Source organism: Domibacillus indicus, assembly GCF_023715895.1.
GTDB classification, from domain to species: Bacteria; Bacillota; Bacilli; order Bacillales; family Domibacillaceae; genus Domibacillus; species Domibacillus indicus_A.
Window position 1 is genome coordinate 343,761 of record NZ_JAMBOO010000003.1, and the last position, 56,140, is coordinate 399,900.

Genomic DNA, 56,140 nt, shown 5'->3' on the forward strand with positions numbered 1-56,140 from the left:
TCACTTTGGGGCCTGTAATAAACATCTGGCTCGTTTGGTCGACCATAAAAACAAAATCAGTAATGGCCGGCGAATACACCGCGCCGCCTGCACATGGGCCTAAAATAACTGAGATTTGCGGAATCACTCCTGAATAAATCGCATTCCGATAAAAAATTTGGCCGTATCCATCAAGCGAAAGGACTCCTTCTTGAATACGTGCTCCTCCTGAGTCGTTTAAACCGACAAAAGGAGCACCATTTTTAGCCGCTAAGTCCATTACGTGAACAATTTTCTGTGCGTGCATTTCACCGAGAGCGCCTCCGAAAACGGTAAAATCCTGTGAGAACAAATAAATCGGACGGCCGTTTACTTTCCCGTATCCCGTGACAACTCCGTCTCCGGGTCCCTCGGTGCGGTCAAGTCCAAAGTCTGTGCTCCGATGTTTGACAAATGGGTTTAATTCGACGAATGTACCTTCATCTACAAGCAGGTCGATCCGCTCACGCGCTGTTTGTTTTCCTTTTTCATGCTGCTTGTCAATTCGCTCGTCGCCGCCGCCCAATTCCACTTCCCGCCGTTTATCCTGCAAATAATGAATAGCATCAAACATATCCTTCATGCTTTGCCCTCCCCTTTTTCACACAGTTCCATCAGCACGCTGCCTGTTGACTTCGGATGCATAAAAGCAATTTTAGCTCCTCCCGCACCGGCGGCCGGCTCTTCTTGAATCATCTCAATTCCTCGGCTTTTCATCTCTGCTATTCTCGTCTCGATATCTTTCACGTTAAACGCGATATGGTGGATGCCAGGTCCTCGTTTTTGGATAAACCGGGCGATTGGGCTGTCAGGCGCAGCTGGCTCTAATAATTCCAATTTTACATTACCAGCATCAATAAAAGCGACGCGCACCTTTTGTGACGCGACTGTTTCTGTTTTGATATGAGTCATGCCAAGCTGCCCGGTATACAGTGAAAGTGCTGCTTCCAATGATGAAACGGCTATGCCAATATGATCGACTTTATTCATGTTCCCATCCCCTTTGATGAAAATAGATAAGCGGTTAAATGGCGTTTCTTCTGCTGTGAGCCTGTTGAAAATCCGTTTCATTGCCGGTACAATAATACTTAACAACCCTTAAAGGAGAGTTTCATGCGTAATAAAACATTTCAAAAGATTGTTGTGTATTTAATGTTATTTGCAATGTTGATTTCAACACTTATGTTTGGCTTAACGATGTTTATGTAACAGAAGGGCGGCGCCTATGGGCTGCTCTTTTTTTCATGCCCCGGAACCGTGCTTTAATACGGAGATATCGTTCCATTTCCCTTACAAACTGCAAAAGGGCAGCACGTGCTTCGAACTCTTCGCGTGTTTTCGGTAAAGGCATTTCTTCAAATTCCCGTTTTAAATCATTTAAATGGCTTAAGTGCAGCTTGGCAGTATTGCCTGGGTGAATATTCCCTTTTACTTCTTCCATAAAAGAAGCAATCATTTCCGCCTGCTCCGGACGGTGAGAAATAGAAATCACGACTGAAATAAGCCGTTCGATAATTTCAAACTGCTTTTCACGCATCGTGAAGTACTGATAAAACAAGCTGTTATGACGGGTAAAATGGTTTTGTACGTCTTTGTAGGAAAGCGATTTTGCCCGTTTAAGCAGCTCGGCCGTTTCCGTCAGTTCTTTTCCGTCCCAAGTGTGTTCATTCGTTCGTAAGTAAGAGATAATTTCTTTGAAAATACGCTCGAACAGTTCTTCTGTCTGCTGCTGCATTTTTACAAGCTCGTTTTCTACGCTCGGCATGTAGGAATTAAGCACAAGTGCTATGCCTACTCCTATGATGACAAGAGCCATTTCATTTAAGAGAAGCGCTGTAGAAACTTCTTTTGCAGCATACATATGCAAAATAAGAACGGTGCTTGAAACAATGCCTTCCTGTACTTTAAGCGCCACGGTTGTCGGAATAAAGACGATTAAGATCAGGCCGATCACAACCGCGTGATAAGCAAGCAATTCAAAAAAAACGGCGGAATAAAAAAGAGCGAGCATCCCGGCTACAAGACGGGTCCAGGAAGCTTTTAAAGACTGCTGCTTCGTGTTTTGAATACACAAAATGGCAATAATGCCGGCAGAAGCTGAGTTGTGAAGGCCGATCCATTCAGCAATTAAAATAGACACCGCTATACCAAGAGCCGTTTTGGACGTTCGGTACCCGATTTTGATCATTACATTCACCTCGAATTAAAGAAAGCCCTGCCGCACACGGCAGGGCTTCAGGTCATCCTTACACTTCTTCGCAGTGCTGATCGAAGAGTGATTGCAGATGTTCAACGACAGACATCGGGTGATGCCCTTCAATTTCATGGCGTTCCACCATCGCTTGAATCTGTCCATCTTTTAATAAAGCAAAAGATGGAGAAGACGGCGGATAACCCGTGAAAAAGCTGCGCGCCTGAGCTGTCGCTTCTTTATCCTGCCCTGCGAACACAGTCACTAAACGGTCAGGGCGCTTGTCATAATGAATCGCATGCGCTGCTGCTGGACGGGCAATTCCTCCGGCACAGCCGCATACAGAATTCACCATTACAAGTGTTGTTCCTTTTTCGTTTAGAGCTGCATCGACTTCCTCGGGTGTTGTAAGCTCTGAATAGCCGGCCGCTTTGATTTCATCGCGCGCCTGGCGAACAACATCATTCATGAAAAAATTAAAATTCATTCCCATGTTTTTCTCTCCTTTGTGATTAGTAGCTTAATCATAAGGGAAAAAAACGTTTATTTCAATAAAGCGGCTCCTCTCTTTTACGTGGCTTTAAAAATAATGTTTACTTTTTTAAAACGCGGGTAGAATAATAAGGCAACTGGATCCATACCCCTAAACTCCCTGTATTGACCGGCTGAGTACAACTCGGCCGGTCCTTTTTTTATTTATAAGCCTGAAACACCTGCTTACAAAGTGCCCGGGCGGCCTGGGCCGGAGTGACACTGCCCGCCATGGACTGCTGTTCCCAGCCGTCGAGATGCTCCTTCACGTATGGATGATGGTAAAAATAGCGATCCAGCTCATCTGCAATCAACGTATGCATCCATGCTTTTACCTGAGTACGGCGCCGCTTATCAAACGTGCCCGCTTTTTGTGTAACGGATTGAAAAGACTGAATCGCCTGCCAGAGCATATCCATGCCTTCGTTTTCCAAAGCAGAGCACGTATAAGCGTTGGATTTCCATCCTTCCGTATACGGCTTTATCGCATGAAGAAACTGTTCATATTCCATTCTTGTTCGTTCAGCCAGCGACTTATTCGGACCATCTGCTTTGTTAATCACAATGGCATCTGCCAGTTCCATAATCCCTTTTTTGATTCCCTGCAAGTCATCCCCGGCCCCCGTTAACACAAGCATCATAAAAAAATCAACCATATTGCGGACAATGCCTTCACTTTGGCCTACACCAACTGTTTCTACGAGGATGACATCAAAGCCGGCGGCTTCACATAAAAGAATGGTTTCGCGTGTTTTCCCGTGTACACCGCCAAGCGTTCCTCCAGATGGCGAAGGACGGATAAAAGCATTTGAATGCTTCGCGAGCTCTTCCATTCTTGTTTTATCCCCCAAAATAGAGCCTCCTGAAATGGAGGAGCTCGGATCAATGGCCAAAACAGCAACCCGACGGCCCTGTTCACACAGCATAAGGCCAAATGATTCAATAAACGTGCTTTTCCCTGCCCCCGGCACCCCTGTTATGCCAATCCGAATCGAGTTCCCTGTATGCGGCAGCAGCAGCTGAAGCAGCTGCTCGCTATATTCAAAATGAGCCGGAGTGCTGCTTTCTATACAAGTAATCGCCTTTGCCAAATCCGTTACCGAACCGCTTCTTACCGCAGCAGCAAGTGATGCTGGCTCAGGCAGCGGGCGGTCCTTTTTGCGAAACCTTTTGAGCGGCGGTGCTGTCATGCCATCATGGGACGCGGTGCTCTTTCCCTCTCCTTTTTTTTGTTTACCGCTCATTCCACCACTTCCTCATACCCAAGCCGTTCATAAATCTTCTCTAAGATTACTTGAGCAGAAACAGGAATAATGGTTCCCGGCCCAAAAATAGCAGCAGCGCCATGGCTTTTTAAGAAAGCATAATCTTTTGGCGGAATCACACCGCCAACAAACACCACAATGTCTTCCCGCCCGCGGTTTCTCAATTCCTCTACCAGGGCAGGCAGCAGTGTTTTATGAGCGGCAGCAAGAGAACTAAAGCCAATGGCATGAACATCATTTTCAACTGCTTGTTTGGCTGTTTCTTCCGGTGTTTGAAAAAGCGGTCCGATATCCACATCAAAGCCTAAGTCTGCATAAGCAGAAGCAATCACCTTCGCCCCCCGGTCATGGCCGTCCTGCCCCATCTTAGCAACTAAGATCCGCGGACGCCGTCCTTCCTGTTCTTTGAATTCTGCCGTCATCCTCTGAACCGCTTTTATTTGTTCCGCATCGGAGTAATGTTCACTGTACACGCCGCTCACTGTCCGGATCACCGCCTTATGCCTTCCGCTGGCTGCTTCTACAGCAGCAGAAATTTCACCGAGTGTCGCCCGCAGCCTTGCCGCTTGAACAGCTAATTCAAGCAGGTTGCCCTTACCCGATCTAACAGCCGTCGTAATCGCTTCAAGTGATTGTTTAACTTGGTGATGGTCACGATTTTGCCGCACGTTTCTCAGCCGGTCCGTCTGTTCTAAACGGACAGCCGTATTGTCAATGTCCAAAATATCGATGGCTTCCTCCTGTAAAAGCCGGTCCCGGTTTACGCCAATAATCACTTCTTCGCCGGAATCGATTCTTGCCTGGCGGCGGGCAGCCGCTTCCTCGATTTTAGACTTCGGAAACCCTGTTTCTATCGCTTTTGTCATCCCGCCAAGCGTTTCAATTTCTCGAATATGGGTCCATGCACGTGTCATCAGCTCATCGGTGAGTGTTTCTACATAATACGAACCGCCCCATGGATCAATTACATTGGTAATACCTGTTTCCTCCTGTAAAAACAGCTGTGTGTTACGGGCAATCCGCGCCGAAAAATCGGTTGGAAGAGCGATAGCTTCATCAAGGGCATTCGTATGAAGGGATTGTGTGTGCCCCATCGCTGCGGCATGCGCTTCAATCAACGTTCTTGTTACATTATTAAATGGGTCCTGTTCGGTTAAGCTCCAGCCGGATGTTTGCGAGTGGGCCCGCAGCATGCGTGATTTGGGATTTTTGGGACCAAATGGCTTCATCAGCTCTGCCCACATCCGCCGGGCGGCACGCATTTTGGCCACTTCCATAAAGTAATTCATGCCGACTGCCCAGAAAAAAGATAGCCGGGGAGCAAATGAATCAATATCAATGCCCGCAGCAAGTCCTGTACGGACATACTCCAGTCCGTCAGCGAGCGTATAAGCAAGCTCCAGGTCAGCCGGTGCACCGGCTTCCTGCATATGATAGCCGGAGATGGAAATTGAATTGAATTTCGGCATATGAGCCGATGTATAGCCCAAAATGTCAGTGATAATCCGCATCGAGGTTTCCGGCGGATAAATGTACGTGTTGCGCACCATATATTCCTTTAAAATATCATTTTGAATCGTGCCGGCCAGTTTTTCTTTCGCTACTCCCTGTTCTTCTGCCGAAATAATATAAAAAGCCATAATGGGCAGGACAGCGCCGTTCATGGTCATAGAAACCGACATTTGATCAAGCGGTATGCCTTTGAACAATATATTGGTATCTTCTACAGAGTCAATAGCGACGCCAGCTTTGCCCACGTCCCCGACCACACGCGGATGATCGGAGTCATACCCCCGATGGGTCGGCAGATCAAACGCAACAGAAAGCCCCTTCTGACCCATTGCTAAATTGCGCCGGTAAAACGCATTGCTTTCCTCGGCTGTTGAAAAGCCGGCATATTGGCGAATGGTCCATGGACGCGTGATGTACATGGTTGGATAAGGGCCGCGGGTAAACGGGACAATACCTGGATAATCATTTGTATGGGCAAGTCCCTCAGTTTCTTTTTCTGTGTAGAGGGCACGCAGGCGAATGGATTCGTTTGTTTGGAAGGATAGCGCCTCATACAACTGCTTGATGCTGGCTGATGCTTGTTCCTGCTCCCGTTTCGATGACGGTTTGGACGGCCGGTTAAACGGATTTTGCTTTTTTAAATTCATGCAGGACGGCCTCCCTTAAACACGGCAAGGATTTGCGTGAGTTTTTTTACCATGTCGTCTCCAGCCGCAATCCGTCCGTCAGCCCCCTCCACCGCCTGGCTTCCGGCACTATCAATCACCGCACCGTTTGCTGCTTTTTTCAGCGAAGATGCCAGAGAGGAGCCGAATTGTTCATAGGTCTCATCGGAGCCGCAAATGCAGTAGTAGCTTGTTGAGTGGTTTTGGATAAACTGAACAGCTTCCTCTATTGTGCGGCATCTCTCAGAACAAATTGTTTTAATTCCTCCCGCAGACAGAACACCTGCCACATAATCGGCCCGCTTTTGATAAGTTTTCCGTTCACCGAAACAAATCACTCCCGCTGTAAGAGACTGTCCAGTTTGTCGCAGCTTTACAGCTTCCAATCGAAGTGCTTCAAATGGCTCTGCCGTTCTTTTTGGCACAACAGGCTGGATAGGTTCTCCCCGTGCTGCTTTTTGTACAGCCGGCTTCTTCGGCTGCTGGACCTGCCCTCCTGGATCAGCGTAGTGGTTAACCCCGATCATTTTAAACCGGAGCTTCGCTGTACCTTGTTCTTTTTTTATGCGGACCGCTTCTATATTTTTTTGAATCGATCCAGCCGTTAAGGCCTGCTTGATCCCGCCGGCTTCTTCGATTTCCGCAAATAAATCCCAGGCTCTTCGGCCAATTTCTTCGGTAAGTGACTCGATATAATAAGAGCCGCCTGCGGGGTCCATTACTTTGTCGAGCAGTGCCTCATGCTTTAAAATGGACGGTATGTTGCGGGCCATCCGCTCAGCAAGCTCGGAGGAAGCTCCTTCTTTTATTTGATCAAATGGGGATACTTTTACATAATCAACATTTCCAACGACAGCAGCAAATACGGCGCTGCTTGTACGTAACAGGTTTACATGAGGGTCTAGGACAGACAGCATTGATTCACTTGTTTCCATACTCAGCACCGGCTTTTGGTGGCCTTCAAGCTGATATATATCCACAAAGGTAGACCAAAGTGTGCGGAAAGCCCGGATTTTCGCTATTTCTGTAAAAAAGCTAGTGCCGGCGGCAAAATGAAACAGCCACTTTGAGACCGTCTCCCATTCTTTTCTTTCCGCTTTTAAAAAGCAGGCCGCCTCTGAAAGCGCCAAGGCGAGTTCCTGAACTGCATTCGCTCCGGCTGTATGGTAGGGAACCGTATTAACGGTAATCCTTTCTCCTTTTCGTACAGCCTGAAGAGCGGAATCTTCTGGAAAAATGCCGGCTGCAGCACCGGAAGAAATAGGGTCGATCCCCAGCTCAGCATTTATTTCTGGAAAAGACCACGTCGCTCGAAATCCTCTTGTAAACGGCTTTTCACCTGGCAAAGGTGAAAGTACGCTGCGATCTTCCTTCACATACAACGGTTTCAACTGAAATCCTTCTGCAGTTTCTGTACACAATGCCGATAAAGAAGCGCCTTTTAATGCAGCTTCTGCAGCTGCTTTCCAATCTGCCTCTGATACCGGTGGAAATAATTGATCAGCCAAGTTCCCACTCCTCTTCATTTTGTAATCGGTTACAAATAAAAAGTAAGCAATTGGATATTCTCTTTATTGTAATATAAGCATCGCTTTAGAAGCAATGCACTTTAGCCAAAACGTGAAAAAATATCAGCCGCATGCTATTCTATTACTAGCTCTACGGAGCCAATTTTAGAATTCAGGAGAGAGAGTATGAGAAAATTAATGGGTTTGCTTGGGGTTGCCGTTTTGAGTTTTGGTACTGCCGTTTCTGCAGATAGTACGCCCGGCGATACAATGGTCACGCTTGGCGAAAATTTGACACCTGCCCAAAAAGAAAAGGTGCTTGAAGAAATGAACGTACCAGCGGATGTTCAAACGATTACGGTATCCAATGCGGAGGAACACAAATATTTGGGTGAATATATTCCAAAAGCCCAAATTGGGACAAAAGCCATCTCATCAAGCAAAATTACAACGACGGAATCTGGTTCCGGATTAAATGTAGAAACCCAAAACATTTCATGGGTATCGAAGGAAATGTACACCAATGCCTTATCTACTGCGAGTGTAAAAGATGCTGATATTTTCATTACAGCCCCGTTTGAGGTGTCCGGTACAGCTGCTCTAACCGGCATTATTAAAGCCTATGAAACGACGACTGGTGAAAAAATTCCCGAAGAACAAAAACAAGTAGCCAATGAAGAAATGGTGACAACGGCTAAGCTTGGTGAGGACATCGGACAGGAAGATGCCACTCAGCTGATTGAGCGAATTAAAGAAGAAGTGGCCGCTCAGAATCCACAAACGCTTCAGGAAATTAAAGTGATTGTAAATAATATTTCCAACGAGCTTAATATTACGCTGACCGACGCACAGACAGACCAGCTTGCTGGTTTATTCAATAAGATGAAAGATTTAAATATCAACTGGGATCAAGTAAACTCCCAAATTGATAAAGCAAAAGAACAGTGGGACAGCTTTAAAAATTCAGAAGAAGGACAAGGCTTTCTACAGTCCGTTATTGATTTCCTTCAATCGATCGTCGACAGCATTGCCGGCTTGTTTAAATAAAAAACAGCTTCTCCTGTTTGGGAGAAGCCTGTAAGAGTGTAGACAAAGTAAGAAAGCAGGCTGATTGAAAACGTCTGTCTTTCCAGGAACGCCGCCGGCTGGGAAGCGGAGTGACCTTTTCGGGGTCATGAGCATTCACAGCTGGCAAGTGACGCCGAAAGCGGGCGTTTTCAACAGCCTGACAGCTTCTCCTATTTGGGAGAAGCTGTTTTTAATAAATCGGCATTGTATCTTCTGAAGCCGTCTCTAACAATTCTTTCACACGCTGCATAAACCGCCCGCATACAAGCCCGTCAAGCACGCGATGGTCGAGTGACAAGCACAGGTTCACCATATCCCGCACTGCGATCATACCGTCAATAATTACAGGACGCTTCACAATCGATTCTACCTGTAAAATAGCCGCCTGCGGATAATTGATAATGCCCATTGACTGAACAGATCCGAACGAGCCTGTATTGTTTACCGTAAAAGTACCCGCGCTGACGTCTTCAGTTGTCAGTGTACCGCCGCGCGCTTTTTTGGCCAAGTCATTTACATCTCGGGCAATGCCTTTGACGGTTTTCTCATCTGCATGCTTCACAACCGGTACAAACAGCTTGTCGTCTGCTGCGACGGCAATCGAGATATTAATATCCTTTTTGCGAATAATGTGGTCGCCCGCCCACATGGCGTTCATTTCCGGAAACTCTTTTAACGCACGCGCGACTGCTTTCACAAAAAAAGCAAAATACGTTACGTTGTACCCTTCCGCTTCTTTGAATGACGTTTTAATGGAATCCCGGTAACGCACAAGGCTGGTAACGTCCACTTCTACCATCATCCACGCATGAGGCACTTCCTGCTTTGTTTTCACCATATTGGCTGCAACCGTCTGCTTAATGCCATCGATTGGCACAATGGTATCGCCTGTTTGCGTTTCAAATGATTTCTTTGTTTCAGCGGCCGGAGCGCTGGCAGCAGTGCTGGCCGCTGCCGTTGGTGGCACAACGCTTTTTACTCCGCTGTCGATGACTGCCTGCACATCTTTACGGGTGATGCGGCCGCCTCTCCCGCTTCCTTTGATTTCTTTTAAATTGATGCCATGAAGCTGCGAAAGCTTTAATACTGCCGGTGAATATCGGCTGCTTTGATCAGCGGCTGATTGAGCAGATTTTTCACCCTTTACAGATGTTTGAGCTTCAGGCTGCTTTTCCGGCTCTTTTGTGGCTGTTTCTGTTTCAATGGTGCAGATCACTTCGCCAACAGCCATTTTTTCATCTTCTTTTGCTACAATTTCACTAATGACTCCGGCGAAAGAAGACGGAATATCAGCTGTTACTTTATCGGTCAGCACTTCAGCGATCGGGTCATATTTATTCACATAATCTCCCGGTGCAACAAGCCATTTGGTAATGGTCCCTTCTGTTACACTTTCGCCGAGTTTAGGCATTTTCATTTCTTGAATTGCCATGATGCGCCTCCTCTTTCTTATTAAAATTCAGCGAGATCACGCATTGCTTTCTCTACTTTTTGGGGATTTACTAAAAAATGTTTTTCTAAAGGCGCTGCATATGGCGTAGCCGGCACTTCAGGACCGGCCAGACGCGCAATTGGAGCATCCAGATCAAACAAGCAGTGTTCGGCAATAATCGCCGCTGCCTCACTGATTACACTGCCTTCTTTATTGTCTTCTGTAATCAAAAGTACTTTCCCTGTTTTGGAGGCGGATTGAATGATTGTTTCCTGGTCAAGAGGATAAACTGTACGAAGATCGACTACTTCTGCACTGATGCCTTCCCCTGCCAGCTTTTCGGCCGCCTGCAGAGCATAGTGAACGCAAAGACCATACGTAATCACGGTAATGTCTTCGCCTTCACGCTTTACGTCCGCTTTGCCGATTGGAAGTACATAGTCATCGTCCGGTACTTCCCCTTTAATGGAACGGTACGCTTTTTTATGTTCAAAAAACAATACCGGATCTTCATCGCGGATAGCGGCTTTTAGGAGTCCTTTTGCGTCATACGGTGTAGATGGAATCACAATTTTCAGCCCCGGCTGGTTGGCAAAAACGGCTTCTACTGACTGGGAATGATATAATCCCCCTTGAATGCCGGCTCCATACGGCGCTCGAATAACAATCGGGCAGTGCCAGTCGTTATTGGAGCGATACCGGATCCGCGCAGCTTCTGAAATAATTTGGTTCACTGCCGGCATAATAAAATCGGCAAACTGCATTTCAGCGATGGGCCGTTTTCCAACCATGGCCGCACCGATGGCTACACCGGCAATCGCCGATTCAGCAAGAGGCGTATCAAGCACCCGGTCTTCTCCAAACTGTTCATAAAGCCCGGCTGTTGCTTTGAAAACACCGCCTTTTTTCCCAACATCCTCACCGAGGATAAATACGTTCGGATCGCGTTCCATTTCTTCGCGCATCGCCATGGTCACTGCTTCGATATACGAAATAACAGCCATTATTTTTCCGCCTCTCTTTCTTCTTCGGCGTAAACAAATTGAAGAACCGATTCTGGATTTGCAAAAGGTGCTTCTTCCGCATACTCCGTTGCATCGTTAATGACGGCAGCAATTTCTTTTTCAAGCCGCTCTTCACGCTCATCACTTAATAGACCCGCTTCTTTTACATATAGCCGGAAGGAGTGAAGCGGATCTTCTTTTTTCGCGCCCTCTACTTCTTCTGCTGTCCGGTACGAACGGTCATCATCATCAGATGTGTGCGGCGTCAGCCGGTATGTGAGTGCTTCAATTAACGTCGGTCCCTCGCCGCGGCGCGCACGGTCGGCGGCTTCTTTTACGCACTTGTACACTTCGATCGGATCATTTCCATCAATCGTATAGCCCGGCATCCCGTACCCTGCTGCCCGGTCTGATACGCGGGCTGCAATTTGCTTGTTTAACGGTACAGAAATAGCATACTGGTTGTTTTCGCACATAAAAATAACCGGCAGCTTGTGCACGCCCGCAAAGTTTGCTCCTTCATGGAAATCACCTTGATTGGAAGACCCCTCTCCAAACGTCACAAATGAAACGATCGGTTTTCGATCCATTTTCGCTGCAAGCGCGATGCCGACAGCATGCGGCACCTGGGTCGTTACCGGGGATGATCCTGTCACAATCCGGTTTTTCCGTTGTCCGAAGTGCCCTGGCAGCTGGCGTCCTCCTGAGTTTGGATCTTCTGCTTTCGCAAAAGCAGAAAGCATCAGGTCGCGAACCGTCATGCCAAAAGCAAGTACGACCCCATAATCACGGTAATAAGGTAATATGTAGTCCTCATTTCTATTTAATGCATAAGCAGCACCGACCTGCGCCGCCTCCTGGCCCTGGCCCGATACGACGAATGGAATTTTTCCTGACCGGTTTAAAAGCCACATTCTTTCATCGAGGCGGCGTGTAAGGAGCATTGTTTCATACATGCCGATTACGTCCTGATCGGTTAATCCTGCTTGTTTATGTTTAGATTCCATTTTTCCCGCTCCCTTCAAAAGTGAATCGCTTTTCCATCCAGCATTAGAGCTGCTTCTCCTATCGCTTCCGATAAAGCAGGATGCGGATGAATGGCTGCGCCAAGCTCCCAGCCGGATGCATCGAGCAGCTGGGCCAATGCAGCTTCTGAAATCAGCTCGGTTGCATGCGGTCCAATTACATGAACTCCTAGTATATCATCCGTTTTAGCATCTGCCACTATTTTTACGAATCCTTCTGTTTCACCATACACAAGAGCTTTCCCATTCGCTTGAAATGGAAATACGCCTGTTTTAATTTTTGTTCTTTCAAGAGCAGCCTGCTCTTCCGTCATGCCGATACTGGCCGCTTCCGGATGTGAGTAAATACAACGCGGAACAGCCGAATAATCAACGGGGTCTGCCGCTTTTCCTGCCATATGTTCAACGGCTGTGATTCCTTCGTAAGAAGCTACATGTGCCAGCTGCAGCCCTCCCGTTACATCACCCACCGCATAAATGTGCGATTCATTTGTCTGCATCCACTCATTCACTTGGATCACGCCGTTTTCAACCTTAATGTCCGTGTTTTCAAGTCCAATCTGTTCCGTGTTTGCTGTACGACCAGCGGCAACAAGTATTTTCTCTGCCGAAAAGGTTTCGCCTGCTTCTGTTTGAATCGAAACAGTACCTGAATGTTTTTGCAGCGTATCTGGTTTCACTTTTGCATTTACGATAATTTGAACGCCTCTTTTCGAAAGCTGGCGTGCCATTTCGGCCGAAACCGCTTTGTCCTCAAACGGCAAAATCCGGTCTCCGTATTCAAGAATGGTAACCTTGCTGCCAAAGTCAACAAGCATAGATGCCCATTCCACTCCAATCACACCGCCGCCTACAATCATAACTGACGCCGGAATCTCTTTCATTTCAAGTGCTTCGTCCGAAGACAAAACAATTTCGCCATCCGGCTGAAGGCCCGGAAGATGCTTTGGACGCGATCCTGTTGCGATAATAACGTTCCGTGGCACGAGCATTGTATTTTCTGTCCCATCATTCATTTCAACCGAGACCGTTCCGGCCATCGGTGAAAATAAAGATGGACCCAGCAGGCGTCCCGTCCCTTCATAAAGGTCAATTTTTCCTCGTTTTAAAAGAGACTTTACGCCGTTATATAATGTATGTACAATTTCTTCTTTTCTTTCCTGTACCCGTTTAAAATGTACGACTGGACTGCCGGCTTCTATACCAAACGATGCAGCTTCTTTTACCGTCCGTTGAACGTCTGCACTTCTCAGCAGTGCTTTTGTTGGAATACAGCCTTTATGCAGACAGGTGCCGCCTACTTTCCCTTTTTCAACCAGGGCTGTTTTTAACCCAAGCTGAGCTGCACGAATGGCTGCCGTGTATCCACCGGTTCCTCCGCCTAAAATGACAAGATCATATGTTATTGTCATGTACTTCGCTCCTTATTTATAATTCCTTTATCATTTTATACGGTTTTTAAAACTATGTCATGTAATAAACCAAATTTTATTTGTTTTTTCACTCTTTATCCTGTTCTTGACAAATAAAGCGTTTGCGCTATGATGTGGAAAAGAAGAATCTTGAAAGAAGGGGTTCACATGATCCGGATTATTGCCCTGCTTATTCTAGTCATTCCTGGCTTTTTGGCCGGCGTCGGAATTAAATGGATGCGGGATATGCTTTTTGGCATTTTGCAGCCCCCTTTTCCTGCTCTGTGGATGCAATTTATGGCCGGTTTCCTTCTTTTTATTGGCGGACTTGGCTTTGTTGCCGGATTTATTTTTAGACGGGACCGCAAACACAACAGGGTGCAGGCAAAATTTCAAGAAAAAAAATAAAAGCAGTGCCTTCCCGAGGACTGCTTTTTGCCTGTTCATATTCTTTCTTCGCATCATCGCTGAGCCGTTCTATAAACGAAGAAAACTGCATTCATAAAGAATACAGTTTGAGACTGTCGACAAAGTGGTCAGTCTTTTTTTATAAAAGTTTTCACCGCTGAAAACGGGCAGGAGATTTTTCGAGAAACATTGCTTCTTAAAAAGAGCCGATAGGGGAAGCCGACCGGCTGCTGCAAAGACGGGCTCAGCGCCTGCCCCATAGAAAGCGAAGCCGCGCATCCGCCGCTTTATCGACTCTCATCCCAACCACTCGAACGTCTTACATGAAAAAGAAACGAAAGGGACCTTTTGACAAAAGATTTTATTTGTCTACAATCTGAAACTGCACCCATAAAGAGTGCAGTTTCAATGGGAGACATTTACTTCTGTTGTTGAAAACAACCCTCCTGCTTCGCTAATTCGAACGCTTCTTCTGCTGTTTGAACACGGAGCCTGTTCCAGCGGGCGGCTATTTTATAAACGTCCCTATAATTTATGTGTTTGCTCATTTTACATTTTGCACAGTATAACAGAACGTTTTTTACTTCTTCAGGCAAGCGGTACAACTGCAGCTTTCCAATCGCCCTCAGGTCCGTTCCTAATACTTTTCCGTCAGACAGCTCTTGAACTAATTGAGTTGTGCTGACTTCTCTGACATATGTGATGATTTTGCGTTCGTCTTCTGTCATTCGGCTGCATAACCCCTTTTGAAAGATACTGGAGGGTCTAACGGTCAGCGTCAGTTTTAGTGGCAGAATTTCATTTCAGCCAAACAAGCCGGAGCTGTTCCGTAAATATTGCAGCCTTTGATACGAGCGAATGGAGAAAAAACAAGTGAAGCTTCATGCCTCCCCAAAAGCATTTGACAGCTTTGGTCGTTTTGATCCATCAAAGCGGCTTGTACTGCGTACCGGCTTGCTTGACGTTATCTGACCGAAAGCTCCATGTATTACTATTTCCGTCATGCACTCATTTTAAACCTTTCTATAAAAGAGAGGCTTCTTCCGCTTATGCTTTGCCTCCTTTAACGTTTCTCCTGTCGGCAGTACAATCTTTTTTATGCAAGTATTTAAATTTTGAAATTTGCATATTATGAACTATGTATAAAACCAGCTCCCCTATAACGAAAAAAGCGCCTCTTTAAACAAAGTGGACGCTTTTTTGTAGACATTCCTATAGGTAACCAAGCTCTTTTGCAACAGTCTCGTTAAAGTTTTGATGAACAAATTGCCTTTCCTGAACAGGGCTCATGATTCCGTAGGCTTTGCCTTCTGTTCCATCTTGAAGTGTCCATAAATAATTATGATCCTGGTCAATTTCTGTAAAATTGCCCGCCTGCCATTTTTGAAGTATGTCAAGAAGAGGCTTCTTTTCTTTATAATCCTCTTTTTCTACAATTGAAATAACTTCCTTGATAGTAGATGTTGTCATGGGCACGGCTCCCCATTTTTCATCAGCTGCTACTTTTTGATGCGTCATTTTATGCATAACAGAAACGACTTTTTCTTCATCGTCACCCTTTTTTAAATGGGTTGTATTTTGAACACCGCCAATTTTCTCATCGTTCCCGCCATTCAGCTTTTCTTGTTGAGTGGCTTTTGTATTATTCATTTCTATTAATACATAAGTCCCCAGCCCGGCAATGAGAAGAGTGATACAAACAACGATGGTCCATCCAATGATCTTCTTCATTTTCCCAGCTCCAATCTATAAAACAACTTTACCATAAAACTGGAGGGTATTTACAGGGTGTGGAAAAAGTTTCCTTAATAGTTAATTTATCTTTTTTAATCATCCTGCCAGATCTTTCTTTTCCCAATTTAACCAAACAGCAAAGTTCGTTTCTTTTATTGCTTTTTTGCCATAAAAAAGATCATGATCAAAAAATTCTTCGGTCCACGCTCTTGAATGAGTGTTTTTATTTTATCTTTTTGGATAGTTCTCGCTTTCGTCGTCAAAAATAAAAAAAACAGGTTTAAAGGAGCTGGGACGATGTCAGGAAGGGGCCGTAAAGGACTTGGGATTGGCAGCGACAAAATACTGATCTACATGCTGTATGCTGTCGTTTTGATTGTTATCCTGCAGCATATCGAAGTGTTCATTGGCTATACAATACTCGTCGCCCTGTTAGCGATCCCGTATTTTTTGCTGCGCTGGTATACAAAAGATAAGAAAAAACAACAATTCCTTCAATCAGGATTAAACGAACTTGATAGTATGGATAGCGTTCAATTTAAAGAATATGTGGGGGCCTTGTTTGAAAGCAGAGGGTACGCCATTGAGTATACGCCGAAATCAGGTGATTATGGGGCTGATTTTATTTTACGCAAGGGAAACTACAGTATCGCTGTGCAGGCAAAACGATACAATGGCTCAGCCGGTGTCAAAGCCGTACAAGAAGCGAGCTGCGGCAAAGCGTACTATAAAACAAATGAAGTTTGGGCTGTCACCAATCGTGCATTTACTAAAAATGCGTATCATTGTGCAGAGAAACTGAACGTAAAACTAATCGACCGCAATGATTTGATTGGGCTGCTCTCAGAAAACAGTGTTATGGCTAAACCGCAGGAAACCCGGCCAACGTAACGAATAGCAAACGCCGGGATTTTCAATATATTGTGCGTCAGACGGGGGCTTTTTAATACAGAAGAGGATGATAGAGACGAGGAAGCGGATAATAAGTAAAAAAGAAAAAAGCACCTTTTGCGGCGCTCATTTGGTATTACTTATTTACCGTATCAGCTCTTTAAAAGTGGTTCTATCGCCGGGTGCGCCTCTAATTGCTGCTGCCTTTGCTCCGGCTGGCTGCCTTTATACACCCAGCCGCTCTCTTCTTTTTCCCATGTTTCAAGGTAAAGTTCATAAGGCTCATACAGCTTATTGCTTTCTTTTCTAAAGCCCGCTTTTGCTGTTATTTTATCATGCGAGTCGTTTAATTTAGACCAGTATACTCTTTTTAGCATGATTTTTTCGCCTTCTTTCGGTCCTGATATTTTACCTCGCTTCTGCGAACCTTGCTTTACCCTAAATTTATGTTTTAAATTTAAACTCATACCCATCAGCTTTAAAACCCGTGTAATTTTTTGCTTATTCAGCTCTTCGGCTCGCGATTTGTCAGCCTGAAAATCGGTTGGGCGGCACAAAAAAGCGCCCTCTTATTATGGCAGAGGTACGCTTTTATAACTGGAAAGCTGTTGTCGCCCTTATCGGCTTGCATCAGAAGCCCATCTGTAATCATTGCATTTTAACGTGTAAAGCAATATTATTTTGGCTTTCAAGAAGCTATGTATTCAATGCGGAGCTTATCTGCCACCATGGCGATGAATTCTGAATTTGTCGGTTTGGCCTTGGCGGTTTACTCCGTCGATATAGACGTTTAATGCACACTTATTCGATTTTTACGTAACTCTTTATCGGACATTCACCCGGCAGTTTACCGCTAAGTGTTCGTTGTCTTGATTGCAACGAATACCGTTCTAGTCCGCAAGTTATTTCGTCTAGGAAATTTCGGTAAGCAAGCGTCGAATTTCGTTTTCTTTTGTCGTTATATAAATAGGTAGAAAGCGGACCACTCGAAGGCAGCCCGTTGTTTATTTCGATTACGCCCTCCATCCATTACTTCCGCTAATTTACGGTTCATATACGCTGCGAAACGGTCCATCTCGGCTTCATCTAATCGTTCAGCACGCCGGCGACTGAATTACCCGCCATTGCAGCGAAGTTGCTTAACGATCGTGCCGCATTTCCCCTTCCAGCCAGGCGAAGAAAGATTTCATTATTGTGCCTTCCATCGCTGAGTTGATCCGCGTCATGACGTCCGTTGTTACGTTGGCTACACTCATAATCGTTGGCTTGAGCCCGTTCATTAATTTCTCCGTCGCTTTTAACCCTTGTCCAAACGCATCAAATATCGGATTCTCAAATTCCTTCGTAAAGCCGGCCCAAAACGATTTGAAGCCCTGTAGATCCTTTAACGCGCTTTGTTGCGACTGGCTCATATCCGCTTAAACTGCCGCAAGTTCCTTTTGAGCTGCAATCTGTTCTTTTGCAGTATCCGCTGCGGCGAGCTTCTCGTTAATTTTCGTTACTTCATCTGCCGCTTCAAACTCTTCCGTACTTTTTGTTGAAATCTAATACACCTAACGATAAAATTTCATCACTTAAAAGTTTTGGCACTATCGCGGAGTTTTGACGAATCGATACGAAAAAAAAACCACACCCGCCGAATGACAAGTGTAGTGACTGTGAGAGGGTCGTCGACCCGTAATTTAGTTTATACGTTGTAGTGTTTATTGAAGCGGCCTGAGCCCTATTGATCGCTGAAATCGGAAATTTTCGGAATGAATACAGACCCCCTGAGTTTTTCAAAGGTGTCTATCCCGCAGGCATCCAGCCGGTGAAATGCACACTAATGCACAGCGATTTATTACGTAATCGGAAGCCAAGACGCCTGTTATTTCGCCATTCAAAAAGTTTCCGGTGGCTCTACGTTTGGATGTGCATGCCGGTAAAAACCGAACTAAACTACAGTGTCAAAACGCTTCGAGGGTCACGCGACAGGACCCCGATGCAGGTAAACCGTATAAAAAAATGTAATGTACGCTCTCGGAAATTTCAGTAAAAGTGTAATTTTGTAATTACCCTTTACACGTCTAGAATCGCTGAAACGATGAACTGCATCGCCTTTAAATCGCCTTGTAGAGCCATTTCCACATGTGTCGGACTCTTCGGAGCTGCCTTACGCAAGTATACGCGGTGCCTTTTACTTTAAGTCCTTCCGCTGTTCCAAGCGGTAAAGCTGCATACGTGATATACCGACGAGCTCCGCAATTTCTGAGCGGTTTAGCCAGCGGTTATGATCGCGTTTTTGGTCATAATACGGCTTCATCATCAGCTCCATCGCAAGGTAATGCCGGTCATCCAATGGTGGCACCTGCGAAGGCTGTTTGCTGCGTTTTTTCTTACGTTTTGTCATACGTTTAATACCTCCAGTTTAAACTATTGTTCTCTTTCATAGAAAAAAAGATTATCAGAGGAGACAACCGCTCAATCCAATATGGATCTCTGTTCATACCATATAACATAGATTCAATTATTATAGATTAATTCCGAGAAATTGATTTATATAATTGTTTCGCTACTTTTCTGTAAAAGAGGTGAAATAGTATGGGATTTTTCGGCGGTTACGGCGGCGGCTACGGTGGATATGAATGCTGTAGCGGTTCTAACGGCGGCTACGGCGGCGGCTTTGCGCTAATTGTAGTATTATTCATTCTTCTTATCATCATTGGCGCTTCATTCAAAAAGAGCTACGGCGGCGACTGTTAATTTAAGTGATCTAATACCATTTCAGCGACTTCCACTTTCAGAGTTATCAAACACTTAGAAATCGCGTTTTTATTGTGCGTCACTTCCGAATTTTTGCCGTGGAGCCCTCTGCGGTCTTTTTTTTATGCACAGCGTCTGCCACGACATTTTTTCCCAATTATTCTCTTTACTGTTTATTTTTCTAGCCAAGCGGGTAACGGTAAGCATGGTTTTACAAACCACTTACTCTCATTACTCTCTTGTTTGCTGCGGAGTCGCGTCCGTGGCTTTTTTTATTTATTTGGTTTATATTAGCGTCGAAGTGGGTAAACGTTATCTTGTGGCACACACCCGCCACATCTCCTGAACTCTACATAGTTCATCTTGTTTGCTGCGGATCTTTCCGCGGCCTTTTTTTGTTTATATCGCTCGGCAACGACGGTATACTTCCCCCTGTCACGCAAATACTGAATGTAGGAACGGATATGAGCCGTCTTGATAGCGGCTGGCTCCGTTATGTTATGGTGGTTGCGCAGGTAAGTGGAAAAGATTCTTAACGACTGTTTATAGCTTGCCTTCGTTTTACGTGCGGGTTTTTTTGAATCGCAGTACAGCATGTAGTTATCGATTTGAAATTCGATTTCATTAAATAAAAAAAGCGCCCCCTTTTACGATAAAGAGGTACGCGTTAACTGCCCCGAATATTTATCGGGTCACAACGGCAGTTTATCGGTCATAAGTGTGCGCTGCCTTGACGTTTAAAACCGCGTCACGACGGCTTTCAAGAAGCCATGTATTCGATACGGAGCTTATCCGCCACCATGGCGATGAATTCTGAATTTGTCGGTTTGGCCTTGGATACAGATACTGTATACCCGAACAATGCCGCAATGGATTCCATATTGCCTCGGCTCCAAGCTACTTCGATCGCATGCCGGATCGCCCGTTCCACCCGGCTTGGTGTTGTGTTGTATTTTCGGGCAATTTCTGGATATAGTACTTTTGTGATTGAGCCAAGCAGTTCAATATCATTAAATACCATTGTAATTGCTTCGCGCAAATACAAATAGCCTTTTATATGCGCCGGTACACCGATTTCATGAATCACTGCCGTAATGCTGGCGTCAATATTTTTCTTTTGCTTTTTCGGCTCTTCTTTTCGTTCTACATGACGCATCGGCTGTTCTGCACCGGCCACCTGACGGATTTGACTAATTAAACTTTCCATGTCAAATGGCTTCAGCATAAAGTAGGAAGCCCCTAGATCAACCGCTTTTTTCGTTACATCTTCCTGGCCGCTTGCCCGGAGACGTTCAAGTACAGCCAGTCCGTCCATATGCGGCATAATAATATCTAAAATTAACACATCAGCTTCTGTTTCCGGCAGCATGCCGAGACACTCCTGCCCATTAAATGCCGTTCCTGCAACTGTCATATCTTCCTGGCTTGTTATCACTTCTTCAAGCAGCTGTACAAGCTGCCGGTTATCGTCCGCAATTGCTACCTTTATTTTACTCAAATCATTTCCTCCTCACTTCTCAATCCTTAAGGCGATGCTCCATCCATAAGGTTATTCTAAAGGTTTTTTCGACAAAGCGAAATGGATTCCTTTAAAAAATTCAAAATATTTATTTTACACCGTTTTCTGTCATTTTTCGACTTTCTTTCCAGAAAAAATTCGCCAAAAAAAAGAGCGCAGCTGCGCTCTACAACACTCCGGCATCTTTAAGCATCCAGTCAATGTGGACACCGTATCCGGAAAGTGGATCGTTCACAAAAACATGCGTAACAGCTCCAACCACCCGGCCATTTTGTAAGATAGGGCTGCCGCTCATTCCTTGAACGATACCACCTGTTTTTTCAATTAAACGGGGATCGGTCATTTTAATAATCATGCCTTTAATGGCTGGCTTTGACTGCTCAACCGTGCGAACAATGGAAATATCGAATGTTTCGATTTTATTGTCCTTTGTCACCGTCCAAATTTGCGCTGGCCCTTCTTTCACTTCATCCGGATGCGCCGCCGGATACAACTTTGTTCTGCTCAATTCGCGATCCAGCCGTCCAAACAAGCCGAATGGCGTATTAGATGTGACCGTTCCCCATCTCTCTTCTGTAGGAATCTCAGCCGCTTTCTCTCCCGGAATCCCTTCCGTTGCACGCTTGATTCCAGTTACGTGGGCAGGGTAAAGCGTACCTTTAACAGGTGCAAACGGCTTTCCTGACTGCACGTCGCTGATGACGTGGCCAAGTGCGCCAAATTTTTTCGATTTTGGTTCATAAAACGTCAATGTCCCAATTCCTGCGGTTTTATTTTTAATGTATAAGCCCAGTTTTGAACTTTTTGTTTCTGTATCCTTGATCGGTTTTACTGAAAGACTCAGCGTTTTTTTGCCGCGTAACACTGTGAGCTTTACGGAGGTTTTTCCATCAGCCGCTTTTTGCACATACGGCCGAATGGCTTGAGGTTCTGTTACTTTGTGGCCATTTATACGTGTAATGACATCACCTGGCAAGAGACCTGCTTCTTCACCTGGAGAAATACGGTTTGTATCTGTTTGGATAAAATGAAAGCCGACTACATAAAGCCCTTTTGTTTCAAGCTGTACACCAACCGACTGTCCGCCGGGTACAACGAAAACACGTTCACGCTTTTCCTCTGCTTTTAAAAAGCCAGCCGATTGCAGCAGCTCTGTCTCTGTCTGCTCTGCCTTCGTAACGGCTCCATCTGTCGTCCAAAACGTAAACAGCAGTAAAAATGAAAAAAGACCCCGACTTACTACCGCCATCCCACTCCCTCCTTTTCATCCTGCGTTGTTACTTTGTCCGGAGGTGCGTGTTCTTATAACGGTAATTAGGGGGCTAGATGGATGGCTTTTCAAACAGCCGATTGCTTTAATTTTGCAGATAGAGCCAGCAGCTCTTTCGCATGTTTCTTCGTTAAGTCGGTCATTTCTACACCGGAAATCATACGGCCGATTTCTGCCGCTTTTTCTTCTTCATCTAGAGGTGTTACAGACGTGCTTGTCCGTTCCCCTTCCAGATTCTTTTGAATGTATAAGTGTGTATCAGCCATCGCTGCTACTTGCGGTAAATGCGAAATGCACATCACCTGCGAATGAATAGCAATTTTATAAATTTTTTCGCCAATGGCCTGGGCAACCCGCCCGCTTACACCTGTATCGACCTCATCAAAAATGATGGAGGTAATGCCCTGGTGTCTTGAAAAAATCGTTTTCATTGCCAGCATCACCCGTGACATTTCCCCGCCGGAAGCAATTTTCACAAGCGGCTTTAACGGTTCTCCCGGATTGGTGGTCATGTAAAATTCAACCTGATCCATTCCGTCTTTTTTAAATTGCCCGGATTCATTCACTACATGTACCTTAAAAACGGTTTTTTCCATATAAAGTTCTTTTAGTTCTCTGTGAATCGCTTCTTCAAGCTTCACGGCTGCTTCGCAGCGAAGAGAGGAGAGCTTTTCTCCTTCCTTCTGTACAAGAACTTCCACTTCAGCCAATTCTTTTTGAAGGCGGTTTACATGCGTATCACGGTGAGTCAGCTGATCAATTTCTTTGGCAATGGATTCTCCGTATTGTAAAATTTCATCAATAGTGGATCCGTATTTACGCTTGAGCTGGCTGATTTCATTTAAACGGCTTTGAATTTCATTTAGCCGCTCTGGATTAAACTCAAGTGTATCAAGCAGTGAACTCACATCCCGCACGGTATCTTCAAGTACATAAAAGCTGTTTGCCGCAGATTCGTGAAGAGCTTTGTATTCTTCATGAATGTCGGCAGCGGATTCGAGCCCATTCACTCCTACTCCGAGCCAATCCAGTGCTCTGCCTTCGCCGGATAAGGCATTATATGCTTCAGACAGCGCTCCGTATAATTTTTCAAAGTTCGCCAGCTGCTGGCGTTCTGCTTCCAGTTTTTCTTCTTCGCCAGGCACCAGCGCCGATTTTTCAATTTCATTGAGCTGAAATTGAATCAAATCGAGCCGGTGTGCCAGATGCTGGTCGTTTTCACTTAAACGGCGAATCTCAGCTTGTAAATGCGCGTAGCGCTCATATACTTCTCCATACTGTGCACGTGCGCCCAAAACAGCCGAACCGCCAAAATCGTCCAGCAGCCGAATGTGGCTTCCTGCATTCATTAATTCTTGATGCTCGTGTTGTCCATGAATATCCATCAGACGGGCGCCTATTTCCCGGAGAATAGACAGCGTCACCATTTTTCCATTGACCCGGCAGACGCTTTTACCCGCCGCGGAAATTTCCCGCCTTAAAATGATGGTCTCTTCATCCACATCGATGCCGAACTCCCGGCAGACTTGGGCACAGGGATGCTCACTATGAATTGTGAACATCCCTTCGATTTCCGCCTTTTTTTCTCCATGACGAACAAATTCGCCTGAACCTCTTCCGCCTGTTAAAAGCTGAAGGGCATCAATTATAATCGATTTCCCTGCTCCTGTTTCACCAGTTAATACCGTGAGTCCCCGTTCAAATGAGAGCGCCAGGGAATCAATGATGGCGAAATGGCGAATGGATAATTCCTGAAGCACAATCGGTCACATCCTTATTAAAGCATTTCTAAAAAGCGAGCCGAGACAACCTCTGTATGCTCTGGCGCGCGGCAAATAAGCAGGCATGTATCATCCCCGCATATCGTTCCCATAATTTCTTCCCAGTCCAGATTATCAATAAGCGCTCCGACAGCCTGCGCATTGCCTGGCAGGGTTTTCATAACGACAAAATGACCAGCTGAGTCAATGCTGACAAAGCTGTCTACAAGTGTTCGTTTTAGTTTTTGCAGCGGATTAAAACGCTGGTCCGCAGGCAGGCTGTACTTATAACGCCCATCCATTAAAGGCACCTTGACAAGGTGAAGCTCTTTAATATCGCGCGATACCGTTGCCTGTGTTACATTATATCCTGATTCACGCAGCAAATCGACAAGCTCGTCCTGCGTTTCGATTTCATTATTGGCAATCATTTCTCTAATTTTTATATGTCGTTGTCCTTTATTCAAATCGTTCACCTCATAATGTATAATTATACTTCTTTATACATTATCATACTGTATCTCATTTAAAAAGTATAGAAAAAGCGGCACGTTTCCATTTACACTTACGGAATCGGCCGCTTTTTTGGAGCTGAATCTGTTAGCTTTTTTGGTTAAATTCCTCATGTGCAGCTTTAACGGCTTGTTCAGGTGTAATAGGCAGCTTGATATTTCCGCTTTCTTCTTCACCTGTCCAGCGTATATGCAGGAGAAATTCGATATTTCCGTCGCCGCCTGTAATCGGTGAATGGGATAGATTGATGACATCATATCCCAGTGAGGAAGCCAGCTGTACGATTTTCTCAATAACCGCCTGGTGCACTTTGCTATCACGCACAATCCCTTTTTTTCCCACTTCTTCACGCCCTGCTTCAAACTGGGGCTTTACAAGGGCCATCACATCAGCACCCGGCACAAGCAATGTTTTTAAAACAGGTAAAATGAGGGACAGCGAGATGAATGATACATCAATAACGGCAAAATCCGGCATGCCCCTCTCCAAATCCGCCGGTGTTACATAACGGAAATTTGTTCGTTCCATGACGACTACACGCTCATCCTGCCGAAGCTTCCACGCTAATTGATTGTACCCTACATCGAGTGCATAAGACATTTTTGCGCCGTTTTGAAGCGCGCAGTCGGTAAAGCCGCCCGTTGAAGCACCAATATCAATTAACGTTTTGTCTTGAACGGTCAAATCAAACACCTGCAGTGCTTTTTCAAGTTTTAAGCCGCCCCGGCTTACATAAGGCATCGTTTTTCCTTTTATTTCAAGCGGAGCATCAACAGGAATTTTTTCACCAGGTTTATCGATCCGCTCCTCGTTAGAATAAACAATTCCCGCCATAACAGCGCGTTTTGCTTTTTCTCGTGTTTCAATTAATCCTTTTTCTACAAGCAATACATCAATACGTTCTTTTTTCGCCATGTTTATGCACGTTCCTCTTGCTTTTCCCGAACAAAAGCAGCTACCCGGCGAACCGCTTCTTCTTTCGTTAAATCGATTTCTTCAAGCAGCTTACCCACACTGCCGTGTTCTATAAATTGATCCGGGATTCCCATTCGGTCAATGATCGCACCGTGATGGCCTGCCTCGTGTGCATACTCAAGCACAGCACTGCCAAATCCGCCTTCAAGCACTGCTTCTTCAATCGTTAAAAGCGGCATCTTTTGCGCGAAAAGAACATTCAGCATGTTATGATCAAGCGGCTTAATAAAGCGTGCATTCACTACTTTTACGCTGATTCCGCGGGCTTCAAGCTCCTCTGCCGCTTCAAGCGCCATCGGAATGGTTGTCCCAAACGTTAAAATAGCTGCATCGCTGCCTTCCCTGATCACTTCCCACGATCCGATTGGAATAACCCCTAGCTCTGGATCGATCTCCACGCCAAGCCCGTTGCCGCGCGGGAAGCGCATCGCAATGGGCCCACCGTCGTACTGAATGGCCGTATTTACCATATGGCGTCCTTCATTTTCATCTTTTGGCATCATCAGCACCATATTCGGCACATGACGGAGGAAGGCAATATCAAACACTCCCTGATGTGTTTCTCCATCCGCTCCAACGAGACCGGCGCGGTCAATGCCAATAAATACATTTAAATTTGGCCGGCATATATCATGAACGACCTGGTCATAGGCGCGCTGCAAAAATGTTGAGTAAATGGCGAGAAACGGCTTCATACCCTGTGTGGCAAGGCCGGCTGCTACGGTTGCCGCGTGCTGTTCGGCAATCCCAACATCAAACATCCGATCCGGAAATTCGCCTGCGAAACCAAGCAGTTTTGACCCGACCGGCATAGCTGGTGTAATCGCCACAATACGCTCGTCTGTACGAGCAAGCTCCCGGACTGTCTCGCTGACAACCGCGCTCCAGGCTGGCGGTTCACCGCTTGCTTTAATCATATCGCCTGTGTCCATCTTATAAGGGCCAGTGCCATGCCAGGAACCAACCGTATCCGTTTCGGCCGGCTTGTATCCCTTTCCTTTTTTCGTGATCACATGCACAAGGACTGGCCCTTCTGTCCGCTTCGCCTGCTCCAGGCTTTTAATCAAATCATCAAAATTGTGGCCGTCAATGGGACCGAGATAAGTAAATCCAAATTCTTCAAAAAACATACCAGGAACAAACATATATTTCAAGCTGTCTTTCATGCGCTCCGCTGTTGAGGCTACTTTCCCGCCTACAGCTGGAATTCGCTTAAGCAGCACTTCCAATTCATCTTTGAGCTTATTGTATTTGCCGCCAGTTCTCATTCGGCCAAGCATATTGTGCATCGCTCCAACATTCGGCGCAATGGACATTTCGTTATCATTTAAAATAACAATCATATTGGTTTTCTCATGGCCAATATGGTTCAGCGCTTCGAGTGCCATCCCGCCTGTTAGAGCGCCGTCTCCAATAATAGGTACGATATGATCGCCTGACTTTTTTAAATCACGGGCAATTGCCATACCCATTGCCGCAGACAGCGATGTTGAACTGTGGCCGGTTTCCCATACGTCATGCTCGCTTTCAATCGTTTTCGGGAATCCGCATAGACCCTTGTATTGCCGCAGCGTATCAAATTTGTCGGCACGGCCGGTTAAGATTTTATGAACATAGGACTGATGTCCAACATCAAATAAAAATTTATCTTTCGGGCTTGTAAAGCAGTGATGAAGGGCAATCGTTAATTCAACAACTCCAAGGTTCGGGCCGATGTGTCCGCCTGTAACCGACAATTTTTCAATAAGAAATTTACGGATTTCTGAACTCAGCTGCTCCATTTCATGCACATTCATTTTTTTCACAAAAGATGGGTCTTTAATGGATAATAGATCCAAGTGGATCAGCTCACTTTCCTGACTGTTTCAGTTTTGGTTAAAATGTACCGCTATTATAGCACACGCTCAGAGTGCTAACAATTTTCGGCATTTTACGACGTGCGTTTGGCAATCAAATCCGCAAAGGCTTCGAGAAGAGGTGCTGGTCTTTTTAATGAGGCAAGGGCAGATTGCGCTCCCTGCAGCTCTTCCTCTAATTTCTTTTTGGCTCCTGCCATTGTCAGCAGGGACGGATACGTACTTTTTTCATTCGACTCGTCACTGCCGACGGGCTTGCCAATCTCTTCTTCAGTGCCTTCAATATCCAAAATATCGTCCCGGATTTGAAAAGCAAGGCCGATATGGCGGGCATAGGTCTCCAGCAGCGCTTTTTCCATTTCGTCCGCCCCGCCGATCAATGCGCCGGCCATTACACTAAAAGCAAGCAGACGGCCCGTTTTATGATGGTGAATATATTCAAGCTCTCCGAGAGACAGCTTTTTTTGTTCCCCTTCCATGTCCGCCACTTGCCCGCCAACCATTCCGGCCGGTCCTGCTGCAAATGACAGCATTCGAATCAGCTCAACCGCCTGCTCCGGCGAATACGCCTCGGAACGCGCAATCACTTCAAATGCGTACGTTAGGAGGGCATCTCCCGCTAAAATAGCGGTTGCTTCACCAAATACTTTATGATTGGTCGGCTTTCCACGCCGCAGATCATCATCATCCATCGCCGGCAGATCATCATGAATCAGCGAATACGTGTGAATCATCTCTAGCGCACAGGCTGCATCAAGGCCGGCGTCCGCTTTTTTACCGTACGTTTCAAGCGCCGCAAACAGGAGCATGGGCCGGATTCGTTTGCCTCCCGCTTTGAGTGAATAGATCATTGCTTCTTTAAGCGAACCCGGTGCCTGCAGCGCATCTATCCGTTCCATCATATGCGCTTCAAATAACGGCAGCTTTTCTTCGATGTATGTTTTAATATTCGTCATGCGTCTTCACCATCCAGCAAAAATGGCTGGTCGCCGTCATTGGTTACAAGCTTAGCCAGTTCTGTTTCCGCTTTTTTCAGCTTGCTATGGCATAAAGCAGACAATTCCATTCCGCGTTTATACTCTTTGAGCGCTTCTTCAAGCGGGACATCCCCTTCTTCAAGGCGGGCTGTTATTTTTTCCAGTTGTTCCATTGCTTCTTCAAAACTGATGTCTTCACGTTTCATCTTTGTTCCTCCCAATTGAATCAACCTGTGCGTATATGGTGCCATCTGCCATCTGCACATGGATGCGGTCTCCTTGTTGTACGTCTTGAACCGTTTTGATTAATTCTTTCTCTTCACTGTATACGAGGCTGTACCCTCTTTCCATCACTTTCAGCGGGCTAAGCGCTTCTAGCATGGCAATATGACGCCCAAATGTCGATTTTTTTTCGTTTACAATCGACTGAGTCAGCCGGTATAAGCTTTTTTTCAATTTCTCAAGCTGCTCTGTCTCATATGCAATGCGCGGGCCGGGTCCTGTTCTCGACAGGCGGAACGACGCATGCTGCACTGTTGTTTTCTTGCGGTCAATTAAAGCGTTGGTGCTGCGGATAAGCTGCTCATGCAGCCGGTCTGCCCGCTCAAACTGCTGCCTGTAAAGCGCTTCTGGATTGCGCATCACGTATGAGTTCATTACGGCTTGATGACGATTCCGTGAAGAGCGGACCATTTCTGAAGCTGCCCGCATCAGACGGCTTTCTTTTGCTTTGATCCGTTCCGATACTTCCTCCACATGGGGAACCGCCATTTCCGCAGCGGCTGTCGGTGTTGGTGCGCGCAGATCTGCTGCAAAATCGGCAATAGTAAAGTCGGTTTCATGGCCAACAGCAGAAATAACCGGAACCTTTGAAGAACGAATCGCCCGCGCAACGGCTTCTTCATTAAATGCCCAAAGCTCTTCGATAGAGCCGCCGCCGCGTCCGGCAATCACCACGTCCGCCCGGCCATCCTGGTTCACTTTCTGAAGCTGTCTGACGATCGACTCAGGCGCACGCTCTCCTTGAACAAGCGCAGGATAAATCAGCACTTCCGCTGATGGATAGCGCCGGTTAATGGTCGTTAAAATATCCCGAATCGCTGCACCGGTTGGAGACGTCACAACGGCGATAACAGATGGGTATGCCGGAACCCGGCGCTTTGCCTCCGGACGAAAAAGCCCTTCCTGCTCAAGCTTTTTTTTCAACTGCTCAAAAGCCGCAAACAAATTCCCAGCGCCTTCCTGCTGCATGGTTTTTACATACAGCTGGTACTGCCCACTTGATTCATAAACGGTGGCATCCCCTGTTAAAATGACTTCCATCCCGTTTTCCGGCCGGAACGCCAAATGCCGGGCAGATGCGGCAAACATAACCGCCATGATACGCGCACTGTCGTCCTTTAATGTAAAGTATAAATGCCCGCTGGAGTGGTGCTTTACGTTTGAAAGCTCGCCTTTTACAGACACATTTTTCAAATGCGGATCCGCATCAAATTTTCGCTTTATGTATTTGGTTAATGCTTTAACAGTTAAATGCCGTCCTGGTTCCATTTCCGATCACCTTTTTCTGTCCATTAAAAAACTGTCTTTCCGATTATAACATGATCGAAAAGACAGTTTCATTCATCTGCTATGAATTTATTTCGCTGCGAATGCTTTCGCTGATTTGACTGTATTGTAAAGAAGCATTGTAATTGTCATCGGGCCCACGCCGCCTGGCACTGGAGTAATCGCACCCGCTACCTCTTTCGCGCTGTTAAAATCTACATCGCCGCACAGCTTGCCTTCTTCATTGCGGTTAATGCCGACATCAATCACGACAGCGCCCGGTTTTAAGTGGTCTGCTGTCACATAATTCGGAATGCCGACAGCCGCGATTACAACATCAGCCTGACGGGTGATCGTCGCTAAATCTTTCGTGCGGGAATGGCAGATTGTGACGGTTGCGTTGTTCATTAAGGAAAGAAGAGCAGCTGGTTTGCCGACAATGTTGCTGCGTCCAATGACCACTACATGCTTGCCCTCAAGCGAAATATGTTCTTTCTCGAGCATCTTCATAATTCCGTATGGTGTACATGAATAAAACGAGTCTTTACCGATGACCATTTTACCAACGTTTACAGGATGAAAGCCGTCCACGTCTTTTTCAGGTGAAATGGCGTCAATGACCTTGTCCTCAGAAATATGTTTAGGAAGCGGCAGCTGCACAAGAATGCCATGGATATTTTTGTCACGGTTTAATTCGTCCACTTTTTCTAAAAGTGCTTCTTCCGTGAAATCCGCTGGAAAACGGTGTACTTCCGAGTAAATGCCAATTTCTTTGCTGCTTTTTTCCTTGCTGTTTACATACGTATGGGATGCCGGATCATCTCCGACAATCACAACAGCGAGTCCCGGTGTTGTACCTGCTGCTTTCATTGCATCGATTTCTTCTTTTAATTCTGTACGAATGTCTTTTGCAATTGCTTTTCCGTCAATAATAGCTGCCATTGAAAATCCCTCACTTAGTCCATTGATTGATTAATTTTTGATAAAACGCCATTAATAAATTTACCGGCTCGTTCATCACTAAAATATTTCGCCAACTCAATTGCCTCGTTCACGGCTACTTTTGCTGGAACATCGTCTGAATATTGCATTTCATATACAGCGAGACGTAAAATATTCCGGTCCACTTTTGCCAAGCGGTCAAACGACCACTTTTCCAGATTATTTTTAATAATTGTATCGATTTCCTCACGGTGCTGTTCCACTCCCGTGACGATTTCACGCAAGTAACTGCTGTCGCTGTCGCTGTCCTCTAATACGTTTGCAACTGCTTCCGCTGACTCCGCTCCACTTAAATCCATTTGATAAAGAGCCTGGATGCCCTTTTCCCGTGCCGTACGTCTGTTCATTCGATTGCTCCTTTTTGTTTAATGCCTTTTTGATCATAGCATAAAAAAGCGCCGTGGAAAACATACGAAAAACGCTCCGGCAATGCCAGAGCGCTTTTTCACTTATACTTCATCCTGATATTCAGGTTCCGGCTGTTTCGTTTCAAATTGTATCCCCACAATATGAATGTTAATCTCGTCAGCTTCGAGTGCCGTCATGTTGAGAAGTGTCTGGCGGATTCCTTCCTGCATCAATTTGGCAACACGCGGAATCGATACACCAAATTTCACAACACAATAAACATCTACTTTAATGCCGTCTTCCGTTAAATCAACCCGGACACCTTTGCCGTGGTTTTTCTTTCCAAGCCGTTCCACTACACCCGATGCAAAGCTTCCGCGCATTTTTTCAACGCCATCCACTTCTGATGCAGCGATACCGGCAATCACTTCTATCACTTCAGGAGCAATTTCAATACGGCCATGACCGCCCTCTCCATTGCTCATTTCAAGTACTTGATTTACAGATTGCTGTTCCGACATTTTAAGCACCTCCGGATTATGATTGAGTTTGCATTACATCATGGATTTCAAGAAATTTCGTATTGAAATCTCCGCTTACAAACACTTCATGCTCAAGCAGCTTCTGATGAAACGGAATGGTTGTATGAACACCTTCAATCACAAATTCTGAAAGCGCCCGCTTCATCCGTGCAATCGCTTCTTCCCGGGTTTTCCCGTGAACAATTAATTTCGCAACCATTGAATCATAATAAGGCGGAATCATATAGCCTGGATACACTGCAGAATCGATCCGTACCCCGAATCCGCCCGGCGGAAGGTATCCTTCTACTCTTCCTGCAGACGGCATAAAATTCTTTTCCGGGTTTTCTGCATTGATCCGGCATTCAATCGCCCAGCCGTCAAATGTGACGTCTTCCTGTGTCAGTGATAATGCTTCACCGGAAGCGACCCGGATTTGCTCCTTGATCAAATCAACACCGGTGACCATTTCTGTGACAGGATGCTCTACTTGAATACGGGTATTCATTTCCATGAAATAAAATGTGCCCGCATGCGCATCATAAATAAATTCTACCGTGCCTGCCCCTGTATAATCAACTGCTTTGGCTGCTTTAACGGCTGCTTCACCCATTTGGGCTCTTGTTTCTTCGTTCAAAGCCGGAGACGGCGTTTCTTCAAGCAGCTTTTGCATGCGGCGCTGAATCGTACAGTCACGCTCACCCAAATGAATGACGTTTCCATGTGTATCAGCCAGCACCTGAATTTCAACATGACGGAAATCCTCGATGAATTTCTCTAAATACACACCTGGATTACCAAAAGCAGTCGCTGCTTCCTGCTGCGTCATATTAATGCCTTTTTCCAGTTCCGCTTCATCACGGGCTACGCGGATCCCTTTTCCGCCTCCGCCGGCTGTCGCCTTGATAATCACCGGATATCCGATTTTAGCAGCAATCGTCAGTCCTTCCTCAATATCTTTAATGATCCCGGCTGAACCAGGAACAATCGGCACTCCTGCTTCTTCCATTGTATCGCGCGCTACGTCTTTTGTTCCCATTTGCGTAATCGCTTCTGGCGACGGACCGATAAAGGTAATATTCAACTCGCGGCATAATTCCGCAAAGCTCGCGTTTTCCGCTAAAAAGCCGTAACCGGGATGGATGGCATCTGACTCTGTTAGCTTCGCTACGCTGACAATATTGGTAAAGTTCAAGTAGCTGTCTTTTGAAGCAGTTGGGCCGATGCAGTACGCTTCATCAGCCAGTTGTACATGCAGCGCTTCTCGGTCTGCTTCTGAGTAAACCGCCACTGTGTCGATCCCAAGCTCCCTGCAGGCGCGGATAATTCGAACCGCGATTTCTCCACGATTGGCAATCAATACTTTTTTAATCATCGCAAATGCTCCTTTATTCCGGTTTCACCAAGAAAAGCGGCTGGCCATATTCAACAAGCTGGCCATCTTTTACAAGGATTTCAACAATTTCTCCGCTTACTTCTGCTTCGATTTCATTAAACAGCTTCATAGCTTCCACGATGCAGACAACGGAGTCCGGCTGAACCTTTGACCCTGTTTTTACATATGCTTCTTTATCCGGCGATGGCGATTGATAAAACGTTCCGACCATTGGTGAAGTAATTTTATGTAGGCTGGAATCATCCGCTGCTGAATTTGGCGCTTCTGGTGCCGGTGTTTCCTGCATAACAGGCGCGGCTGGCGCTTCCGGTGTAACAGATACTTGCTGAACGTGTGATACCGGTGCTCCTGGTGCTGCAGCATATGTAGTCGTTCCTGTTGATTTTTTCATTTTCAGCTTACTTCCTGCTGATTCAAATACAAATTCATCAATTCCTGATTGATCAACCAGTTTGATTAATTCTCTAATTTCTTGTACTTTCATGTACAGAGCACCCCTTTTAGGAAAAAAATAAACGAGCCGTTTTCACATAACAAAAAAGCTCCTTTTCTCATTTTATCTTTTTTTCGTCAATTAGCAAATATAGAATCCAAATGAAAGGAACCCGCTTTACGAAAAGCGGGAGGCTTTTTTTATTTTAAGGGTTCAAATTCTACCGAAACAGGCATTTTGTCGCCCATTTCCTCTTTGGCAAGCCGAATCAGCTCATTGGCGGCTTCGGTGGAATGGCTGTCCGCTTTGACGGTAATCCGAACTTCTCCATCCATTGTTCGTACGAGTGCGTCTTCATACCCTTTTGATTTAATCACCGTTTCAAGCATCCGCTCGCTTGCAGCCTGCTCATCGAGCTCCTGCATCGTTGTATAAGCTTCATCTTTTGCTTCCGCTGATAGGTCCGCAGAAGCTACTTTAGCGGTTAATTCTTCTTTTAAGCGGCTGCGCTCTTCTTCCGCTTCAAGCCGGATCATTTCAAATACTTCATCCGTCGGCGTTTCTTCGACGGCTACATCTACTTCTTTTTCCGGTTCTGACACTTTTTCCTCAAGGGTAGAGGCTGGCAGCAGCTTCTCCGGACCGGTCATATAATACACACCAAGCACAGCCGTTAAACTAACCATTGTAAACAGCCAAACCGTTTGTTTTTTCGGCATTAGTTTTTCCCTCCTGATTTTCCGGGCATGACGGCTACGCGGTGCACCGGAACACCAAGCACCCGTGTGACCGCCTCTACCACCCTTTTTTTGACTTGAGCCCGTTCTGTCCCTCCGGCAACAATGAGCACTCCTTGAATATCCGGCCTGCGCGTTTCAATCATGACCGGACTTTCTACATCGCCATCCCGCACAAGAGCGATTTGTTCATCCCTCGTGCTTTCACTTTCTCCATCGGAAGAAACAATGTTTTTTTCGTATACCTTTCGTTCAGAAGAAGCCAGGTTCACGACTACTGAAACATCCGAGACACCTTCAATTTTATTTAATACGTCTGTTAATTCTGTTTCGTAGCTTTTTTTCCAATCTGCTTCTGTATTCGCAGCAGCAGGCTTGCTTTCTTCTTTCTCAGGCGGTTGTTCCGGTCCGGTTAAATCACTAAGCGCCATCAGTGCGATGCCGGCGCCCAGCATGATTGCTGCCCACTTCAGCGGCTTGTCCGCTTTTCCATTTTTCCACCATGTTAAAAGCGATTGCCGGTCAGCCACCTCCTGTTTCCTCCTTTTCCATCACCATATTCAGCTGATGAGCCCCAATATTCCATTTTTCCGTTAAACGGCGCTCAATTTCTTGTTCCAGGCACTGCCCTTTCATCTCTATGTCCACCTGTTTTACTTGCTCTTCTGCCACTTCTGCTTCAACAGCGGTTACTTCACAGGAAGAAAAAGCAGAAACAGTCGCCTGTGCCTCCTGCTGCAGCGCTTGGTTGACATAGGTGTCAGAAGCCAGTTCAGAAACACCGGACAACTGCTCGACCAGCTGTTTCGTTTCCTGCTCAAACGAAGAAACGGTTCGTTCATTCGAAAAAGAAAAGGACCAATCAGCAGAAAATAGCGGCTTGACCAGGGCGGCCATGATCACAAGTCCTGCCGCCAGCCTGACATATTTTTTCATCGGTGATTCGGACAAAAACATGTCTACGATAGAAGCGCATAAAAGAAGTGCCAGCACTGATGCAAGCCAGTCAAAAAGCCCCTGCATTTCCTCACCTCATCATGTAAGCGGCATTTCCAGCCGCTACAACAGCGGCCATGAATAGAAAATACATAAAAGACACGAGTGCCAGCGCAGCCAGCATAAATGACATCGTTTTGCCAATAATATCTAGCAGTGACGCAGCCGCTGAGTCACCAAGCGGCTGCAGCACGGCGGCAGATGCCTTATACAGGATGACGAGCACCATTAGTTTTACGACGGGAAAAAGGGCTGTCAGCGCCAAAAGCCCAATGCCGGCCACACCGGCTGTATTGTGAATCATTAAAGCGGCCCCGGAAGCCGTGTCCGCGGCATCCGCCATCATGCGCCCTACAACCGGCACAAACGTACCGCTTATAAATTTTGCTGTTTTGACGGTTAAACCGTCTGCCGCCGCAGCAGTCACGCCCCTTAAAGTCAAAATGGTCAGAAACACCGTCATAAACGCACTGAGAAGCCAGATACTGACCGTTCTAAGGAGTGCAGCAATCCGATCGGCATTGTAGTGGTCGGAAAGCAAACTGACCAGGCTGAAAACAACCGAGAAGATCAAGCACGGTAAAATAATCTGGTCAATTAAAATGCCGGACGCATTCATCATAAAAAGAAGCAGCGGCGGGAATAAAGCAGCAGAGGCTACAGCGCCGCTTATCGTCAATAAAGCGATCAAGACCGGCATAAAGGCCATCATAAAAACGGTCATTTGCTCTACCGCACCCGAAATAGACTCGACAGCGAGCCGGAATGTGCCCATAGCCAGTATAAAAATCGGAATCAATACGGCTGCTTCTGCTGTCTTCGTTACCGTCTGCGTTTCCAATGCTTGTCCTACTGTTTTAAGCACAGCTGCCAAAATGGACAGCAAAAAAATAATGGCTAAGCTTTGCGCGTGTGTGGTCACCTCAAAAAGCACATAAGACTTCAATGCCGACATCCAGCTTTCGGGAGAAAACAAAGCAGCTAAATCGATATTTCCGGAATCAAACTCCATTTTTCTTGGCAAAAAAGGACCGTACAGCTGCTTTAATTCGCTCCACCTTTTTTCAAGCGCCGATAAATCCGCTTGCTCCATTATCGGCTGCCATATAGATCCCATGGATCACCGCCCCGGAAGCATGTTTAACACTGTTTCAATCAAAATGGTTAAAATCGGCAGGATAAGCGCCAAAATAATAATTTTCCCGGCTATCTCCATTTTTGCCGCAAGCGCCTGCTGACCGGCATCTTTCGCAATATTAGCGATAAATTCCGATATAAAGGCTACGCCAACCGCTTTTAAAACGGTCTCAATATAAAGGGTTTCCACTCCTGCATAGGCAGCCATTTTCCGGACGGCCGCAATCAACTTGGCCATTTCGTCTGCAAACTGGAATAAAAGAATACTGCACGTAAACAAAACAAACAGCAAAGAAAAACCCGGATTATACTCCTGAAGCAGAATGGCTAAAAAAACAGCGACGAGTATAATAGCGGCAATATGAGTAATGGCAATGATCCACCGCTCCTGTCATTGAAATAAAAATACGGATTTGATTTTTTCAAACAGCTGGCCAACAATAGTAGCCGCCATAAATAAAATGTAAACAAAGCCAAACAGCGTGACCCACTGGGCATATTCTTTTTTTCCAAGCTGGTCTAAAATGGTGTGCAGAAAAGCAGCGACAATGCCAATGCCTGCAATTTTAAACAGTAAATCCACGTCCATATCCATCTATCGACCCACCCTATAGGAGCAAAATGGCTGTCATAAGTCCACACAGCAGGCTGACGGACCGTGTCATGCCGGAAAGCCTTTTTTCTTCGATCGCTGCTTCCTCCCGCTGCTTTTCAAGCTGCTTTAAAACAAGCTGGAGCTTTCTCGCTTCTGCCGTCTGGTTTACAGTCCCCAGCATACAGCCTGCCTGTTCTACAACCTGTAAGTCCCTTTTTTTCAATGCCAGCCCGATACCCTGCTTTTTTAAAACAGCGGACCAAAGATCACCGGCACTTTTTTCTGAGACGGCCAGCGCTTCAGCAAATTCTGCAAAAGCCAGATTGGCAGGCTTTTCAATCGTTTGGGAAATAGAGCGCGCAGCCGTTTCCATCGATTCAGCACCATAAGCAATAGAAGACTCAAGCATCATCAGGGCTGTTTCAAACTGGCGAATTTGACGAACACGCTCCCCGTATGACCTGGACTTGTGCCAGCCGATAAACAAGCTCGCTGCGATAATAAAAAGAGCCCCTGCCCACTTCATCCGGCCGCTTGCCTTTCCTTTTTTAAAATCGTAAAGCCATGCTCCTGGTTTACTTCAATATACGTATCAAACAAGCCGCTTTCTTTAATTTGGCGAATAACGGGACGACGAAGCGCTTCTTCTAAGGAGCGTGCATGAACAGTGGCAATCACCGCAATGCCTGCATGGAGGGCTTCAGAAAGCGCCTGTGCATCCTCTGGCCGTCCAATCTCATCTACAATCAAAACTTCCGGGCTCATCGAACGGATCATCATCATCATGCCTTCCGATTTAGGACATGCATCAAGTACATCTGTTTTCATGCCAACGTCGAGCTGGGGAACCCCATAGAGACAGCCGGCAATTTCAGATCTTTCATCGACGATGCATGTTTTCACCGGCTTTATATTCCGCTTGTCCTCCCCCGTACCCGCAATGCGGGCAATATCCCGCAGCAGCGTTGTTTTGCCGGACCTTGGGGGACCAATCAGCAGCGTACTTTTCCATCCGTCTTCACATAAAGATGCCAGCAACGGAAGAGCTGCTCCTTTTTTTTGCTTGGCGATCCTAATATTGAAGAATGATAAGTTTGTCATCGAAGACACCGTTCCGTCTTTTAAAACAGCTTGTCCCGCCAGACCGATCCGATGTCCTCCTTCGATCGTTAAATAACCGCGCTTTAATTGCTCCTCAAGCCGGTATACAGAATGTTTGGTGATTTTATGAACAAACGCGGCACGGTCCTGCTCAGAAAAACAAGTAGACAGCACGTACGGCTTTGGTCCTGACAGCTCTATACGCTGCCCGGTTCGAAGCCGGATTTCTTCAATCGCCGGATCGCTTTTCAAAAGGGGACTGACAGCTTGTAGCGTCGATTCGGGTAAATAAGGGATAATGGTTTTATAGGGCAATCCGCCGCCTCCTTCCGCTCTTTCCACATTGTATGACTGAAGAAGGCATATTATCCATGAAAAAAACCGCCAAGAGATTGGCGGTTTAATATTTATGAGCGAAATTGCGACAGCGCACTTTGGGCAAGTGTCCGGTAAGCAATATCGTCCATTGGCGGATTATGAAGGCCTGCACGAACGTTTTGCCAGTACCGGTGAAGCGGGTTTTTCGCAGACAAGCTTCTCGCACCGACAATCCGCATGGCTATATCGGTTACTTCAATAGCCGTGTTGGTTACAAACGCTTTTGCGGCGGCCATTTGCGGACCGATCGGATTCTCTGGTTCCCGGTCATACAGCTCTGCCGTTCGGTACAAAAATTGACGGGCAGCCATCAGCTTGGTTTCCATTTCACCAATAGACTGCTCCATTACCGGCAATTCGCCGATCGGGTGATCGAGTGCAGCCGGCGTATAAGAGGCCGCAAACTTGAGCGCATAATCACGGGCGGCACCGGCAATGCCAATGTAACAAGCCGGGATGTGAAGAAGAGACCCTTTTCGGCGAAGCCGCTGGGACTGATCAAGCTTCTCCACAATATAATCAGCCGGAATTCTCACATTCTCGAGAATTAAATCATGGCTCGCTGTTCCACGCATGGCTACACTGTCCCACGTTTCCCGTATGGAAACTCCTTCGGCAGACATCGGTACAAGAAACACAGCTGCCTCTTTTGTCTCACCAATCGATGCAGAGACAAATACGTAATCCAAGACGGGCGCTGCAGAGGTAAATGTTTTTCCCCCGTTGATTACATATTCCTGGCCGTCACGAACGGCATTTGTTTTAAATCGTGCCCCTCGAAGCGGGCTTCCTGCATTGCGTTCACTTGCTGCCGCATTGACCAGTTTGCCGTTTTGGATTTCTTCTACAAGAAAGTCAGCAATTGCCGGGTTCCAGTGCCGGTATTCTGCATATTCCATCAGGATGCCGGTATGCCATCCAATCGAAAGACCCGTTGCCCCGCATCCTTTTGCGATCAATTCCTGATGCTGGATAAAATCAACGAGTGACATTCCTCCGTTTTGCGGAAGCATCGCTTTTGTATAGCCGATCTCCTTTAAATCTTTTATATTTTCAAACGGAAAAGAATTCAGCTCGTCTAGTGCCGGTTCTCTAGATTGAAAGGCCGGAATCAGCGGCTCGATTTTTTCTTTCATATTCAACACGATCGACCTTCTTTCTCTTTATCTTCTTTCATCGTACGAATAAGCAGGACAGAACGCAAATAAAAAGGGCATACCTGTCAGGTACGCCCTAAAAAATCATTATGCACGCGATACGTATGATCCGTCTGTTGTATTGACGATCAGTACGTCACCTTCGTTTACGAAGAACGGCACGTTTACAGTAAGTCCTGTTTCTACAGTTGCCGGCTTTGTACCTCCTGATGCTGTATCGCCTTTGATGCCTGGTTCTGTTTCTGTTACTTTTAATTCTACTGTGTTTGGAAGCTCTACACCAAGTGTTTCTGTTCCAAACATCATAATGGATACTTCCATGTTCTCTTTCAAGAATTTTAACTCATAGTCAATTTGAGATGCTGGAATTTCGATTTGTTCATATGATTCGTTATCCATGAACACGTGCTGGTCGCCGTTTGCATACAAGTATTGCATACGACGGTTGTCGATTTGTGCTTTTCCTACTTTTTCACCGGCGCGGAATGTTTTTTCCTGAATGGCACCCGTACGAAGGTTGCGCAGCTTTGAACGAACAAACGCTGCTCCTTTTCCTGGTTTTACGTGCTGGAAATCTACAACGCGCCAAATGCCGTTGTCTACTTCAATCGTTAAGCCTGTACGAAAATCGTTTACTGAAATCATGTGTGTTCCTCCTGGGGTTTTTACAAAATAATAAGTTCTTTAGCAGAATGTGTGAGCCGTTCATTCCCGCTGTCTGTAAGCAGGATATCGTCTTCGATCCGGACGCCGCCGATACCCGGCAAATAAATGCCCGGTTCCACTGTTACAACCATACCGGATTCGAGCGGTTTATCACTTGTTACCGAGAGTCTCGGACTTTCATGCACTTCAAGGCCAAGGCCGTGTCCAGTGGAGTGGCCAAATGCATCTCCATATCCTTTTGATGAAATAATATCGCGTGCTACAGCATCTGCCTCGGCACCTGTCATTCCAGGCTTGATTTGATCTACCGCAGCCATTTGCGCTTCCAATACAATCGCATAAATTTCCTTTAGCTGCTCGGATGGTTCTCCAACCGCTACTGTACGGGTGATGTCCGATGCATATCCTTTATAGTATGCGCCAAAATCAAGCGTAACAAAGTCGCCTGACTGGATTTCCTTTTCACTCGCTACACCGTGCGGCAAAGCTGAGCGGGCACCTGAAGCAACAATAATATCAAAAGAGGAAGAATCTGCACCGCATTTTCTCATGAAAAATTCAAGTTCATTCGATACATCAATTTCTCTTACTCCCGGCTTTAGAAAATCCAAAATATGCTTGAACGCTGCATCTGCGATGTCACACGCTTCCTTTAATATCTTAATCTCTGGTTCGGTCTTAATCAAGCGCAAGTTTTCCACGATTCCTGCCACCGGTTTGAGTGTCCCGTTGAAATACTTTTGAAGCAATTCAAACTCCTGGTAAGAAACGTATTCTTTTTCAAAACCAAGCGTCTGTACACCAAGTGCTTCTGCTTTCTGCATAGCTTCTTCGAAAATCGATTTTGTATGCTGGACGATCGTAAATCCAGCTGCCTGCTTTGCTGCCTGCTCTGTATAACGAAAATCGGTCATAAAAACGGCTTCTTCGCTTGTAACGAGCACAGCGCCTGATGTACCGGTAAACCCGCTCACATAGCGGCGATTATAAGGGCTCATAATAAACAAGCCATCCAGTCCCTGCTCAGCTATTTTTGAGCGCAGCTTTTCAATCTGTCCCATTTTCTCAGCCCTCCCTGTTTACCAAAAAGTCGAGTGCCATTTCGTAGCCATACAGCCCGAAGCCGCACAGCTGTCCTACCGCGTGAGGTGCTGTAACTGAATGATGCCGGAAAGCTTCTCTCTTATGAATATTCGAAATATGTACTTCTATAATCGGTACGTTAATCCCTGCTGCTGCATCAGCAATAGCATAGCTGTAGTGGGTGAATGCGCCGGGATTAAAAATAATCCCATCCATTCCTTCATCCTCTGCTAGATGAAGCCGTTCCACAATTTCCCCTTCAAAATTGGAGTGAAAGGTTACTACTTCCACGCCTGCCTGCTCCCCGCGTTTGATCAGCCGTTCCTCAAGCTCGGCAAGCGTCGTCGTTCCGTAAATATGCGGTTCACGCTTTCCAAGCCGGTTCAGGTTTACCCCATTAATAAGCAAAATTTTCTTCATTTCTTATCCCCCGGCTATTCATTTTCCCGACTAGTTTACCATATTTGCCCGGCTTCTGACTACTTGGCTCTTTCGTAATGCCAGGAAATTGTGAGGCTGATAAACAAGAAATAACCGAGCAAAAGAGAAAAAATGGTGACAAGGTGCAGGAGCGACCGGTCAGCACCGAAAAAAACAAACAAAAAAAAGAAAACAGTTATGGAAATTCCAACGGGGAAGGGCTTTCTTTTACGGAACAGCGCATAGTATAATAAAGAGAGTACAATAGAAATAAGCACACTTATCACTAAGGCAATTCCGTATTTTACAAGCAGCGGCAGCGGGAAAGCAGTAAGCATAAAGACAGGGTTCCAGTTCATAAAATGAAAGGTATAAGAAAGCCAGCTGAACAGCAGCAGCAGCAGGCCTGCCATCACCCCGGTCTCACTTATCATACGCCTTGAATAATCAGAATGTTTAGAATTGTTGGTTCGAATCATTTCTTTCCTCCTTCAAGCAGGTCCCGCTTTTATTTTAGCCGGATTATCGCTAAAATATGATTACTATACGTCCTAGCTAAAGGATGAACGAAAGAAGGAACGAACACATGAGTAATGAGAAGCCGGTGTATGGCGGGCAGGCCGTTGTTGAAGGTGTTATGTTCGGCGGAAAAAATCATACGGTTACCGCCGTACGGCGCAACGATGGATCGATTGAATATTTCCATCTGCCCCGCACGATTCGCCCCGCCCTCCAGACAATGAAAAAAATTCCTCTTCTTCGCGGTATCGTTGCCATTTTAGAAGCTGCTGCCACAGGGTCTAAACATTTAAACTTTGCCAATGACCGGTATGATGTCCCGCCGGGTGAAGAAGAAGCAAAAGCAGAAGAGCCGTCGAAGTTTACCCTTATGTTTGGGGTAGCGCTCGTTGGGATTTTATCGTTCCTGTTTGGAAAATTTATTTTTACTCTTGTACCGGTTGGACTGGCTGAACTAACAAGGCCTATTTTTCAAAGTGATATGGCCCAGATCTTGGTAGAAGGGCTGTTTAAATTACTCCTGCTGCTTGTTTACATTTGGGCCATTTCGATGACGCCGCTTATTAAACGTGTATTCCAATATCACGGAGCGGAGCATAAAGTAATAAATGCTTATGAAAATGGGCTTTCGCTGACTGTGCAGAATGTGCAGGCCTCTTCCCGGCTTCATTACCGCTGCGGATCCAGCTTTATTTTATTTACGGTTATTGTTGGTGTTTTTGTGTATATGCTTGTACCGACTGAGCCATTTTATGTACGAGTGCTTAACCGGCTTGCTCTTATTCCTGTTGTGCTTGGCCTTTCTTTTGAGGTTCTGCAGCTCACAAACAAAGTTCGTGATGTTCCCGGCTTAAAGTGGCTTGGGTATCCTGGACTTTGGCTTCAACTTTTAACCACAAAGGACCCATCAGATGATCAAGTGGAAGTGGCGATCGCCTCTTTCAAGAAATTAATTTCCATTGAAGAAAGTACTGAAAAAGGATTAAAAGCAGACGAAATTGTCTAATATGTAAGTAACACTATTTTTCCGGGAGGTGGCTTTAATGAATGTTCGCACTGTTGTCGTTTCCGTCATTACTGCACTCGCTGCCATTGGTCTTGTGTCAATGATGATCACCTCTCCCGGGCAGCTCGTGCAGCAAATTGCTTTTGCTGTAATCACTGTTGCGATTGTGATGTTCTTGCTCCGGCTGTTTATGCGTAACCGGACTGGAGGAAACCGCAGCGAAAACCGCGCTTACTCTAAAGCTGTGAAACAATCCAAAAAACGCTACGCCACAAAAACAGGTTTTAAATCGAAACCATCTGTTGCTTTCACGACAGGAAAGCCGAAAAAGAAAGCAGCCCGCCGCAAGAAAGCCTCACATTTAACTCTTATTCAAGGAAATAAAGGAAAGCGAAGCTCCCGAGCTTCTTCTGAATGACTCTGCCGGATATCCGCGCAGGGTTTTTTTATTGCCGTCAATATATAAAAAGCCGCCCTTTTTATTCAAGGGCGGCTTTTTGGAGGCCTTCTTTTTCTTATAATCCACATTTCAGCTGGGCGCCGCAGTTCGTACATGTGTTGCAGCCGCCGAGCTCTTCTACTGTTCCTTTGCGGCAGACCGGGCAAGTATTGCCGACTTCACTGCCAATTGTCACATTCGTTGAACGAAGATCCTGAATCGTATCAATTAAAACAACGTGGTTTTCATGTTGTTTCGGTTCTGTTTTCTCTTCTTCATCCCATGTGTTTTCTTCTGCTTTCAGCGTAAGCACCTGGGAATCACGGCTTCCGTCTACATAAACCGTGCCGCCTTTTGCCCCGCCTTTGTAAAGACGCTCATATACGCTTTCTACCTGCTCAACTGTATAGCCGCGCGGTGCGTTTACGGTTTTGGAGATAGAGCTGTCAATCCACCGTTGAATCACACACTGAACATCTGCATGCGCTTCTGGTGCCAGGCTCATCGCTGTTACAAAGTAATCCGGTAATTGATCGGGATCTGCTTCTGGATTGCGCTCCAGATAGTCTTTTACAATATCCGCTTTGACCTCAATAAATTTACCAAGACGTCCGCTGCGGTAGTACGTAAAGGAGAAATATGGCTCCAATCCCGTTGATACACCCACCATCGTTCCAGTAGAACCCGTTGGTGCTACAGTTAACAAATGCGAATTGCGAATACCGTTTTGAAGAATAGCTTCCCGTACATGATCCGGCATTTTTTTCATGTAGCCTGTATGAACAAATGCCTCACGAAGACGATTGGTTTCACCTTGCGTTTCTCCCTCAAGGAATGGGAAACTGCCTTTTTCTTTTGCCAGCTCTACAGACGTTTCGTAGGCTGTTACAGCAATCGCTTCGAACACCTGGTCAACAAGGGCATTTCCTTCTGGAGAACCATATTCTTTTTCGCAATAAATAAGCAGGTCCGCCAGTCCCATTACACCAAGACCGACCCGTCGTTCACCGAGCGCCTGTTTTTTGTTTTCCTCAAGGAAATACGGTGTCGCATCGATAACGTTATCCTGCATACGGACACCTGTGCGAACCGTTTGTTTTAATTTATCAAAGTTCACCGTTTTCGAATCCTTGTTCGCCATTTCAGCAAGGTTAACGGCTGCTAAATTGCAGACTGAAAATGGTGCAAGGGGCTGCTCACCACATGGATTTGTTGCAACAACCTGCTGGCCATATGCTTTTGCATTGGTCATTTCATTGGCATTGTCGATAAAGAAAATGCCTGGTTCTGCTGAATAGGTCGCACATACATTAATTAAGTTCCATAGCTCGCGCGCTTTAATTTTGCGGTACGTGCGAACTTTATGTCCCTCGCGCTCCCATTCACGGACATCGCCGACTTTGTGCCAATTTTCGTTGTAATATGCCATTTCTTCTTTGTTGTACGTTTCTACAGCCGGAAAACGAAGCTCATAATCCGCATCTTTTTCCACTGCATCCATAAATTCATTCGTCAGGCAGATTGAGATATTGGCACCTGTTAAAAACTCAGCGTTATGAACGCTGTATGTTCCGCCGGTGCGAAGTTTCTCTTCCGCTTCTTTGATAATTTCGGGACTGAAGCCGCCATAGCCCGGGATGTTTTTGTAATTCACCACACCCTGGTACATTTGCTCTTCCCGGTCAGTCAGCGGCTTAAAGTTTAGTTTATCCTTTGCCGCTTTTTGAATTTGCTCATCTTCTGTATTTTCAAGAAGGTAGCGCAAAATACGCGGGTTTTGCATTTTTGAAATAATAAATTCTACAATGTCAGGATGCCACTATTATACCGTCCTTTTCAGGATACTTTAACTCTGCTTTTGCAGACGGGATAGACTATATCATCACCCTCAGCATGACCTGTTAGGGGCTGGGCGCTTCGAAAAGCATATGCTTTTCTACTCTACTTCCACTAGCTATATTCGTTAGTGTTTTCGATAGTCGTTGAACCTTCACCTTAAACGGTGCTTGGCTGCAGATTATCCAATGCGCTCAATTTTTAAGCATTTCACGCTCACCGTTTCCAGTCACGTTGTAGCTTGAACGCCTCTAAGGACTTTCCTGCAATTCACCCAGTTTACTTGCCGTTCATTGTCTGAACGACGCGGACTAGCATAAAAACATTAATCCGCCAGCATAATCATTTGAGCACCTCTGCGCGATCCGCCTTGCTCAACAAGATGTGTCAACTTGGCAATATCATCAAGCCACGAAACTGATCCAGATGACTTCCCATTTACGCCGCGGGCAAGGGTATTGCGCGGACGAAGAGTGGAACCGTTCGTTCCGACACCGCCGCCGCGGCTCATAATTTCCATTACCTGCTTACGATGCTCGGATATGCCTTCACGTGAATCAGCTACAAATGGCATCACATAACAGTTAAAATACGTCACGTCTGTGTCTGCCCCCGCTCCGTATAATACACGGCCCGCCGGAATAAAGTTTAAGCTTACAAGTTCGTTATAAAATTTATCGAACCATTCTTTTTTCTTTTCATCTGTTTTTTCAACAGATGAAAGCCCTGCTGCATTGCGTTTTGCAATCTGCTCGTAAAAAACTTCAAGCGGCTTTTCAATCACATCAAGACTGCGGTGAATAATACCTGTTTCTGCTTCTTTTGGATCATCGATCGCACTGCGGTATTCTTCATCAATCAAAATCGATGCTCTTTTCGCTTCTCGGTCGAGCGATACGACAAAGCCTGTCCCACGAGCTGGGAATTTAGGATCTTCTTTAATTGTTAAAACAACAAAGTCGCCTTCAGACAGGGTAATTTTTTCAGTATCTTTAAATGAATATCGGTCAATCATAACCAGGCGGGAAACGCCTTTGTGTGTAATGTTCATTTCCGGCGTGATCGGGAAAACCTGCGGGAAAATGCTGATGTCCTTGTTTAACTGGTCGACGTTCAGTGACATAACCTTAGCGGACGTAGCAGACATGGAAACAACTCCTTTTGTATTCTGTTGAAAAAAAGCGAAAACAAACACAATATATTGTGTTTGTTTTCAATTTTATATTCTATATATTGATTTAGATCTTGCGGTTTGTCAAGCGGCCGCCCTTCTACTCATCCTCTGGCAGGCCTTGAAATCCAAGAGAAAAAAGCAAAAAAAATAATTTTGTCGAACCTCTTTTTATCTACGAAAATTCCAATCCGGATTTTCATACCGATCTTTTTGAATTGTTTCAATTTGACGTTTTTGGTCATCTGTTAAAACGAGTGGTTCAAGGTGAATATTAAGCCCTTCTTCAAACCCTTGTTTGAACGCAACACGTGCTTCATCGAGCGTTACCGGTTCAGCCCGCAGCGCATTAATCGCAACTGCTTTGTTTCCAAACGCCTTCTTCATCCGCTCTTTTACCCGGTCGTTTGGATAGTGAAACAAGCTGAACAGCTTGTCTTCATCCAAATCAAGCAGGATAGAACCGTGCTGCAGGATTACCCCTTTTTGCCGGGTCTGCGCGCTTCCCGCCACTTTTCTTCCTTCAACGACAAGCTCATACCAGCTTGGCGCATCAAAACAAACGCTTGAACGCGGATTTTTTAAACTTGCTTTTTCCTCCTCTGTCCGTGGGACAGCAAACTCTGCAGCAAGTCCAAGCTTACGGAATCCTTGAAGCACGCCTTCAGAAATGACCCTGTATGCTTCTGTTACACCTGTTGGCATGTCTGGATGCTCTTCACTCACAATCACACTGTACGTTAACTCATGCTCATGAAGCACGCCTCTTCCGCCAGTCGGACGGCGTACGAAGCCAAGCCCATAATTTCGGACAGCGTCAAAATCCACTTCTTTTTCCGCTTTTTGAAAATACCCAATGGACAGAGCCGCCGGCTCCCAGCCATAAAAGCGGACGACGGGCGGGATCAGACCCTTGCTGTGCCAATCAAGCAGTGCCTCATCCACAGCCATATTATAAGCTGCATTTTGATTTCCAGTATCAAGAAAAGCCCATGTTTCTTTTGCCATCATATACGCCTTCTTTTCTTAGTAAATTTCCTCACTCAGTCTATCAAATTGACCCTGAAATTCAAAGGCGAACACGCTTCTTTTTTTAAAGAGAATTTTCTTTTCTTCTTATAACCATATCGATATAATAAAGGGAGCAGTTTATTCGAAAGGGGAACACAACGTTGCTTTATTCTATTGCCGCGGTACTCGGTGCCATTATTTTGTACGCGATCTTTATGTACTTTTCCCAAAAGCGTGCAGTAAAACCGCTTAGTCAGGAAGAATTTGTAAAAGGATACCGGAAAGCGCAGCTGATTGATGTGCGCGAACCGAATGAATACAATGGCGGCCACATTTTAGGAGCCCGGAACATTCCTGTTACGCAAATGAAGCAGCGAATGAAAGAAATTCGCCCGGACAAGCCTGTTTATTTGTATTGCCAGAGCGGCCTTCGCAGCGGCCGTGCTGCACAAATGCTATACAGAAAAGGATACCGCGACATTTACCATCTGCAAGGCGGATTTAAAAAATGGACCGGAAAAATTAAAACAAAATAAAAACAGCCCTGTTTAAACAGGGCTGTTTTTGTTTGTCCGCTTGTGTATGTTCTCCCCTTTTTACGGGCAGGCTAGGGACAGCTCATGAAATCGAAAGGAGACTTCGAGATAAATGAAGCCTGCTATTATGTATGATGATACTTGGGCAGATGCACTCGAGCAAAACTTAAAAACCGCTTCAACACCCGGCGGCTGGGCACTTTTTAATTTAACAGCCGAGATGAAAAAGCAAATTTTGCCTTCCCGCTTTGATGGGTTGCTGGCGCCTGATTTTCTGCCGCATATGCAGTTTCTTCCCCACCAGCTGAAAACGGCCCAGACCGTAATGGAAGAAATGAGCGGAACCGCTATTTTAGCAGATGAAGTGGGCCTCGGAAAAACCATTGAAGCCGGACTTATTTTAAAAGAATATATGCTGCGGGGCCTTGCTTCCCGCATCCTTATATTAGCACCCGCTTCCCTGGTCAGCCAGTGGGCCAAAGAACTGCGTGAAAAATTTCAAATTTTCGCGCTCGTCCAGCGGAAAAATCCTGACTGGTCTTGGAACGGTGTTCAGATTGCATCGATTGATTCGGCCAAACAGCCGAAGTTTGCCGATGCATTTGCGGATACGTTATTTGATATGATTATCATCGATGAAGCACACCGATTGAAAAATCCTGCTACAAAAAATCACCAGTTTGTCAGCCGCTTAAATAAAACATACTGCCTGCTGCTGACAGCCACACCGGTTCAGAACAACGCAGATGAATTGTTTCACTTGGTTTCTCTTTTAAGACCCGGGCTTTTTGGCAGCAACGGGTTCTTCCAGTCTGAATTTAAAGATGGAAAGCGCTCCGTTCAAAACCATGATGCTTTTCACGCCCTGCTCAGGCAGGTCATGATACGCAATACCCGGACAGATGTGGAAAGCGAGCCTATAAAACGCTTTATTCAAACTATCCGGATCGACCCGTCAAAAGAAGAAAAAGCGTTTTATGACTCGCTGTCCGAATGCCTGCCAAGCTCCATTACACTTCTGACGCTGCAACGGGAAGCATGCAGCAGCAAGTATGCGGCCCTGGCGACTCTGCAAAAGCAGGAAGGGTTTGACAAAACAAAAGTCGCGGCACTCGCTCAAGCTGTTGACCGAAATTCCAAAGCTGAAAAAGCATTAGAAATTGTGAATAGCCTGGAAAATGAAAAGGTGCTTATTTTTACTCAGTATCGGGCAACCCAAGAATATTTAGAGCTGTTTTTTCGTTATCATCAAATTCCGGCTGTTTCTTTCCAAGGAAAGTTCAAAAAAGGAAAAAAAGATTGGATGATTGAACTTTTCAAAGGTCCAGCGCGGGTGCTGATTGCCACGGAAGCGGGCAGTGAAGGATTGAACCTTCAATTTTGCCGCCATGTTATCAATTTTGACCTTCCATGGAACCCGATGAAACTCGAACAGCGAATTGGACGTGTGCATCGTTACGGTCAGACTGAGAACGTCCACATTTATCATCTTGCCTATAAACAATCAGTGGAAGACCGCATGCTCTCTTTGCTTTACGAAAAGATCGCTCTTTTTCAAACGGCTATCGGAAAGCTGGACAATATTTTGGATCAAAACTGGATTGAAGAACACTTGCATGATACATTCCACTCATCCAAAAGTGTTAGAGAGTGGGAAATAAAAATGCAAAACCTTGCAGCTGCATTGGAGTGAACAACATTGATGTCTTTTCTTCGTTCCTTTTTTACTGCCTGTGAATGTCCTATTCTTGAAGAATCTGAACACTCGTTAAAGGTTCAGTTAACCGAAGAAGCAGATCGTTCCCTGATGAACCGCCCTTTTTATTGGCACTACAAAGACCGGCTCGGCCAGGCAGGCGACCCGATGAGCGTCACCTTTTTTACAAAAGACCCTGGCCGGCCGCTCAAACACCAGGAAGAATATATTACATTCGGGTCCCCCCGTTTTCATCAGCTTCTTTCCTATGCTCAAAAAAAAGCATCGTTTGTCAAATTGTATGAAACAACAAACGGATCGGGAACCATTCAGCTTGATCCTTGGCTGTTTGTTCATTTTCACCTTTCCTATGAAGCAAACAGCAAAAAAGAAAAGCTCGTTCCGCTTGCTCTTCATTTAATCAACGGAGCTTTTTCGGATCAATTTTTGGAACAAGCTGGCTCTCTGTCTCTCAGCCACTCGATCAGTCCTTACCATTATGTGCTCTCGCCTCTTATTACACCCGCAAGCGGCTTGAACCGGCTAAAGCAAAAAATATGGAGAGACTTGATGGAAGAAGAGCATGGCTGGGCTCAAACGGCTCTTAAAAAACAAAAAGCAGAGCTTAAGCTTCTTCAGTCTTTTTTTGACCAGGAGGAAGAGGATAATACGCATTATGAACGGGAAAAAGCAGCCATTATGCGCCGTTTTGAACCAGTGATCCGTGTTTCGGTTTTGAATGGCGGGCTTTTCTATCTGGCTCAGACAAAATAATTAATGGTATTCAACCCGGCTGAGAAACGATTCCAAGCGGGGATCGTATACATAAGTGGCACGAAAAAAACCGTCAGTATGAGTTGTTGTGATTCGAATCTGCCAGTTTTGTTCAGCTGTTTCCGTTACTGCAGTGTTTGTTGTGCCCAGATTTGTTTCTATATCAAAAGAAGCAGGCTCTGACTGGGTTAAAAAGCGCCGCAGCGCCATCAGCTCAGCCACACGAAACTCATAATAGTTTGTTAAATAATCCGCTGTTTTCCATTTGGTCACGGCAGCATCTGCAGCTGACACAGATGCTGCCATAATCAGTACTAAAATAAGCAAAACATGCGGAAAAATCATTCCCTGCTGACGTTTAACGTGCTTTCTTATAGAAAGGATACATGACCGCTCCTTCCTGTTCACCATTTGAAAATGTAACATGTATGTACATTTTCCCTCCTTTTTCTGAAAACGAGGCCGTTTTTACATCTTGCAGCATCACTTCATGTCCTTGCCCGTTGATCTGCCTTCTAATTTTGTCACGATATTGACTAACCGTGACTAGCATGTCACCAGAAGCTGCTGCTTGGTACGCGAGTCTTGTCCCAGACACATGCCAATTCGAAGATCCCTGCATTTCATTGCGCAGCTGAATGATAAAAAGCTCCCATTCCGTGTTTTTCTCGGCTTTTCCAGCTTCCACAGCCCGATAAGCGCCATCATAAAGCAGTGGAACCGAAGCAGCACACGCACAAAAGACCATTAATGCAATAAGAGATTCAATGAGTGTAAAGCCATTACTGCTCCTCCACACATCTCTTTTTCCCTTGACTGAATACACACGCTTTCGCCCTTCCTCCGTCTTCTTCCCAAACCAATTTTCCCCTGGCGGCCGGCCCATCCAATTCATAAGAAAAGGAAGCATCCAAAAAAATTCGGGATTCGGCTTCTTCATATAGCTTTCTCATTCCTTCCTGCTGCTCCCAGCGCCAGGAGGTGCCCTCCATTAGTTTTAAACTAAAAGGCAGCAAAACCCCTGCCGCTATAAAAAGAGCGGTTAAAGCCAGCAGACTTTCCGCTAATGTCATCCCTCTTTCATTCCTCCGAAAAATAAAAACGTCCCCTTCCAATTAAAAAAATCAGCTTGGTGGTTTTTTCATTTGTTGTAAAATAAAACGTGCCGAATCGGCTGGTCGTACCCGTTTTCAAAAAAGTAATCGTATCTAACCCCCTCTCATCAAATATGAAACGCTCGGGGATCTCACGCTTGATAATCGTTTTTCTCGGTATTTCAAATGTGTAGATGTGATAATAACGGTCTTTATTTTCAAAAAAGTCTACAACAATATTTGCGTTTTTCGAAACAGCATATGCCTGGGCTGCAAACAGATCCCTTTCTACCTGGTGAAAAAACTGACGGTTGCGCACGTCTTCCGCAATCGTCCGAAGCGGAATAAGGGCTGCTCCGAAGCAGACAGTAAAAACCGTCAGCACAATCATCATTTCCAGAAGTGTAAAGCCTTCTTCTTTATGACCCACCGGCTGACACAATTCCTTCCGCATCGATCGTAACAGCCCCTCCACCCGGGCAGGTCGTTTCATCATCTCTTAAGTACCCATCTGTAACGAGTGTACTGACAGAGGAAGGCAGTGATCCATTATCAATCCGGTACGCCTGTACCTGCCCCTGCACCATATGGATAAAAACAAAACATCTTTATTAACCTTATTCCTAATCCTTTAGCTAATTATCTCTCTAAAATAAAAAACAGGAAGAGCCTTAGCTCCTCCTGTCTTTATTTTAATAATTCTAATATTCCCTGTGGTAGCTGATTCGACTGTGCCAACATTGCTTGACCAGACTGAATTAATATATTTCGTTTCGTGAATTCCGTCATTTCTAATGCCATATCAGCATCTGAAATACGAGATTCAGAGGCTGTTGCGTTTTCACCGGAATTAGTAACGTTAGTATATATATGTTCCAAAGCATTCTGATAAGCACCATATTTAGACCGCTCGGATGAAATTTTCTGGAGTGCTCCGTCAAGTTTAGTAAGAGCTGCCTCTGCTCCTTGTCTAGTTGAAGTATTGATATCATCGATTCCAAGTGCAATTGTACGGGCATCTGTTAAATCTATCTTAAATTCATCTCCCTCATTAGCTCCAACTTGCAATATGACATCATAGGAATCCGTTGAGTCATTAGAGGGGCCGTCAACATCCGGAGGTACAGACTGTCCGTAAAATGTATTAACAGAAAAGGACGCACCACTAGCAATTTCTCTAGCATCCCACCAAAGGCTGTAACCACTGTCTCCGACAATCCCAGTGTTATCATTAAAACCCCAATTATTAACAAGATTATACCGCCCAATTGCAAATTTTGAGGGTTCTTCTAAGATTTCGAATTCATTGGTCGATTTGATAATTCCATGCGCTTGAAATTCTGCGTTGGCTTCATCGCCAGTATTCTGATTATAAACTATAAATTCAGCTGGGATTGAATCTCCTGTATAAGTCGTTTGATTGCTCACAGGGTCGCCATTTACTATAAAAGGAGCTCTATCATCGTTCCCTAGCATTGTGTCTAAATGAAATTGAAATCCAATACTCTTTGCTTCAGCAGATGTATTTTTTATATCATAACGAATTTCATATTTATCTTTTTGGTTCCCCGTTATTTCCACATATTGTGTTATTTGAACTTCATCTACTTGATATGTTGTTTGATAGACACCATCATTAGTAATTGTTCCTTGTGAAAGGTGATCAATGATGCGGTTTACAGTTCCATTTATCTCAATTTGAGGAAAGGACGTATTGAAACTCTCAAAAACAAGACGTTGATTGTCATCCATACTAGTAGTAGCATAACCATTTTCAGTCCCAAAAAAGAAGCGACCATTCTCATCAACCGGTGGAGATGCCAATGTATTTGGAGGCGGTGTTCCTCCATTGTCTGGGTCTAATTCTAAACTGGAGTTATTTCTATTCAATAAATGAATTCCATTAAACTCAGTATTGTTCGCAATATCATTAACTCCATTTTTCAGCTCTTCAATTTCATCTTGGATAGCTTGTCTGTCCTCTTCTGTCAACGTATCATTTGAGGCTTGTACAGCCAGCTCACGCATACGTTGGGTCATCTCTTGAATATTAGACAAACCACCTTCTGCTGTTTGCACTAAAGAAATTCCATCAAGTATGTTTCGCTCTGCTTGGTCTAATCCTCTAATTTGCCCTCTCATTTTGTGCGAGATCGTTAAACCTGCTGCATCATCAGCAGCCCGATTAATACGAAGCCCCGATGACAGCTTTTCTAATGTTTTTGATAAGCTTGTTTGGTTCGCAGATAAGTTTCTGTATGAATTTAATGCTTGGATATTATGATTAATTCTCACTTGTCGCATCTCCCTAAAGTGGCTTATATATTTATATCCGCTTGAAAACCCCATATTGTATTTCTTATAAATCTTTTTCCCACTCGTAAATTTGTTAAATAAAAGTAATACAGGAGATAGCCCTATCTCTTCCTCCCTTTGCTTAAGTAACTGTTTTACATTAATCGTTACCGCACCACTCTCTTACACTTACTATCGACAAAAAAACTCCGTACTGAAGATTTTTTTAGGAAAATTTTTCTTGTCGGATAATTTTGCCTCTCTTCTCGACTTTAGGTAGACGATTAGCTCCCTACTAAAGGATAATCACTGACTTGTGTTTGTAAGCATTTATATGAATAAGAACAAAACATCCTCTTTTGATTTCCCTTTTGGTTCTTCCTCTAAAATAAAAACAGGAAGAGCCGCAGCCCCTCCTGTTTTTATTTACTATCTAGTTTGTTATTGGGAGTAATTAATAAAAGCCAATCGGAAGATTTTATAGTTCCAATCTTAGATCGCATAGTATCACTTAATAAACACCTATTACTTACCAGATTTGTAAGGTAACGTTAGGTCATATGTGTATGTATCCCCGACATACGTCTTATTTTTTGATGAATCAAATGGATGGTTATCTATGACACGTACAGGAATGGCAACTTTAACATTAATCGACTTACTTGTTGTCTTTTTAGCAGTAGAAATGACACCAATTTCTGCTCTTGTAGTGTAATACTGTTTCACTGAACTTAGACTAGTCTTAGGAAATGTAAAACTTGTAGCAGTTGGATATTTTTCGCCACCTAAATAAAGATTTTGTTTAGAACGCGGATCTATATTGTAAGGTTTTGACGGCTCAACAGATGCACTAAGAGGGCCATAGCCAACACCAAATCCTGCTTTTACTTGAGCCACACCTGATTGATCAAATTTTCCCCACCATTGTTGGCTATAAATATAATCTCGATCCATCTTTTTATTAACAACTTTACCGGATGTAGACATTTTAACTTGCTTTACATCTAAAATTAAACTGCCATTTCCATTTTGTTTAAATGTATGAGACTCCTTACCTTTAGTATTTGTAACCCAAGAGTCAGTAACTGTAATTATTACATCCACTGAATTTTTATGACTTAAAACATCATAACCATTGACGGTAATCAATACCTTTTTATAAAGTGTACGATTCCAACCAGATCCCTGCCAATTCTTTATCGTATATTTTGCAGTGAATTCCTTTTTAGCCTCTTTTCCTACAGCAGCCGCCTCTACCCCTTGTATTGAAGATAAAGGTAAACTAACTAAAAATGCTAATACGAATGAAACAAGTAACCTTAAAAGTTTCATCACAACCACTCCTTCTTTCTTAGTTTTGGAATCTTTCTTACCGATCTAAATTATAATTGATAAAAATTCTAAAAAAAAGATAATTAGGAATTTAAACAAAACTTTTTTCCTATATCGTTGTATTATATATGTTTCCTTTTTCTGATTATGATCCATAAAATTCAAAAAAGACAGTAGCATCTTTAGCGTAATTAGGAACTTCTTTGTTCATATTTTTCAAAAAGTATATCAAATTGAGATATTTTATATGAGATCAGAAGTGAAAAGTTTCCAACAGAGGAGCTTTTTGAAGTAAAACACACCTACTCTTATTTACTTGTGTTTGTATGCATTTATATGAACAAACGCCTCACAGCCTTTTGCATTGATATTTTTACTTTGCTTTGCCACGTTTGGAATGGCAATGAAAAGCAAAACGGTAATCACCAATAAGACGATCATCATTTCTATCAGTGTAAATGCTCGTTCATTCTTCCAGAATCGCTTCATTCTTTTTTCCTCCTTTTTTAAACCGAGCCAATCATCTCAAACATCGGCAGCATCACCGACAGATAAACAGCCATGACAACCGTGCCAATCATTAAAAAAACGGCCGGCTGAATAATGCTTGTTGCTTTTTTTATTTTGTTTTCAATCA

At 45.1% G+C, this 56,140-nt stretch carries 62 protein-coding genes and 3 pseudogenes (2 of these 65 only partly in view); 10 read left to right on the plus strand and 55 right to left on the minus strand.

Going from position 1 to position 56,140, the window contains the following annotated elements; all coding sequences use genetic code 11:
- Together M3221_RS08045 and mce are read right to left on the minus strand one after the other, a co-directional pair.
- Positions 1-601, minus strand: the start of a protein-coding gene (locus M3221_RS08045) for an acyl-CoA carboxylase subunit beta (protein ID WP_251270974.1). Its footprint begins 950 nt before the window's first position; 601 of the gene's 1,551 nt are visible here — the first part of the coding sequence; its start codon is at positions 599-601; the stop codon falls past the left edge of the window.
- A complete protein-coding gene (gene mce / locus M3221_RS08050; protein WP_251270975.1) occupies positions 598-1,008 on the minus strand; it encodes a methylmalonyl-CoA epimerase in 411 nt (136 codons plus the stop codon). Before mce ends, M3221_RS08045 begins: the two co-directional genes overlap by 4 nt.
- A 162-nt stretch (positions 1,009-1,170) precedes the next feature.
- Between mce and M3221_RS26555 the strand changes: the two genes are divergently transcribed.
- Positions 1,171-1,227, plus strand: coding sequence for a hypothetical protein (locus M3221_RS26555; RefSeq protein WP_311316129.1), 57 nt, complete (start codon positions 1,171-1,173; stop codon positions 1,225-1,227).
- Here M3221_RS26555 and M3221_RS08060 read toward each other — a convergent pair.
- The 5 genes from M3221_RS08060 to M3221_RS08080 all read right to left on the minus strand — a co-directional run bounded on the left by M3221_RS08060 (position 1,220) and on the right by M3221_RS08080 (position 7,690).
- The gene (locus M3221_RS08060; protein ID WP_251270976.1) at positions 1,220-2,206 is read right to left on the minus strand and encodes an aromatic acid exporter family protein; all 987 of its coding nucleotides are present in this window, start codon (positions 2,204-2,206) and stop codon (positions 1,220-1,222) included. The genes M3221_RS26555 and M3221_RS08060 overlap by 8 nt on opposite strands.
- 58 nt (positions 2,207-2,264) lie before the next feature.
- On the minus strand, positions 2,265-2,702 hold the full coding sequence (locus M3221_RS08065; RefSeq protein ID WP_251270977.1) for a BrxA/BrxB family bacilliredoxin: 438 nt from the start codon (positions 2,700-2,702) through the stop codon (positions 2,265-2,267).
- A 199-nt stretch (positions 2,703-2,901) separates the two neighbouring features.
- Positions 2,902-3,984 (minus strand): methylmalonyl Co-A mutase-associated GTPase MeaB, encoded by a 1,083-nt coding sequence (gene meaB / locus M3221_RS08070; RefSeq protein WP_251270978.1) that lies wholly within the window; start codon positions 3,982-3,984, stop codon positions 2,902-2,904.
- Positions 3,981-6,164, minus strand: coding sequence for a methylmalonyl-CoA mutase (scpA, locus tag M3221_RS08075; RefSeq protein WP_251270979.1), 2,184 nt, complete (start codon positions 6,162-6,164; stop codon positions 3,981-3,983). Before scpA ends, meaB begins: the two co-directional genes overlap by 4 nt.
- Positions 6,161-7,690: a methylmalonyl-CoA mutase family protein gene (locus tag M3221_RS08080; protein ID WP_251270980.1), complete on the minus strand. Its 1,530-nt coding sequence runs from the start codon at positions 7,688-7,690 to the stop codon at positions 6,161-6,163. The genes scpA and M3221_RS08080 overlap by 4 nt, the downstream gene beginning before the upstream one ends.
- Before the next feature lie 186 nt (positions 7,691-7,876).
- On the opposite strand from M3221_RS08080, the gene M3221_RS08085 reads away from it, so the two are divergent.
- Positions 7,877-8,737, plus strand: coding sequence for a DUF1002 domain-containing protein (locus M3221_RS08085; protein ID WP_251270981.1), 861 nt, complete (start codon positions 7,877-7,879; stop codon positions 8,735-8,737).
- A gap of 211 nt (positions 8,738-8,948) precedes the next feature.
- Here the strand turns inward: M3221_RS08085 and M3221_RS08090 are convergent, their stop codons facing one another.
- Genes M3221_RS08090 through lpdA form a run of 4 tightly spaced genes read right to left on the minus strand, consistent with a single transcriptional unit; the run spans position 8,949 to position 13,631 of the window.
- On the minus strand, positions 8,949-10,190 hold the full coding sequence (locus M3221_RS08090) for a dihydrolipoamide acetyltransferase family protein (protein WP_251270982.1): 1,242 nt from the start codon (positions 10,188-10,190) through the stop codon (positions 8,949-8,951).
- 20 nt (positions 10,191-10,210) lie between these two features.
- A complete protein-coding gene (locus M3221_RS08095; RefSeq protein ID WP_251270983.1) occupies positions 10,211-11,194 on the minus strand; it encodes an alpha-ketoacid dehydrogenase subunit beta in 984 nt (327 codons plus the stop codon).
- On the minus strand, positions 11,194-12,201 hold the full coding sequence (locus M3221_RS08100) for a thiamine pyrophosphate-dependent dehydrogenase E1 component subunit alpha (protein ID WP_251270984.1): 1,008 nt from the start codon (positions 12,199-12,201) through the stop codon (positions 11,194-11,196). The genes M3221_RS08095 and M3221_RS08100 overlap by 1 nt, the downstream gene beginning before the upstream one ends.
- Positions 12,202-12,215: 14 nt before the next feature.
- The gene (lpdA, locus tag M3221_RS08105; protein WP_251270985.1) at positions 12,216-13,631 is read right to left on the minus strand and encodes a dihydrolipoyl dehydrogenase; all 1,416 of its coding nucleotides are present in this window, start codon (positions 13,629-13,631) and stop codon (positions 12,216-12,218) included.
- A gap of 168 nt (positions 13,632-13,799) precedes the next feature.
- Here lpdA and M3221_RS08110 point away from each other — a divergent pair, with 168 nt between their 5' ends.
- Positions 13,800-14,039, plus strand: a complete 240-nt coding sequence (locus tag M3221_RS08110; protein WP_251270986.1) for a DUF2627 domain-containing protein — start codon at positions 13,800-13,802, stop codon at positions 14,037-14,039.
- Positions 14,040-14,458: 419 nt separating this feature from the next.
- Here M3221_RS08110 and M3221_RS08115 read toward each other — a convergent pair whose 3' ends face one another.
- Together M3221_RS08115 and M3221_RS08120 are read right to left on the minus strand one after the other, a co-directional pair.
- Entirely contained in the window at positions 14,459-14,767 is a 309-nt protein-coding gene (locus tag M3221_RS08115; RefSeq protein WP_251270987.1) for a DnaD domain protein, read from the minus strand.
- A 484-nt stretch (positions 14,768-15,251) separates the two neighbouring features.
- A complete protein-coding gene (locus tag M3221_RS08120; RefSeq protein WP_251270988.1) occupies positions 15,252-15,770 on the minus strand; it encodes a DUF6241 domain-containing protein in 519 nt (172 codons plus the stop codon).
- 300 nt (positions 15,771-16,070) lie between these two features.
- On the opposite strand from M3221_RS08120, the gene M3221_RS08125 reads away from it, so the two are divergent.
- The gene (locus tag M3221_RS08125) at positions 16,071-16,664 is read left to right on the plus strand and encodes a restriction endonuclease (RefSeq protein WP_251270989.1); all 594 of its coding nucleotides are present in this window, start codon (positions 16,071-16,073) and stop codon (positions 16,662-16,664) included.
- Positions 16,665-16,816: 152 nt separating this feature from the next.
- On the opposite strand, the gene M3221_RS08130 is transcribed toward M3221_RS08125, so the two are convergent.
- The 3 genes from M3221_RS08130 to M3221_RS08145 all read right to left on the minus strand — a co-directional run bounded on the left by M3221_RS08130 (position 16,817) and on the right by M3221_RS08145 (position 19,053).
- Complete coding sequence (locus M3221_RS08130; RefSeq protein WP_251270990.1) at positions 16,817-17,041, minus strand: hypothetical protein; 225 nt, start codon at positions 17,039-17,041, stop codon at positions 16,817-16,819.
- 762 nt (positions 17,042-17,803) lie between these two features.
- Entirely contained in the window at positions 17,804-18,076 is a 273-nt protein-coding gene (locus M3221_RS08140; RefSeq protein WP_251270991.1) for a hypothetical protein, read from the minus strand.
- Between the two features lie 764 nt (positions 18,077-18,840).
- On the minus strand, positions 18,841-19,053 hold the full coding sequence (locus M3221_RS08145; protein WP_251270992.1) for a hypothetical protein: 213 nt from the start codon (positions 19,051-19,053) through the stop codon (positions 18,841-18,843).
- A 191-nt stretch (positions 19,054-19,244) separates the two neighbouring features.
- Here M3221_RS08145 and M3221_RS08150 point away from each other — a divergent pair, with 191 nt between their 5' ends.
- Positions 19,245-19,406 carry a YjcZ family sporulation protein gene (locus M3221_RS08150; RefSeq protein WP_251270993.1) on the plus strand — a complete coding sequence of 54 codons (162 nt, stop codon included), beginning with the start codon at positions 19,245-19,247 and terminating at the stop codon, positions 19,404-19,406.
- Between the two features lie 760 nt (positions 19,407-20,166).
- On the opposite strand, the gene spo0A is transcribed toward M3221_RS08150, so the two are convergent.
- The 27 genes from spo0A to M3221_RS08290 all read right to left on the minus strand — a co-directional run bounded on the left by spo0A (position 20,167) and on the right by M3221_RS08290 (position 42,273).
- Entirely contained in the window at positions 20,167-20,904 is a 738-nt protein-coding gene (gene spo0A / locus M3221_RS08160; RefSeq protein WP_251270995.1) for a sporulation transcription factor Spo0A, read from the minus strand.
- Positions 20,905-21,091: 187 nt separating this feature from the next.
- The gene (spoIVB, locus tag M3221_RS08165; protein WP_251270996.1) at positions 21,092-22,174 is read right to left on the minus strand and encodes a SpoIVB peptidase; all 1,083 of its coding nucleotides are present in this window, start codon (positions 22,172-22,174) and stop codon (positions 21,092-21,094) included.
- Positions 22,175-22,263: 89 nt separating this feature from the next.
- A complete protein-coding gene (gene recN / locus M3221_RS08170) occupies positions 22,264-23,955 on the minus strand; it encodes a DNA repair protein RecN (protein ID WP_251270997.1) in 1,692 nt (563 codons plus the stop codon).
- 17 nt (positions 23,956-23,972) lie between these two features.
- Complete coding sequence (ahrC, locus tag M3221_RS08175) at positions 23,973-24,422, minus strand: transcriptional regulator AhrC/ArgR (RefSeq protein ID WP_251270998.1); 450 nt, start codon at positions 24,420-24,422, stop codon at positions 23,973-23,975.
- 133 nt (positions 24,423-24,555) lie between these two features.
- Positions 24,556-25,383: a TlyA family RNA methyltransferase gene (locus tag M3221_RS08180; RefSeq protein ID WP_251270999.1), complete on the minus strand. Its 828-nt coding sequence runs from the start codon at positions 25,381-25,383 to the stop codon at positions 24,556-24,558.
- Between the two features lie 2 nt (positions 25,384-25,385).
- Positions 25,386-27,281 (minus strand): 1-deoxy-D-xylulose-5-phosphate synthase, encoded by a 1,896-nt coding sequence (gene dxs, locus M3221_RS08185; RefSeq protein ID WP_251271000.1) that lies wholly within the window; start codon positions 27,279-27,281, stop codon positions 25,386-25,388.
- A 92-nt stretch (positions 27,282-27,373) separates the two neighbouring features.
- The gene (locus M3221_RS08190) at positions 27,374-28,255 is read right to left on the minus strand and encodes a polyprenyl synthetase family protein (RefSeq protein ID WP_242233526.1); all 882 of its coding nucleotides are present in this window, start codon (positions 28,253-28,255) and stop codon (positions 27,374-27,376) included.
- A complete protein-coding gene (gene xseB / locus M3221_RS08195) occupies positions 28,252-28,482 on the minus strand; it encodes an exodeoxyribonuclease VII small subunit (protein WP_251271001.1) in 231 nt (76 codons plus the stop codon). Before xseB ends, M3221_RS08190 begins: the two co-directional genes overlap by 4 nt.
- Entirely contained in the window at positions 28,472-29,827 is a 1,356-nt protein-coding gene (xseA, locus tag M3221_RS08200) for an exodeoxyribonuclease VII large subunit (protein WP_251271002.1), read from the minus strand. The genes xseB and xseA overlap by 11 nt, the downstream gene beginning before the upstream one ends.
- A gap of 87 nt (positions 29,828-29,914) precedes the next feature.
- Positions 29,915-30,766 carry a bifunctional methylenetetrahydrofolate dehydrogenase/methenyltetrahydrofolate cyclohydrolase FolD gene (folD, locus tag M3221_RS08205; protein ID WP_251271003.1) on the minus strand — a complete coding sequence of 284 codons (852 nt, stop codon included), beginning with the start codon at positions 30,764-30,766 and terminating at the stop codon, positions 29,915-29,917.
- 14 nt (positions 30,767-30,780) lie between these two features.
- Positions 30,781-31,173, minus strand: coding sequence for a transcription antitermination factor NusB (nusB, locus tag M3221_RS08210; RefSeq protein WP_242233522.1), 393 nt, complete (start codon positions 31,171-31,173; stop codon positions 30,781-30,783).
- A gap of 102 nt (positions 31,174-31,275) precedes the next feature.
- The gene (locus tag M3221_RS08215) at positions 31,276-31,695 is read right to left on the minus strand and encodes an Asp23/Gls24 family envelope stress response protein (RefSeq protein WP_242233521.1); all 420 of its coding nucleotides are present in this window, start codon (positions 31,693-31,695) and stop codon (positions 31,276-31,278) included.
- 16 nt (positions 31,696-31,711) lie between these two features.
- A complete protein-coding gene (gene accC, locus M3221_RS08220) occupies positions 31,712-33,070 on the minus strand; it encodes an acetyl-CoA carboxylase biotin carboxylase subunit (protein WP_251271004.1) in 1,359 nt (452 codons plus the stop codon).
- Positions 33,071-33,083: 13 nt separating this feature from the next.
- Positions 33,084-33,575: an acetyl-CoA carboxylase biotin carboxyl carrier protein gene (gene accB, locus M3221_RS08225; protein WP_251271005.1), complete on the minus strand. Its 492-nt coding sequence runs from the start codon at positions 33,573-33,575 to the stop codon at positions 33,084-33,086.
- Between the two features lie 149 nt (positions 33,576-33,724).
- Complete coding sequence (locus tag M3221_RS08230; protein WP_251271006.1) at positions 33,725-34,243, minus strand: SpoIIIAH-like family protein; 519 nt, start codon at positions 34,241-34,243, stop codon at positions 33,725-33,727.
- Positions 34,243-34,791, minus strand: a complete 549-nt coding sequence (locus tag M3221_RS08235) for a stage III sporulation protein AG (protein ID WP_251271007.1) — start codon at positions 34,789-34,791, stop codon at positions 34,243-34,245. The genes M3221_RS08230 and M3221_RS08235 overlap by 1 nt, the downstream gene beginning before the upstream one ends.
- Complete coding sequence (locus tag M3221_RS08240; protein ID WP_251271008.1) at positions 34,784-35,284, minus strand: stage III sporulation protein AF; 501 nt, start codon at positions 35,282-35,284, stop codon at positions 34,784-34,786. The genes M3221_RS08235 and M3221_RS08240 overlap by 8 nt, the downstream gene beginning before the upstream one ends.
- A gap of 4 nt (positions 35,285-35,288) precedes the next feature.
- Entirely contained in the window at positions 35,289-36,374 is a 1,086-nt protein-coding gene (gene spoIIIAE, locus M3221_RS08245) for a stage III sporulation protein AE (RefSeq protein WP_251271009.1), read from the minus strand.
- A 3-nt stretch (positions 36,375-36,377) separates the two neighbouring features.
- Positions 36,378-36,686 (minus strand): SpoIIIAC/SpoIIIAD family protein, encoded by a 309-nt coding sequence (locus M3221_RS08250; RefSeq protein WP_251271010.1) that lies wholly within the window; start codon positions 36,684-36,686, stop codon positions 36,378-36,380.
- A gap of 99 nt (positions 36,687-36,785) precedes the next feature.
- Positions 36,786-36,989, minus strand: a complete 204-nt coding sequence (gene spoIIIAC, locus M3221_RS08255) for a stage III sporulation protein AC (RefSeq protein ID WP_242233513.1) — start codon at positions 36,987-36,989, stop codon at positions 36,786-36,788.
- 13 nt (positions 36,990-37,002) lie between these two features.
- Positions 37,003-37,515 (minus strand): hypothetical protein, encoded by a 513-nt coding sequence (locus M3221_RS08260; RefSeq protein WP_251271011.1) that lies wholly within the window; start codon positions 37,513-37,515, stop codon positions 37,003-37,005.
- Positions 37,512-38,405: a stage III sporulation protein AA gene (gene spoIIIAA / locus M3221_RS08265; protein ID WP_251271012.1), complete on the minus strand. Its 894-nt coding sequence runs from the start codon at positions 38,403-38,405 to the stop codon at positions 37,512-37,514. The genes M3221_RS08260 and spoIIIAA overlap by 4 nt, the downstream gene beginning before the upstream one ends.
- 92 nt (positions 38,406-38,497) lie before the next feature.
- Positions 38,498-39,604: an acyl-CoA dehydrogenase family protein gene (locus M3221_RS08270; RefSeq protein ID WP_251271126.1), complete on the minus strand. Its 1,107-nt coding sequence runs from the start codon at positions 39,602-39,604 to the stop codon at positions 38,498-38,500.
- A gap of 108 nt (positions 39,605-39,712) precedes the next feature.
- A complete protein-coding gene (gene efp, locus M3221_RS08275) occupies positions 39,713-40,270 on the minus strand; it encodes an elongation factor P (RefSeq protein WP_242233510.1) in 558 nt (185 codons plus the stop codon).
- Between the two features lie 20 nt (positions 40,271-40,290).
- Entirely contained in the window at positions 40,291-41,352 is a 1,062-nt protein-coding gene (locus tag M3221_RS08280; protein ID WP_251271013.1) for a M24 family metallopeptidase, read from the minus strand.
- Between the two features lie 4 nt (positions 41,353-41,356).
- Entirely contained in the window at positions 41,357-41,794 is a 438-nt protein-coding gene (gene aroQ, locus M3221_RS08285; protein ID WP_251271014.1) for a type II 3-dehydroquinate dehydratase, read from the minus strand.
- Positions 41,795-41,853: 59 nt separating this feature from the next.
- A complete protein-coding gene (locus M3221_RS08290; protein WP_251271015.1) occupies positions 41,854-42,273 on the minus strand; it encodes a YqhR family membrane protein in 420 nt (139 codons plus the stop codon).
- 107 nt (positions 42,274-42,380) lie between these two features.
- On the opposite strand from M3221_RS08290, the gene M3221_RS08295 reads away from it, so the two are divergent.
- Both M3221_RS08295 and M3221_RS08300 read left to right on the plus strand, forming a co-directional pair.
- Positions 42,381-43,319 (plus strand): DUF1385 domain-containing protein, encoded by a 939-nt coding sequence (locus M3221_RS08295; RefSeq protein WP_251271016.1) that lies wholly within the window; start codon positions 42,381-42,383, stop codon positions 43,317-43,319.
- 37 nt (positions 43,320-43,356) lie between these two features.
- Positions 43,357-43,737 (plus strand): SA1362 family protein, encoded by a 381-nt coding sequence (locus tag M3221_RS08300; protein WP_251271017.1) that lies wholly within the window; start codon positions 43,357-43,359, stop codon positions 43,735-43,737.
- Positions 43,738-43,834: 97 nt separating this feature from the next.
- On the opposite strand, the pseudogene M3221_RS08305 reads toward M3221_RS08300, so the two are convergent.
- The 3 genes and pseudogenes from M3221_RS08305 to M3221_RS08315 form a co-directional block, all read right to left on the minus strand.
- Positions 43,835-45,577: pseudogene (locus tag M3221_RS08305) on the minus strand (vitamin B12-dependent ribonucleotide reductase); the annotation flags it as partial.
- A gap of 345 nt (positions 45,578-45,922) precedes the next feature.
- A pseudogene (locus M3221_RS08310) lies at positions 45,923-46,741 on the minus strand (ribonucleotide reductase N-terminal alpha domain-containing protein); the annotation flags it as partial.
- A 195-nt stretch (positions 46,742-46,936) separates the two neighbouring features.
- Positions 46,937-47,773, minus strand: coding sequence for a lipoate--protein ligase family protein (locus M3221_RS08315; RefSeq protein WP_251271018.1), 837 nt, complete (start codon positions 47,771-47,773; stop codon positions 46,937-46,939).
- A gap of 218 nt (positions 47,774-47,991) precedes the next feature.
- On the opposite strand from M3221_RS08315, the gene M3221_RS08320 reads away from it, so the two are divergent.
- The 3 genes from M3221_RS08320 to M3221_RS08330 all read left to right on the plus strand — a co-directional run bounded on the left by M3221_RS08320 (position 47,992) and on the right by M3221_RS08330 (position 50,782).
- A complete protein-coding gene (locus M3221_RS08320; RefSeq protein WP_242233756.1) occupies positions 47,992-48,312 on the plus strand; it encodes a rhodanese-like domain-containing protein in 321 nt (106 codons plus the stop codon).
- 112 nt (positions 48,313-48,424) lie between these two features.
- The gene (locus tag M3221_RS08325) at positions 48,425-50,005 is read left to right on the plus strand and encodes a DEAD/DEAH box helicase (protein WP_251271019.1); all 1,581 of its coding nucleotides are present in this window, start codon (positions 48,425-48,427) and stop codon (positions 50,003-50,005) included.
- A 9-nt stretch (positions 50,006-50,014) separates the two neighbouring features.
- Positions 50,015-50,782, plus strand: coding sequence for a YqhG family protein (locus M3221_RS08330; protein ID WP_251271127.1), 768 nt, complete (start codon positions 50,015-50,017; stop codon positions 50,780-50,782).
- Here M3221_RS08330 and M3221_RS08335 read toward each other — a convergent pair whose 3' ends face one another.
- From M3221_RS08335 to comGB, 9 genes and pseudogenes are all read right to left on the minus strand, one after another.
- Positions 50,783-51,127, minus strand: a complete 345-nt coding sequence (locus M3221_RS08335; protein WP_251271020.1) for a hypothetical protein — start codon at positions 51,125-51,127, stop codon at positions 50,783-50,785.
- 13 nt (positions 51,128-51,140) lie between these two features.
- Positions 51,141-51,608 (minus strand): competence type IV pilus minor pilin ComGF, encoded by a 468-nt coding sequence (gene comGF / locus M3221_RS08340; protein ID WP_251271021.1) that lies wholly within the window; start codon positions 51,606-51,608, stop codon positions 51,141-51,143.
- Positions 51,565-51,855, minus strand: coding sequence for a hypothetical protein (locus tag M3221_RS08345; protein ID WP_251271022.1), 291 nt, complete (start codon positions 51,853-51,855; stop codon positions 51,565-51,567). The genes comGF and M3221_RS08345 overlap by 44 nt, the downstream gene beginning before the upstream one ends.
- 7 nt (positions 51,856-51,862) lie before the next feature.
- The gene (gene comGD, locus M3221_RS08350) at positions 51,863-52,330 is read right to left on the minus strand and encodes a competence type IV pilus minor pilin ComGD (protein ID WP_251271023.1); all 468 of its coding nucleotides are present in this window, start codon (positions 52,328-52,330) and stop codon (positions 51,863-51,865) included.
- Positions 52,296-52,463, minus strand: a complete 168-nt coding sequence (locus M3221_RS08355; protein ID WP_251271024.1) for a competence type IV pilus major pilin ComGC — start codon at positions 52,461-52,463, stop codon at positions 52,296-52,298. The genes comGD and M3221_RS08355 overlap by 35 nt, the downstream gene beginning before the upstream one ends.
- Positions 52,464-52,563: 100 nt before the next feature.
- Complete coding sequence (locus M3221_RS08360) at positions 52,564-54,171, minus strand: flagellin N-terminal helical domain-containing protein (RefSeq protein ID WP_251271025.1); 1,608 nt, start codon at positions 54,169-54,171, stop codon at positions 52,564-52,566.
- 525 nt (positions 54,172-54,696) lie between these two features.
- On the minus strand, positions 54,697-55,503 hold the full coding sequence (locus M3221_RS08365; RefSeq protein ID WP_251271026.1) for a hypothetical protein: 807 nt from the start codon (positions 55,501-55,503) through the stop codon (positions 54,697-54,699).
- 339 nt (positions 55,504-55,842) lie between these two features.
- A pseudogene (locus M3221_RS08370) lies at positions 55,843-55,992 on the minus strand (competence type IV pilus major pilin ComGC); the annotation flags it as partial.
- Between the two features lie 17 nt (positions 55,993-56,009).
- On the minus strand, positions 56,010-56,140 hold the final stretch of the coding sequence (comGB, locus tag M3221_RS08375; protein ID WP_251271027.1) for a competence type IV pilus assembly protein ComGB. It continues 937 nt past the right edge of the window; the window shows 131 of its 1,068 coding nt (coding positions 938-1,068); its start codon lies off the right edge, out of view — the gene reads right to left on this strand; the stop codon is at positions 56,010-56,012.

Excerpts from the sequence above, each read along its gene's own strand:
- M3221_RS08345 (WP_251271022.1), bottom strand. The coding sequence starts at position 51,855 with ATGACATTAGCGGAAAGTCTGCTGGCTTTAACCGCTCTTTTTATAGCG.
- M3221_RS08260 (WP_251271011.1), bottom strand. The coding sequence starts at position 37,515 with ATGAAGTGGGCAGGGGCTCTTTTTATTATCGCAGCGAGCTTGTTTATC.
- M3221_RS08090 (WP_251270982.1), bottom strand. The coding sequence starts at position 10,190 with ATGGCAATTCAAGAAATGAAAATGCCTAAACTCGGCGAAAGTGTAACA.
- mce (WP_251270975.1), bottom strand. The coding sequence starts at position 1,008 with ATGAATAAAGTCGATCATATTGGCATAGCCGTTTCATCATTGGAAGCA.
- M3221_RS08140 (WP_251270991.1), bottom strand. The coding sequence starts at position 18,076 with ATGAGCCAGTCGCAACAAAGCGCGTTAAAGGATCTACAGGGCTTCAAA.
- M3221_RS08065 (WP_251270977.1), bottom strand. The coding sequence starts at position 2,702 with ATGGGAATGAATTTTAATTTTTTCATGAATGATGTTGTTCGCCAGGCG.
- scpA (WP_251270979.1), bottom strand. The coding sequence starts at position 6,164 with ATGAATTTAAAAAAGCAAAATCCGTTTAACCGGCCGTCCAAACCGTCA.
- xseA (WP_251271002.1), bottom strand. The coding sequence starts at position 29,827 with ATGGAACCAGGACGGCATTTAACTGTTAAAGCATTAACCAAATACATA.
- xseB (WP_251271001.1), bottom strand. The coding sequence starts at position 28,482 with ATGAAACGTGAAGACATCAGTTTTGAAGAAGCAATGGAACAACTGGAA.
- M3221_RS08110 (WP_251270986.1), top strand. The coding sequence starts at position 13,800 with ATGATCCGGATTATTGCCCTGCTTATTCTAGTCATTCCTGGCTTTTTG.
- nusB (WP_242233522.1), bottom strand. The coding sequence starts at position 31,173 with ATGAACAGACGTACGGCACGGGAAAAGGGCATCCAGGCTCTTTATCAA.
- aroQ (WP_251271014.1), bottom strand. The coding sequence starts at position 41,794 with ATGAAGAAAATTTTGCTTATTAATGGGGTAAACCTGAACCGGCTTGGA.
- M3221_RS08355 (WP_251271024.1), bottom strand. The coding sequence starts at position 52,463 with ATGGTGCAGGGGCAGGTACAGGCGTACCGGATTGATAATGGATCACTG.
- M3221_RS08085 (WP_251270981.1), top strand. The coding sequence starts at position 7,877 with ATGAGAAAATTAATGGGTTTGCTTGGGGTTGCCGTTTTGAGTTTTGGT.
- M3221_RS08270 (WP_251271126.1), bottom strand. The coding sequence starts at position 39,604 with ATGAAAGAAAAAATCGAGCCGCTGATTCCGGCCTTTCAATCTAGAGAA.
- M3221_RS08115 (WP_251270987.1), bottom strand. The coding sequence starts at position 14,767 with ATGACAGAAGACGAACGCAAAATCATCACATATGTCAGAGAAGTCAGC.
- M3221_RS08060 (WP_251270976.1), bottom strand. The coding sequence starts at position 2,206 with ATGATCAAAATCGGGTACCGAACGTCCAAAACGGCTCTTGGTATAGCG.
- spoIVB (WP_251270996.1), bottom strand. The coding sequence starts at position 22,174 with ATGGCGGTAGTAAGTCGGGGTCTTTTTTCATTTTTACTGCTGTTTACG.
- M3221_RS08330 (WP_251271127.1), top strand. The coding sequence starts at position 50,015 with ATGTCTTTTCTTCGTTCCTTTTTTACTGCCTGTGAATGTCCTATTCTT.
- M3221_RS08365 (WP_251271026.1), bottom strand. The coding sequence starts at position 55,503 with ATGAAACTTTTAAGGTTACTTGTTTCATTCGTATTAGCATTTTTAGTT.
- M3221_RS08120 (WP_251270988.1), bottom strand. The coding sequence starts at position 15,770 with ATGAAGAAGATCATTGGATGGACCATCGTTGTTTGTATCACTCTTCTC.
- accB (WP_251271005.1), bottom strand. The coding sequence starts at position 33,575 with ATGAAAGTACAAGAAATTAGAGAATTAATCAAACTGGTTGATCAATCA.
- M3221_RS08190 (WP_242233526.1), bottom strand. The coding sequence starts at position 28,255 with ATGACGAATATTAAAACATACATCGAAGAAAAGCTGCCGTTATTTGAA.
- M3221_RS08290 (WP_251271015.1), bottom strand. The coding sequence starts at position 42,273 with ATGATTCGAACCAACAATTCTAAACATTCTGATTATTCAAGGCGTATG.
- M3221_RS08230 (WP_251271006.1), bottom strand. The coding sequence starts at position 34,243 with ATGCCGAAAAAACAAACGGTTTGGCTGTTTACAATGGTTAGTTTAACG.
- efp (WP_242233510.1), bottom strand. The coding sequence starts at position 40,270 with ATGATTTCAGTAAACGATTTTCGTACAGGCTTAACGATTGAAGTAGAC.
- M3221_RS08145 (WP_251270992.1), bottom strand. The coding sequence starts at position 19,053 with ATGACAAAACGTAAGAAAAAACGCAGCAAACAGCCTTCGCAGGTGCCA.
- M3221_RS08150 (WP_251270993.1), top strand. The coding sequence starts at position 19,245 with ATGGGATTTTTCGGCGGTTACGGCGGCGGCTACGGTGGATATGAATGC.
- meaB (WP_251270978.1), bottom strand. The coding sequence starts at position 3,984 with ATGAGCGGTAAACAAAAAAAAGGAGAGGGAAAGAGCACCGCGTCCCAT.
- M3221_RS08280 (WP_251271013.1), bottom strand. The coding sequence starts at position 41,352 with ATGGGACAGATTGAAAAGCTGCGCTCAAAAATAGCTGAGCAGGGACTG.
- comGD (WP_251271023.1), bottom strand. The coding sequence starts at position 52,330 with ATGCGGAAGGAATTGTGTCAGCCGGTGGGTCATAAAGAAGAAGGCTTT.
- M3221_RS08320 (WP_242233756.1), top strand. The coding sequence starts at position 47,992 with ATGTACTTTTCCCAAAAGCGTGCAGTAAAACCGCTTAGTCAGGAAGAA.
- M3221_RS08295 (WP_251271016.1), top strand. The coding sequence starts at position 42,381 with ATGAGTAATGAGAAGCCGGTGTATGGCGGGCAGGCCGTTGTTGAAGGT.
- M3221_RS08335 (WP_251271020.1), bottom strand. The coding sequence starts at position 51,127 with ATGATTTTTCCGCATGTTTTGCTTATTTTAGTACTGATTATGGCAGCA.
- M3221_RS08180 (WP_251270999.1), bottom strand. The coding sequence starts at position 25,383 with ATGGCGAAAAAAGAACGTATTGATGTATTGCTTGTAGAAAAAGGATTA.
- accC (WP_251271004.1), bottom strand. The coding sequence starts at position 33,070 with ATGATTAAAAAAGTATTGATTGCCAATCGTGGAGAAATCGCGGTTCGA.
- M3221_RS08240 (WP_251271008.1), bottom strand. The coding sequence starts at position 35,284 with ATGCAGGGGCTTTTTGACTGGCTTGCATCAGTGCTGGCACTTCTTTTA.
- M3221_RS08095 (WP_251270983.1), bottom strand. The coding sequence starts at position 11,194 with ATGGCTGTTATTTCGTATATCGAAGCAGTGACCATGGCGATGCGCGAA.
- M3221_RS08300 (WP_251271017.1), top strand. The coding sequence starts at position 43,357 with ATGAATGTTCGCACTGTTGTCGTTTCCGTCATTACTGCACTCGCTGCC.
- lpdA (WP_251270985.1), bottom strand. The coding sequence starts at position 13,631 with ATGACAATAACATATGATCTTGTCATTTTAGGCGGAGGAACCGGTGGA.
- M3221_RS08100 (WP_251270984.1), bottom strand. The coding sequence starts at position 12,201 with ATGGAATCTAAACATAAACAAGCAGGATTAACCGATCAGGACGTAATC.
- M3221_RS08215 (WP_242233521.1), bottom strand. The coding sequence starts at position 31,695 with ATGTCGGAACAGCAATCTGTAAATCAAGTACTTGAAATGAGCAATGGA.
- folD (WP_251271003.1), bottom strand. The coding sequence starts at position 30,766 with ATGGCAGCTATTATTGACGGAAAAGCAATTGCAAAAGACATTCGTACA.
- M3221_RS08325 (WP_251271019.1), top strand. The coding sequence starts at position 48,425 with ATGAAGCCTGCTATTATGTATGATGATACTTGGGCAGATGCACTCGAG.
- M3221_RS08125 (WP_251270989.1), top strand. The coding sequence starts at position 16,071 with ATGTCAGGAAGGGGCCGTAAAGGACTTGGGATTGGCAGCGACAAAATA.
- spoIIIAC (WP_242233513.1), bottom strand. The coding sequence starts at position 36,989 with ATGGATATGGACGTGGATTTACTGTTTAAAATTGCAGGCATTGGCATT.
- spoIIIAE (WP_251271009.1), bottom strand. The coding sequence starts at position 36,374 with ATGGGATCTATATGGCAGCCGATAATGGAGCAAGCGGATTTATCGGCG.
- M3221_RS08315 (WP_251271018.1), bottom strand. The coding sequence starts at position 47,773 with ATGGCAAAAGAAACATGGGCTTTTCTTGATACTGGAAATCAAAATGCA.
- M3221_RS08130 (WP_251270990.1), bottom strand. The coding sequence starts at position 17,041 with ATGCTAAAAAGAGTATACTGGTCTAAATTAAACGACTCGCATGATAAA.